This window comes from Kitasatospora sp. NPDC048540 (assembly GCF_040651175.1).
In the GTDB taxonomy this organism is placed as follows: domain Bacteria; phylum Actinomycetota; class Actinomycetes; order Streptomycetales; family Streptomycetaceae; genus Kitasatospora.
In genome coordinates this window covers 1-55,613 of the sequence record NZ_JBEZIR010000049.1, presented here as the reverse complement: position 1 = coordinate 55,613, position 55,613 = coordinate 1, and the positions used below count along the sequence as shown (strand labels likewise).

Below are 55,613 nucleotides of genomic sequence, written 5' to 3'. Positions count from 1 at the left end.
TCATCTGGGCGTTGGCCGGGTCCGGGCCGACACCGGCCGTCCGGGCCGTCCGGCCGGACGGCCCGGTGACCGCACCCCGGTGAAGGGAACCTTGATGGCCCGGATGCCGTCGGCCGAGCGCAGACGCCAGCTGACCGAGGCCGCGATCCGCGCGATGACCCGGGACGGGGTCCCGCGGACCACCACCAGGTCGATCGCCGCCGAGGCGGGCGTGTCGCTGAGCGTCTTCCACTACTGCTTCGACTCCAAGCAGGCCCTGCTCGAAGCGGTGATCGAGGCGATCACCGAGCACTCGGTGGCGAGGGTCCGGGAGGCGATCCGCCCCGGGGCGCGTGTGCAGGGTCCCGCCGGGTCCGCCGCGACTTCGCACACGGGCCCCGGGGGCACCCTGCGCGACACCGTCCGCGCCGGGTTCCAGGCCTACTGGGACCACGTCGCCGCGAGCCCCGGCGAGCACATGCTCACCTACGAACTCACCCAGTACGCGCTGCGCCAGCCCGGCTTCGAGCACCTGGCGCGCCGCCAGTACGAGCTGTACTGCGCCACCTACGGCGAACTCCTCGAACAGCTCTGCGCCGCGACCGGCTCCGAACTCATCGTCCCGGTAGCGGTACTGGCGCGCTACCTGGCCGCCCTGACGGGCGGTCTGACGCTGAACCACCTGGTGCTCGGCGACCCGGCGGGCGCCGCGGAGATCCTGGACATGGTCGCGGACCACGTGGCCGGACTGATCCGGGCACCGGCCGCTCAGCCGCCCTCCGACACCTGAACACCCTCGGCGTCGGGCTTCGGCAGCGACTCCTGGACGAACGCCACCAGCGCCTTCGGGTTGCGGGTCTGCAGGAACACCCGTCCGGGACCGGTGAAGTCGCAGACCAGGAACTGGCCGGTCTTCAGCGAGCGGATGGTGCGCCCGGCCGCGAGCCGGCGGACCGCCAGCGTCGTGCTGCTGTCGTAGGCGACGATGTGCCCGGTGGCGACGGTCACCTGCTCGCCGGGTGCCAGCACGAGGGCGTCGAGGGCGCCGTAGCACCCGAGCACGGCGCTGCCGGCCCCGTCCATCCGCAGCGTGAACCCGCCCTCGCCGCCGAACAGGTTCTGCATGCCCGCCCACTTGGTCTGCGGCTCCACCCCGGGCGAGCACCCCAGCCAGCTGCCCTGGGTGACCTGCAGCGGCTGGTCGGGGGTGACGTCCACGGCCACCACGTCACCGGGGAGCCGGTGCGCCAGGTCGACCCAGCAGCCCTCGCCCTGCGCCGTGAAGTGGCTGAGGAAGAGCGAGCTGCCGCCGACCGCGGCGCGCTTGAGACCCGCCAGGATCCCTCCGCTCGACTTCGCGTCCACCTCGATCCCCGCACTGCACGCGTACATCGACCCCGACTGCGCCGTGAGCGTCTCGCCGGGCGCCAGTGAGCAGCGGGCCACCGCGAATCCGGGGTGGTGACGGGTGTCGGTCCGCATGGCGTCCTCCGGTGCTCGTCGCTGCTGGTCGCTGCTCGCGGGGTCGGACGGGGGCGCCCCGCGCTCCGGGGGCCGCACGGGCGGGGGCGGGGCCCGCCCGTCCATGCTTCCACCGCGTCCGGCGCCCGGCATCCCCGCCGGGCGGGCGCGGGGGCGATGCGGGGGAGCCGGGCGGGACCCGGACGGGTGCGGGCGATGGCGGCGGAGGCCAGGCGCCGCCAAGGTGGTTCGTATGACAACGAGACTTGGGCGTGCTGACCGTGACCGTCTCGCCGCCGCTGTCCTGCACCCGTCCGGGGGCGCCGGGCGCAAGGCGCCGGCCGCGCGGGTGGACGAGGTCGTGCTGGAGGCGGCCATCGCGCTGCTCTGTCAGTACGCGGCCGGGGCCGCCGACGAGCCGATCGGGCGGGCGGCCGCCACCGTCGCCGGCCGGCTCCAGCTGTGCGTGCCGATGACCGCGCTGGTGGTGGACGTCAACGAGCCGGACCCGCCCGACCTCGCCCTGCACTGAAGCAACGCCCCGGCGGGCGCAGACCGGCGCGCCGGGCGTGTCGCGCCGGGGTCCGGGGGAGCGGGGCGTACGGTGGTGGAGCGAGGTCAGGGGCGGCCGTGGCCGCCCCCTCGCCCTGGTCCCCGGGCCCGGCCGCGTCCCCCCGACGGCCGGGCCCGGATCGTTGTGGTCCGGGCGTCCCGGTCCGGGGCGGTCAGCTGCCGCCGTTGACGACCGAGTTCTGGACCGCTCCCGCGGTCAGCTGGCGCTTCGCCAGGATGGCGTCGTAGGTGCCGTTGACCACGAGGGTGTTGACCGCCTTGGTCAGGACGTCCCGCAGCTGGCTGTCGCTCTTGCGGACGGCGATCCCGTAGGGCCGGGGCTGGAGCTGGTTCCCGGCGACCTCGTAGCTCTGCCCGCCGTCGACGGTCTGGGCGCTGTACAGCGCCTTCGGGTAGTCGGTGAGGTAGGCGTCGGCGCGGCCGGCGTGGAGGCTGGCCAGGGCGTCCGCGTCGGCGTCGGTCTGCTGGACCTTGAGCGGCTTGCCGAGGTGCTCGCAGGCCTTCTGCTGGCGGGCGGCGAGGTCGTCGTGGATGGTGCCCTTCTTGACCGCCACGGACTTCCCGCAGATGTCGTCGAGGCCGGCGATCCGCTGGGGGTTGCCCTTGCCGACCACGATGCCGATCCCGGCCATGAAGTAGTCGACGAAGTCGACACCCTCGTTGATCTGCTTGTTGTTCTTGTCGACGCCCTGCTGGCGCTCGCGGGTGTCGGTGATGCCCGAGAGCCCGATGTCGTACTTCTTGTCCAGCAGCCCGGGCAGCACGTTCGCGAAGGGGCCGACGTCCTGGAACTCGAACTTGACGCCCAGCGACTTCTCCAGGGCGGCGGCGACGTCAGGGTCCAGGCCGTCCACCACGCCCTGGGCGTTCTTGAAGATCACCGGCGCCGCGGTGAACGACGAGCCCACCCGGATCACGCCGGCCTTGCGGATCGCCTCGGGCAGCCGGTCGTGGAGCGATTCCTGGCCGCCGCCGGTACCGCAGGCGCCGAGCAGGAGGGCGCCGGTGGTGGCTGCGGCGACGGCGGCGCAGTGGCGGCTGGTGGAGCGGGTCATCTTCGGTACTCCCGGATGGTCGACGCACTGTTCGGGAGTTCGGGACATGGCGGCAGGGTGTGCCGACAGCACCCCACCGGCCCCGTTCCGGTGAGACAGCACCCCGCCCGCGACCGCGGCCCCGGGAGGGGAGGCTGATGAGACTATAACGACCGGTTCATGTCACTCCGCACCGGGGGGATCCGCAGGTGGCGGGCCTCCTGGCCGAGCGGCACAACGTGCCTCCGTACCGGCGGAGTTCGGCGGTCCCCGACGGCGGAGACCGGACGGCGGAACCCTTCAACGGGCATCAGCTCCGCCACCGCTCCGGCAGCGGCCCGGGCAGGGCGGCCCGGCGCTCGCCTGATCGGCCCAGCCGGATCGCCGCGCCCGGGCCGCAGGGTGAGGCTGGCCCCGGGCGTGCGGCCCCGCCGCCCGCCCGCGCCCCGGGCGTGCGGGGGCGAGTCGCACCACCCGTCCCGACGAGAGCGGAGCACCGTGAGCCCCCACCCGCACCCCGTCCCAGGACCGGGTGGCGTGGACGCCGCAGTCCTCGACGCGCTGTTCACCCAGTCGCCGGTCGGCCTGCACGTCCTCGACCCCCGGCTGCGGCTGGTACGGGTCAACACCGCCGCGTACCGCATCAACGACTTCCGCATCCACGAGATGATCGGCAGACCGCTCTGGGACATCCTCACCGCCTTCCAGGTGCCCTCCCCGGACGAGGTCGAGGCACTGGCCCGCGAGATCCTGGAGACCGGCACCCCCGTCCTCGACCTGCGCCTGCACATCGCCGGCCGCGACCCCGCCGTCGAGGCCGTGATGTCCGTCTCCGGGTTCCGGCTCGAGGACCCCGACGGAACGGTGCTCGGCCTGGCCACCTCGCTCACCGACATCACCGAACGCACCCGCGCCGAGGAGCGCCTGCGCCTGCTGGAGAAGGCGGCAGGCACGGTCGGGACGACGCTCGACACCTTCCGCACGGCGCAGGAACTGTGCGACCTCGCACTGCCCGGCTTCGCGGACAGCGCAGCCGTCGACGTCCTCGACCTCGTCCTGCGCGGGGACGCGGTGCCGGCCGGGGCCTGCTGCGGCAACGCCACCGTGCGCCGCGCGGGCTTCCGCTCCGCGTCCGGCCGCCACCGCGAGGGCGTGCCGCGGGTCGGCGAGGTCGACACCTACCCCGGCGGCACCCCGCACTGGGACGTCCTCACCCGCCTGCGGCCCCGGCTGATCCGGCGGATGGGCGCCCACACCCACTGGCTGGACCCCACCCGGCCGCGCGACGCCCGGCTGCTCGCGGCCGGCGTCCACTCGATGATGGTGGTCCCGCTGCGCGCCCGCCGCGTCGTCCTCGGCCTGGTCAGCTTCTACCGCTGGCACAACCAGGTCCCGTTCGGCCGCGCCGACCTGGCCGTCGCCGAACTGCTCGCCTCCCGGGCCGCCCTGTCCATCGACAACGCCCGCCTCTACCAGCGCGAACACTCCGCCGCCCGGATCCTGCGGTCCCACCCGCACCGGCCCCCGGACCTCACGGGCGCCGCCGCCGACACCGCCGGCGCCTACCTCCCGGCCGCGTTCGGCGGCGCCTTCGTCGACGTCATCCCGCTCTCCGGCGCCAGGGTCGCACTGGTCGCCGGCGACACCACCGGACGGAAGTCGTCCGACGCCGCCCAGGCCATGGGCGAGCTGCGGGCCGCACTCACGGCCCTGTCCGACCTCGACCTCGCCCCCGACGAGATCCTCCACCGGCTCCACGACCTGGCCAACGGCCCCGAACAGGACCCCGAACCGGGCGGCGTCCGCCCCGCCTTCGACACCCCCGCGACCGCCACCTGCCTCTACCTCATCTACGACCCCGTGACCCGGCTGTGCACCATGGCCAACGCCGGCCACGCCCTCCCCGTCCTCGCCCACGCCGGCGGCGCGACCGAACACCTGGAGATGCCCCGGGGACCGGCCCTCGGCCGCGGCATCGCCCACTACCCGCTCGCCGAACGCGTCCTGCCCGAAGGTGCCACCCTGCTCCTGCACACCACCGCGCTGCTCCCCGCCGACGGCCCCGCCCACCGCCTCCCGCTCGACCTGCTGCCCCCCGTCCCGGCCGGCCCCACCCCGCCGCTGCAGGAGATCTGCGAAGCCGTCCTCGCCGCCATCGCCCCGGCCCGCCCACGGCACGACGCCGCCCTCCTGCTCGCCCGCACCCACCAACTCGACCGCCGCCACACCGTGTCCTGGACCCTCGACAACCGGCCGCAGGTCGTCTCCGAGGCGCGGAAGCTGATCCGCGACCAGCTGGCGGCCTGGTCCCTCGACACCCTCGCCGACACCACCCAGCTGATCGCCAGCGAGCTGATCACCAACGCCGTCCGCTACGCCGACGGCCCGATCGACCTGCGCCTGATCCGCGACCACACGCTGATCTGCGAGGTCACCGACGACAGCAGCACCGCCCCCCAGCTGCGCCGCGCGCTCGACAGCGACGAACACGGGCGCGGCCTGTTCATCACCGCCCAGCTCACCGACCGCTGGGGCGTGCGCCCGACCGGCCGGGGGAAGACCATCTGGGCCGAGCAGCCGCTGGCGGCGGACGACGCGTGACACCTCCCGGGCGGGCCGCCCCGGGCCCGTCACCCGGGCGGTCGGCGCGGGTCGCCCCGCCCCCGGCGCTCCGAAAGGCTGGGACCTCCCGCTGTCCCCGCCCCTCCCCAGGAGACCCAGCACCATGGCCATGACCCCGCCCGTCCGCCCCCGCCGCCCGTGGGCGGCCGCCGCCGCCCTGCTCGCCGCCACCGCGCTCACCGCAGCCCTCACCGCCGCCACGCCCGCCGGGGCCGCGGACCGGCACCCGGACGGGCCGAAGCCGACCGTGGTGCTGGTGCACGGGGCGTTCGCCGACGCCTCGGGCTGGAACGGCGTCGTGGAGCGGCTGCAGTGCGCGGGCTACCGCGTGGTCGCCCCCGCCAACCCGCTGCGCGGTCTCGCCCAGGACTCCACGTACATCGCGAGCGTGCTGGCGAGCATCGAAGGGCCGATCGTGCTGGCCGGCCACTCCTACGGCGGCGCCGTGATCAGCACCGCCGCCGCCGGGAACCCCCACGTCAAGGCACTCGTCTACATCGCCGCCCTGGTCCCCGACACCGGCGAGGTCATCGGCGAACTGGCCGCCCGGTTCCCGGACACCGAGCTCGGCCCGGCCCTGCAGCCGGTGCCGTTCACCAACGCGGACGGCACCTCGGGCACCGACCTGTACGTCAAGCCCGACAAGTTCCGGCAGGTCTTCGCCGCCGACCTGCCGGAGAACACCACCTCGGTGATGGCCGCGACCCAGCGCCCCATCAGCGCCTCGGCGTTCGCCGACATCGCCACCGCGGCGGCCTGGCACACCATTCCCTCCTGGGCGCTGGTGGCCCGCCAGGACAAGGCGCTGGGGGAGCTGGAACGCTTCGAGGCCGAGCGCGCCCACTCCACGACCGTCGAGATCGACGCCTCCCACGTCGCGATGGTCTCCCACCCGGAGGCCGTCACCGATCTCATCCTGGCGGCCGCGCACACCCAGTGAGCGGCACGTCAATGCGGTGGCGCCCACCGCTGGGACCTGCCACCATCTGCGGATGATCACTCTCGCCGACGACCTCGGCCACCTCTCGTACACCGTCGCCGGCGACGGCCCGCCGGTCGTCCTCGTGCACGCCGGCGTCGCCGACCACCGAATGTGGGACGCGGTGGTGCCCGCCCTCGCCGGGCACCACACCGTCATCCGCTACGACCTGCGCGGCTTCGGCGAGTCCGCGCCCCCGACCGGTCCGTTCCGGGAGACCGACGACCTGGGCCGGCTGCTGGACCATCTCGGCCACCGGCAGGTCCGGCTGGTCGGCGCGTCCTGGGGCGGCCGGGTGGCCGTCGACTTCACGCTCGCCCACCCGGACCGGGTGCGGTCCCTGGCCCTGCTCGCCCCGCCGTGGCCCGGCTACGACTGGTCGGCCGACATGATCGCGTACGACGAGGCCGAGACGGCGGCCCTGGCCGCGGGCGACCTCGAGGCGGCGGTCCGGGTGAACCTGGACATGTGGCTGCGCGGACCGGCCCGCGGCTGGGCGGACGTCGCCCCCGGGCTGGCCGAGCACCTCCGGGCCCCGGTACGGACCTCACTGGTCAACCAGGACACCGTCGGCGAACACTCCCAGGGCGGCCCGCGCGGCGACCTCACGGCGATCGACGTCCCCACGCTGGTCGGGATCGGCGGCCTCGACGTCCCCGACTTCCAGGACATCGCCCGCCGCTACGCCGCCGCGATCCCCGGCGCCGAGCTGGTCGAGTTCCCCATGGCGGCCCACCTCATCGCGCTGGACGCGCCCGCCGAACTCGTCGCGGCGCTCACGCCGTTCCTCACCCGCTGAGCCCGCTGAGCCCGCCGAGCCCGCTGGACCCGCTGACCGTCCGGGCCGGGCTGCCGCTGGCGGCGAACGCCTGACGGTTCGTCGGCGGGTGAACGGCAGCCCACCGGCGACGGGCCGTCCCCGCCGCACCGGACGTACTGGAGCAGGTCTTCCGCCGTGCACTCTCCCGGGGTCAGCTCCGGGCCATCGTGGGAAGGAGCTGCTTCCAGGCGAGTTCGCCGCCGGCGGCCTCCATCACCGCCCACGGGTTCCAGAAGTCGCGGAAGAGGGCGATCCGGCCCTGCTCGTAGCGCACCACCGACAGGTAGGTCTGCCGGTAGTGGCCACCGGTGGCGATCATGGTGCAGTCGCCGGTGAACGACGCGACGAGCAGGCCGCCGTCGCCGTCCTGCGTGGCGGCGTAGAACTCGGGTTCGGAGAAGGCGACCTTCAGCTGCTCGCGGAAGACGGTCATCTGCGCGAGCAGTGCCTCCCGGCCCTGGAACCGGGTGGGGAGACCCCAGGCGGGGTACGGGAATTCGAGGACGCCGTCCGCGGTGAAGCCGTCGACCCACTCCTCGATCCTGCCGTCCGACAGCAGGTCCAGGCCGTACCTGAACAGGTCCTTCAGCTCTTGGGGCGTGGTCATGCGGCTCCTTCTCCTGCGGGGTGGTCAGCGGGGGGTGGTGACGATGCGGCCGAGAACCCGGTCGATCGCCCGGTCGGGCAGCAGCCTGGCCAGCACGCGGCTGCCGATCGCGTCCCGGCCGACGCCGTACCGGGTCCTCGGACGCTCGGCGACCAGGGCGCGGAAGACCACCCGGGCGACGTCGTCGGCGGTCGTGCGGCTGGTCCGGGCCTGGGCCGCGTTGGCGCTCATGAACGGCGGGAAGGTGTCCCGGTAGAGAGCCCGGACGGGCTCGGGGACGCTGTCCAGCGCCCGGGTGCCCGCCTCGTGCATCTTGTCCCAGATCGGCGTCAGGACGGCGCCCGGCTGGACCACCGACACCGCGATCCGCTGCGGGGCGAGCTCGCGCCGCAGCGCGTCGCTGAGTGCCTCCTTGGCGAACTGGGCGGCGGCGTAGGCGCCGAGGTAGGGGATCGCGACGTTCCCGAGGCCGGAGGTCACATTGACGATCCGTCCGGTGCCGGTGCGCAGCAGCGGCAGGAAGCCCTGGATCACCAGCAGTTGACCCGTGACGTTGGTGTCCAGCTGCCGGCGCAGGAGTTCGGCCGGCACGCATTCGAGGGGGGCCGTGACGGCGATGCCCGCGTTGTTGACCAGCCCCCACAGCCCGGCTCCGCCGAGGAGTTCGGTGACCTCGTCCACGGCGGCCCGGACCGACTTCTCCTCCGTCACGTCGACGACCAGCGGGGTCAGCCGTCCGGGCGCGGCCTGGCGCAGCCGTTCGCCGTCCTCGGCGCGGCGGACCCCGGCGAGGACGTGGAAGCCGACCCGTGCCAGGTGGAGCGCGCAGGCCCGGCCCAGCCCCGAGGAGGTGCCGGTGACGACCACGGCGCGGCCCGCCGGTGCAGTGGGACCCGACGACTTGGGCACGTGACTCCTCCGGGTTCGGGGTGTTGCGGTGGACGGGTCGCACGCCGTGTGCCGGCGGCGGGCCGCCGCGCCCGCTCCGCGCGGGCGGCCCCCGTCGGACGGCCGGCAGTGCGGGGTCGTCCGTTCACGGCCGATTCGGCCGGTCCCACAGTAGGGGGTGGCGGAGCGAAGATCCGGGACGCGCGGGCCGGGGGCCTGTCGGGTCATGCCCGTCCCCCGGCGGGCTTCACTCGATGGGGTGAACGGCCCGGCCGGCCCGGCATGGCGGATAGTGCACAAACAACTGGCTGGCCATTGTTGCGGCCAGGTAACCCCCCTTCGTCCCCGAGGAGGAGACATGGCAACAGCCACCCAGGACGTCATCACCGTCAAACTCGAGCGCACGTTCCAGACCATGGACGCCAACAACGACGGCTACCTGGACTGGACGGACTACCAGAAGCTCGCCGACCGCTACATCCAGGCCTACAAGCTCGGCAAGGACGACCGCCGCGCCAGGGCGCTGCAGAGCTTCTGTCAGATCTACTGGCTGGAACTGCTGCGCCACGCCGGCGTGGACGCGGACCGGCTCTCCAAGGACCAGTTCGTTATGGCCAACCGCCTCGCGTCCATCGACACGAGCCGGCTCAACATGGCCGACGGCGCCGGCCACGTCATCTTCGACGTGATCGACGTCGACGGCGACAACGAGATCAGCAAGGACGAGTTCAAGCGCTTCCTGCGGGACGTGTGGCGGACCGAGGCACCCGACTCCATGGACGTGTTCAACAAGCTGGACACCGACGGGGACGGCGCGATCTCGCGTCAGGAGTTCATCCGCGCGGTGCGTGAACACTTCCTCTCGGACAACCCGGACGCACCGGGCAGCCTGTTCTTCGGGCACGTCTGAGCGGATCCGCGCGAGCGGACACCGCGGGGGAGTGACAGGACGTCAGCCCGCGCCGCCGTCGGGGGCGCGCAGCGGGGGTGACGTGCCCCGCACACCGCGCATCCGCTCCGCCCGGAGCACCCGCCCGCCGGGACGGCACTCCCGTCCCGGCGGGCGGGTGTCACCCGGGCCCCGGCGCCACCCCCGGGTTCCCCAGCACCGACGCGTTTCCCCGTCCCGCACCCTTGCCGTGGGCGGCTCGACCACACCGCGAAAGGCCATCTGATGCTGACGCAGCACCCCCACACCTCCGGCGACGTGGGGACCTTCTACAACCGCCACACGGACGTGTACGACAGTGCGCTCGGCGGCAACATCCACGTCGGCTACTGGGACGACGAAGCCGACGACAGCCCCATGCGCGAGGCGACCGACCGGCTGACGGACCTGGTCACCGAACGCCTCGCCCCGGCCGAGGGGCAGCACCTGATCGACGTGGGGTGCGGCCACGGCAGCACCGCGGCCCGCATCATCGCGCACCACGCCGTGGAGATCACCGGCGTCAGCGTCAGCGACTACCAGGTCGACCTGGCCAACAGTCGTCCGCAGCCGCTGGACCTCCCCGGCCGCGCCTCCTTCCGGCTGGCCGACGCCATGGACCTCCCCTTCCCGGACGAGACCTTCGACGGCGCCTACGCCATCGAGTCCCTGATGCACATGAAGGACAAGGCCGCGGCCCTCGGCCACCTCGCGCGGGTCCTGCGCCCCGGCGGCCGGCTCGTCATCGCCGAGCACCACCTCGACGGTGAGCTCGACCTCCCGGACGTGGCCCGGATGGCCGACGCGCAGGCGTTCTTCAAGTTCGCGCTGACCGGCGACCTGTACCGGCGGCTGCTGCGGGAGGCCGGGCTGAAGGTAGTGGACCACACGGACATCACCGAGAACGTCCGGCGCTCCTACGACAGCATGACCGACGCCTGGCGGGAGGCCGCCCGCACCGATCCCGACCGCAGGGCCGCGGGCGAGTGGCAGACGGCCGCCGACCTGGGCGCTTGGTGCTTCGCCGTTCCCCAGCTCCGCTACGGCCTGCTGACCGCCGTCCGCCCCTGAGTCCCGCCCAGTACCGCCGAGGTCGTGAGCCATGCCCGCCCCGCCCGCCCCGAACCGCTGTCCGTACCGCCTGGACGGCGGCGCAGCGGATGTCCACGGCGAAGCCGCGGCGCTGCGCGCGCTCGGGCCCGCCGCCCGCGTCGAGCTGCCCGGTGGGGTGCCGGCCTGGTCGGTGACCGACCCGGGGCTGGTCCGGCGGCTGCTGGTCCACCCCCGGGTGTCCAAGGACGCGCACCGGCACTGGCCCGCGTTCCTCGACGGCGACCTGCCCGCCGACTGGCCGCTGCGGATCTGGATGGACATCCGCACCGTCCAGACCGCCTACGGGCCAGACCACGGCAGGCTGCGGCGGCCGCTCGTCCCCGCGTTCACCGCGCGCCGGGTCCGGGCCCTCGCCCCGTGGATCGAGGAGATCACCGCGAGGCTGCTGGACGGCCTCGAGGAGGCGGCCGCGGCCGCCCCCGGCGGGGTGGTTGACCTGCGCGAGCACTTCGCCGCGAGGCTGCCGTGGCTGACCGTCACCGCGCTGGTGGGCCTGCCGGAGACCCTGCACGACGGCTTCCAGGCCGTCAACGACACGGTCTTCACCACCAACCTGACGGTGGAGCAGGTCGCCGCCAACGCGGCCGAGGCCGCGCAGCTCCTCGGGGACCTGCTCGCGGTCAAGGCCGAGCACCCCGGTGACGACGTCACCAGCGCCCTGCTCGCCGCCCACCGGGCGGGGCAGCTCGACCACCGGGAGCTGGCCGACAGCATCTGGATGATGCTCGGCGCCGGCTACGGCACCACGGCGGGCCTGCTGGACCACGCCGTGGTCAACCTGCTCACCCACCCGGCCCAGCTGGCGCTGGCCGTCTCGGGCCGGGTCGGCTGGGACCAGGTCGTCGAGGAGACCCTGCGCCACCAGGCCCCGGTGGCCAGCTTCATGATGCGATTCCCCACCGAGGACCTGTACGACGAGGCGACCGGGCTGACCTTCGCGCGGGGCGAGGCCCTCGTCATCAACTACGCGGCGGTCGGCCGTGACCCGGGCGTGCACGGCCCGGACGCCGGCCGCTTCGACCTCACCCGCGCCACCGCCCGCGAGCACCTGGCGTTCAGCCACGGCCCCACCTACTGCCTGGGCGCCGAACTCGCCCGCCTCGAAGGGCGGACCGCGCTGGCGGCGCTGTTCACCCGGTTCCCCGGCCTCGAACTCGCCGTCGCGCCCGCCTCACTGGTCCCGCTGCCCTCGCTGATCTTCAACGGGCACCGGGAGATTCCCGTACGGCTCGGAGGAAGTCCCCGCACTTGAGCACCGACCAGCAGACCCTCCACCGGTTGACGGCGTACCAGCAGGACGTGTGGGCCGCCGGGGCCAGCGCACCGCAGTCACCCCAGTTCAACTGCGTCCTCCACGAACGTCTGCTCGGCAGCGTCGACCGCGACCGGCTCGCCGCCTGCGCGGAGCTGGTACTGCACCGCCACGAGACGTTCCGGCTGCGGTTCGCCGACCGGGCGGGGGTGCCGTTCCAGCGGGTGGCGCAGGAGCGTGTCCCGGTCACCGTGGTCGACCTCTCGCACGAACCCGAACCGGACGCCGCCTGCGCCCGCTGGATGCGCCGGTCACTGGCCGGCGCCCTCCCGCTCACCGGCGGCCCGCTGGTCGAGGCCGCGCTCCTGCTGGAGGGCCCGGACGTCACGCACCTGCACGTCAAGGCGCACCACATCGTCGCCGACGGCTGGAGCCTCGACCGGCTCGGCCACGAGATCCTCCACGAGTACGCGCACGCACCGCAGGGCGGCGCGCGGCGCAGCGTTCCCGCGGCGCCGTCCCCGCTGGCCTCCGTCGAGCCGGACGCCGCGTACCGCGCCGGCGCGGACGGCGACCGCGACCGGGCCTTCTACCGGGAGTACCTCCGCGGCGCGGCGCCCGTCCTGTTCGGGCGCACCCGCGCCGAGGGCCCGGGGGAGCGCGGCCGCCACTCCTTCGTGATCGACGGCGCCCTCGTCGGCCGGATCCGCGCGGCGGGCTTCTGGCCGTTCACGTACCTGGCGGCCATGCTCGGCACGTACCTGACGCGGGTGCACCGCAGCGAGGAGGTGATCCTCGGCGTCCCGTTCCTCAACCGGACGTCCGAACCCCACCGGGGCGTACTCGGCCAGTTCGCCAACACCCTGCCGCTGCGGATCGCGGCACCGGGCAGCCGGACCGTCGGTGACCTGCTCGCCGGGATCCAGGACGCCACCCGGGTGCTGCGCCGCCATGAGCGGCTCTCGCTCGGCGACATCCTGCGCGAGGCGCCCGCCACCGGCCACGGCCCGCGGCAGCTCTTCGACGTGACGCTCTCCGCCGTGAACTGGTCCCGGCGGGAGCAGGTCGGCGGCCTGGCACGGCGGACGGCCCTGCGGGCCCCCTCGCACGACCAGCACGCCCTGGCCGTCCTGGTGTCCGCCTTCGACGACACGGCCGCCCTCCGGGTCGACCTGGACCACGCCCGTGACGTCTTCGACGAGGACTCGCCCGTCACCGCCCTGGCCGCCCACCTCACGACCCTGATGGAACACGGCGTCGAACGGCTGGACCGGCCACTGGCGGAGGTACCCATGCTGTCACCCGCCGAGCACCGGGACCTCACCGCCGGGCGCGCCCGCGGCCGGCGGGTACCCCGCGCGGACCGGGCCACCGTGCACGGACTGTTCGAGGCGCAGGCCGCCCGGCACCCGCAGCGGACCGCGGTCATCGCACCGTCCGGCGGCACCCTGACCTACGCCGAACTCGACGCCCGGGCCAACCGCGTCGCGCGGTCCCTGCGGGCGCAGGGCGTCGGCCCCGACGACCGGGTCGCGGTGATGATGCAGCGGGGGCCGGACCTGCCGGCCGCCCTGCTCGGCACACTCAAGGCGGGCGGCGCGTACGTCCCGGTGGACCCCGGCCACCCGGCCGAGCGGGTGCGGTTCCTGCTGCGCGACAGCCGGGCCAAGGTGGTGATCGTCGACGACGACGCCCGCGGCGTCCTGCCCGGGGGCGCGACCGGGCGCCGCATCGGGGACCTGCTGCACGGCAGCGCGGCCCCGGTCGGGCCGATCGCCACCCCCCGCGACCTCGCCTACGTCATCTACACCTCCGGCTCGACCGGGGCACCCAAGGGCGTCATGGTCGAGCACCGCAGCGTGGTCAACCGGCTGGCGTGGATGCAGCGTTGCTACCCGCTCGGCGGGCCGGACGTGCTGCTGCAGAAGACGCCGGTCTCCTTCGACGTCTCCGTCTGGGAGCTGTTCTGGTGGGCCACCGAGGGCGCCACCGTGGCCCTGCTGCCGCCCGGCGGCCACCGGGACCCGCGGGAGGTCCTGAAGGCCGTCCGCGAACACCGGGTCACCGCCGTGCACTTCGTCCCCTCGATGCTCGGCCCGTTCCTCGACCTGCTGGAGGACCCGGCCGCCCGCGCGGCCGTCCGGTCGCTGCGGTACGTCTTCTGCAGCGGGGAGGCACTGCCCGCCGCCGTCGTCGAGCGGTTCAACCGCCTGGCCGAGCGGTGCCGCCGCGAGAGCGGCACCGGACGCTCCCCCCGGCTGGTGAACCTGTACGGCCCGACCGAGGCGACGGTCGACGTCTCCTCCTACGACTGCCCCGGCGACCCCGTGCATGGCATCGCCCGGGTCCCGATCGGCCGGCCGATCGACAACACCGCACTGTACGTCCTGGGCGCCGACGACCTGCCGCAACCCGTCGGGGTCGCGGGCGAACTGTGCATCGGCGGCACCGGGGTCGCCCGCGGCTACCTCGGCCGTCCGGAGCTGACCGCCGAGAGGTTCGGCGAAGACCCGTTCACGCCGGGCGGCCGCCTCTACCGCAGTGGCGACCTGGCCCGGTGGCTCGCCGACGGCACCCTGGAGTACCTCGGACGGCTCGACGACCAGGTCAAGATCCGCGGCCACCGGGTCGAACCCGCGGAGGTGGCCGCCGCGCTGCGCACGGTGCCGGGTGTCCGGGACGCCGTCGTGGCCGGCCGCACCACCGCCGACCGGGGGACCGTGCTGGCCGCCTACTACGTCGCGCACTCCCCGATCGGGGCGCCGGAGCTGCGCGAACGGCTCGGGCGGCTGCTGCCCGCGTTCATGGTCCCGGCCTCCTTCACCCGGATCGACGCCGTGCCGCTGACCCCCAGCGGCAAGGCCGACCGCAACGCGCTGCCCCGGCCGCACGACACCCCCGACGCCACCGGACGCGGCCGGCCGCCGCGCAACCGGGCCGAAACGGTGCTGGCCGAGGTCTGGGCCGCCGTCCTGGGCCACCCTGCCGTCGGGCTCCACGAGGACTACTTCGCCCTCGGCGGCGACTCCATCCTGATGCTCAAGGTCCGCGCCGAGACGGAGGCCCGCGGCCTGACCTTCTCGCTCACCGACCTCCTGCGCCACCCGACGGTAGCCGCACTCGCCGCCCGTACCCGGGACTGCGACGCCCCCGCGGCCCTCCCGGCGCCCTTCGCCCTCGTCAGCGACCTCGACCGGACCCGCACGGGCGACGCCGAGGACGCCTTCCCGCTGACCCGCCTCCAACTCGGCCTGCTCTACCACAGCCGCCGCCACGAGACCTCGGCCAGATACCGGGACGTCTTCCGGTACACCCTCGACATGCCCTGGGACGAGACGGAGTTCCGCCGCGCCTTCGACCGGCTGACGGCCCGGCACCCGGCGCTGCGCTCGGCCTTCGACCTGACCGGCGCCGAACCGCTGCAGGTCGTCCGCCCCCGGGTGGACGGCGGCCTGGACATCGCCGACCTGCGCCCGCTCGACAGCGCGGCGGCCGAGGCCCGGGTACGCGCCCACATCGAGGACCGGCGCCGCCACCGCTACGCCTTCGACCGGGCACCGCTGTACCTGTTCCGCGCCCACCTGCGGCCCGCCACGGTCGACCTGGTCCTCAGCTTCCACCACGCGCTCCTCGACGGCGGCAGCGTCGCCACGCTGCTCCAGGAACTGCTCCGGGACTACGCCCACGGCCTGGGCCTCGGCGCGGACCCGGTCGAGGACACGGTGCTCCCGTCACCGGCCACCCACGTACGGCTGGAGCAGGCCGCCCTGCGGTCGACGGAGGCCCGGCAGTACTGGCGGCAGAAGCTGGCCGGCTGCGAACCCCTGCCGCTCGAGTCCTTCCCGCCGCACCGGCCCGCCACCGCCCGCCGGCCCGCCTCGCGCCGGGTCGACCTGCCCGGCGCCCTCGTCGAGGGCGTACGGCGCCTCGCCGCCGACCACACCCTGCCGGTGAAGTCCGTCCTCCTCGCGGCGCACGCCCTGACGCTGGCGATGCTCGCCGGCACCCGCGACGTCACCACCGGGCTGATCACCCACGGCCGGCCCGAACTAGCCGGGGCGGAGCGGATCGCGGGCCTGTTCCTCAACACCGTGCCCGTCCGCCTGGACACCGCACGCGGCAGCTGGCTCGCCGTGGCGCGCGAGGCCTTCCACCAGGAGCAGGAGGGCCACCCCCACCGCCGCCACCCCCTGAGCGCCATCCAGGAGGACCACGGCGGGCCCGTCCTGGACACCGCGTTCAACTACGTGCACTTCCGCCAGCTCTCCGGCATCCTCGCCCTGCCCGGCCTGCGGCTCACGCAGTTCCACAGCTGGGAGGAGAGCGACTTCCGGCTCCTGGTGAACGCGGTCACCGAACCCGACGGCACCGGGATGTGGCTGCGGATCGACTGCGACGGCACGACGTTCTCCGCCGAACAGGGCGACACCTTCGCCGCCGGCTACCTCGGCATCCTGCACCGCATGGTGGAACAGCCCCACGCCGAACCGGACTTCGCCTTCCTCGCCGCCCCGCCGCCGCCGGCCCCCCGCACCGAGCACCCCACCGTGACGGCCCGCTTCACCGAACAGGCCGCCCGCACCCCGTACGCCACCGCCCTGGTGCTGGGCGACGAACGCTGGAGCTACGCCCGGCTGGCCGACACCGCGGAACACGTGGCGGCGCGGCTGCACGCCCTCGGCCCCCCGGCCAACGCCCGGATCGGCATCGCCATGGACCGCTCGCCGCTGGCCGTCGCCGTGCTGCTGGGCGTCCTGCGGGCCGGCTGCGCGGCCGTCCCGCTGGACGTCGGCTACCCGGCGCCCCGGCTGGCCGCGATGCTGGCCCAGGCCAGGCCCTTCCGCGTCGTCACCGGACCGGCGTACGCGCACCTCGTCGGTGATCCGGCGCTGCCGCTGCCCGCGGAGGCGCTCGCCGCACCGGCGCCGCCGGACTGTCCGGCCCCGCCCGGGCCGGACGCCGGGAGCACCGCGTACCTCCTGTTCACCTCGGGCTCCACCGGAACGCCCAAGGGCGTCGCGATGCCGCACCGCGCCCTGGCCGGCCTGGTCGCCTGGCAGACCCGCGCGCCCAGCGCCGCCGCCGGAGGGGTGACCCTGCAGTACGCTCCGCTGAGCTTCGACGTCTCCTTCCAGGAGATCCTCTCCACGCTGTGCTCCGGCGGCACCCTGTGCCTCGCACCCGACGCCGAGCGGCGCGACCCGCCCGCACTGCTGCGCCTGCTCGAGCGCGAGCGCGTCGAACGGGTCTTCCTCCCCCCGGTGGCCCTCCAGCAACTGGCCGAAGCCGCCCGCGCGCTGGGCATCACCCCACCGGCCCTGCGGGTGGTCATCACCAGCGGCGAGCAGCTGCGCGTCACCCCGGAGATCCGCGCACTGTTCGCCGCACTGCCGGGAGCCGTGCTGGAGAACCAGTACGGCCCGACCGAGACCCACGTGGTCACTACCTTCACGATGACCGGGGACCCCGAGGACTACCCCGCGCTGCCGCCGATCGGCCGCCCCGTCGACGGCGCCGAGGTGCACCTCCTGGACGAGCGGCTGCGACCGGTCCCGGCCGGCGCGCGCGGCAGCATCCACCTCGGCGGCCCCTGCCTCGCCGACGGCTACGAGGGCCGCCCGGACCTCACCGCCGAGCGCTTCCTCCCGCACCCGACCGCCGACCCGGACCGCAGGCTCTACCGCACCGGCGACCTCGGCATGACGCTTCCCGGCGGCGACATCGTCTTCCTCGGACGCGAGGACAGCCAGGTCAAGGTACGGGGCTTCCGCGTCGAGCCCGCCGAGGTGGAAGTCGCCCTCACCGGCCCGGCGGACCGCCACCCCGGCCTCGCCGACGCCGCCGTCGTGGCCCGTCGGCGCGCCGACGGCGAGACCGTCCTCGCCGCCTTCCTCCTCGGCGAGGGCACCGACGAGGACCTGGCCCGCATCCGCGAGCGGCTGCGCGCCACCCTGCCCGACCACCAGGTCCCCTCCCACCTGCAGTGGATCCCCCGGTGGCCGCTGACCCCCAGCGGCAAACGCGACGACGCCGCACTGCGCCGCCTCCCTCTGACCGCGCCCGGCCGCGCCCCCGCCGCCGGGCCGCGCGACGCGTACGAGCGGGCACTGACCGAGATGCTCGCGGACGTGCTGTCGCTGGACACCGTCGGGGTGCACGACAGCCTCTTCGACCTCGGCGGCACCTCGCTCACCGTGATGCGGCTGGTGGTCAGGATCGAACAGCGCTACCGCGTGCACCTCCCCCTCGCCGAGTTCATCGCGACACCCACCCCCGCGGGCCTCGCGGCCCGGCTGCGCGACGGCGGCGCGCGAGCCGTCCACGACCCGCTGGTGCCGATCCGCCCGCAGGGCACCCACCCGCCCCTGTTCCTGGTCCACCCGATGGGCGGCAACGTGCTGTGCTACCTGGCCCTCGCCCGGCACCTCCCGGACGGCCGGCCGCTGCACGCCCTCCAGGCCGCCGGAGCCGACCCCGGCACCACCCCGCTGCGCAGCGTCGAGGAGCTCGCGGCCCGGTACCTCACCGCGCTGCGGACCGTGCAGCCGCACGGCCCCTACACCATCGGGGGCTGGTCCTTCGGCGGCTTCGTCGCCTTCGAGATCGCCCGCCGGCTGCGCGCGGCGGGCGAGGAGGTGGCCCGCCTGCTGGTGCTGGACACCACCGCCCTGCACCAGGGACCACGCGCCCCCCACGGCGACGACGCCCTGCTGGGCTGGTTCTTCCACGAGCTGATCCGGCCCGGGGACGGCGCCGCGCCCGCCCCGGGGACCGTCCCCGCCGGACCCGGCCCACTCGAGGAGAAGTTCGCGGTCATGGCCCGCCTCGCCGCCGAGCGGGGCGTCCTGCCGGCCGGCAGCTCCGGGGCCGCCATCCGCCGCCTGTTCGACGTCTACCGGGCCAACTGGCAGGCCACGCTGGACTACCGGCCACCGCGCGAGGACCACGACCTCACCCTGATCCGCGCCTCGGAACCGCTGCCCGCCGTCCTGGCCGACCTGCACCGCGCCGCCGGAACCTGCCACCAGGACCCCCGCAACGGCTGGAGCGGCATGACCGGCGGCCGGATCCACGTCGTCCCCGTCCCCGGCAACCACCTGACCATCATGGAGGAACCGCACGTGGCCCACCTCGCCGACACCGTCGCCCGCCTGACCGGCACCGGCCCCGCCCGAACCGGCCGGGAGAGCTGACGCCATGACCACCGGACAGCGGACGAAGGTCCTGGTGATCGGCGCCGGCGTCGGCGGCCTAGCCTGCGCGCTCACCCTGCGGCGCGTCGGCCTCGACGTCGAGGTGTACGAGCGCGCCACCGAGCTGCGCACCACCGGCTCGGCCCTGTCGGTCATGAGCAACGCCGTCACCGCCCTGGCCACCCTCGGCATCGACCTGGCCCTCGACAAGCGCGGCCAGGCCGTCGAGTCGTTCAGGATCATGGACCGGCGTGGCCGGCGGATCAGGGACCTGCCGTTCAAGGAGGCCTGCGACACGGCCGGGGCACCCAGCTTCTGCCTCGGCCGCGCGGAGCTCCAGGAGGCGCTGCTGGCGGAACTCGGGGACTGCCCGATCCACCTGGGGGCGACCGCCGCCGGCTTCGGGACCACCGGCGCGGGCGTCACCGTCCGCTTCACGGACGGCCGTTCGGCGGACGGGGACGTCCTGATCGGCGCCGACGGCATCAACTCGGCCGTCCGGCGCCACCTCGTCGGCCCCGAGACCGCACGGGACGGCGGCTACCTCGTCCGGCTCGGCATCGTCCCCTTCCGGCACCCGCTCCTCACCACGGGCGGCGTACGCCACTACTGGGGCAGCGGACAGCGTTTCGGCCTCATCGACATCGGCCACGGCCGCTGCTACTGGTGGGCGACCACCAGCACGCGTACGGCCGGGTCCGCCGACGGGCCGACCGCCGACCGCGTCAAGGACACCCTCGCCGACGCATTCGCGGACTGGGCGGACGAAGTGCGGGAAACCATCCGGGTCACGCCGCCGCAGTCCATCCTCACCGTCCCCTCCCAGGACCGCGCCTTCCTGGAACGGTGGGGCGACGGCCGCGTCACCCTGCTCGGCGACGCCGCGCACCCCATGCTGACGGCGCTCGCCCAGGGGGCCGCCATGGCCATCGAGGACGCCGTCGTGCTGGCCGGTACGCTCGCCGGGACCACCGCCGGCGACGACCCGGCACCGGCTCTGCGCGCCTACGAGGACCGCCGCCGCGACCGGGCGCGGGCCATGGTGGCCGAATCCCGGGCGGTCAGCGACCTGGAACAGGCGACCCACCCCGCCCGGCGCCTGCTCCGGGACGGCTACTTCCGGCTGGTACCCCGCCAGGTCCTCACCCGGCGGCTGACCCAGGCGCTCACCTACCCGGACCCCACGGTCACCGGACCCGGCGGCGTGCGGCGCGAACTCAGCCCCCTGGAGCGCCTGTACTGGATCGCCGACCGGACCTCACCCCTCAACGTCCTCGCCCGGGCCCGCGTCCACGGCCACCTGCCCCCGGAGCTGCACCGCCGCGCCCTCGACGCGCTCCAGCTCCGGCACCCCCTGCTGCGCGTCGCGATCACCGACGACGGCACCGGATCGCACCCGGCCTTCACCCCGTGCGACGGACAGCAGATCCCGCTGCGGCACGTCGAGGTGCCGCCCGGCGACCCCGAGGCCGACACCCGGTGGGAGCGGGAGGTCAACGACCGCGAACTGGCGGAGTCCGTCGACTCGTCCACCGGGCCGCTGCTGCGCGCGGTGGTGATCACCTCCGGCGGGACCGACGGTGACGGCCAAGGACGCGTCCACGACCTGCTGCTGACGGCATCGCACACCATCGCCGACGGCAAGACCTGCCTGTCCCTGCTCCGGGAGTGGATCGACCTCGCCGCACGGGCCGCCACCGGCACACCGCTGCGGATCACCCCGCTGCCCGTACGGCCCGCCACCGAGGACCTGCTCCCGCGCCGCCACCGTGGCACGGCAGGCGTCTCGGGGCTCAAGGCCATGATGGTGCGCGACCAGGCGGACGCCGGGCCGGGCCCCGCACAGCGCGTCGTCCCCAGCCGCCACGTGCCGTTCGAGCAGCGGCGCACCCGGATGCTGCACCGGTCCCTCACCGCCGACCGGCTGGACATGCTGGTGGAGGCGGCCACCCGCCACGGCACCACGGTCCACGGGGTGCTCGCCGCCGCAATGGTGACGGCCGTCGCCCGGGATGCCGGAACCCCGGCGGGCGGACACGTCTCGATCGGCTCGCCGGTCGACTTCCGGCGTGATCTCGACCCGGCCGTCGCCCTCGACGAGGCCGGCACCTACGTGGCCACCGTCCCCACCCGGGTCCGCTACGAGCCAGACCGGCCGCTGTGGTCGACGGCCCGGGAGATCAGCCAGGACCTGGTACGCCGCCGCGCCCGCGAGGACCACCTGGCCATGCTCAGCCTGCCGCGCTGGGCGGGGCTGGACTCGCCGCAGGAGTGCGCGTCGTTCATGCGCTTCATGGACGAGCAGGGGCCGATCAACCTGTGCCTGTCCAATGTCGGCCGCTACGAGTTCCCCGACCGGGTGGGCTCCTGGCAGGTGAGCGAGGCCCAGTTCCTGACGGGCATCTCGATCATGGGCGCCGTCGTGGCGACGGCCACCACCTGCCACGGCCGGCTCGCCTGGAACTTCAGCCATGTCGAGCACCTCGTCCCGCACGCGCGGGCACAGCGGATCGCCGACGAGTCCGTGCGGAGCGTGCTGTCCGCACTCCCGGGGTGACCGTTCACCGCGTCACGGCTGCGAGACTCCGGCCCTGTTCTGCATCAGCCGCGCGATGTCGGCCAGGGTCGGCGCGTCCGCCAGTTCGTCGTGGTCGATCACCAGCCCCGAGTCCTCCTCCAGCACGATGGACAGCTCCACCGCGAACAGCGAGTCCAGACCCAGCGCCGCCGGTGTGGCGGTGGGGGAGAGCAGTTCGGGCCGCACCTGGAACCGGCCGGTCAGGACGCTGGCCAAAGTGTCGTACACGTCGTCTCTCCGGAACGGTCGGTGCGAGCGGGGGAGGGTCGGTCGTACCAGGGCGGCGGCGCGCAACCGGCGCCGGGCGGCGGCTCAGTCGTATCACGCCGAACCGCCCGGCGGGCGGACTGACGCGCGGCCGCGGGATCGGGCGAACCCCTGGTCAGGTGCGGCGAGATGGAAGGGGACACCGCTGCGGCGCGCCTCGCCGAGCCGTCCGAGCAGCTCGAACTGCTCCGCCGGAACCAGCGGCTCCCACTCCCGCAGGCTGCGTACCGCGTGGTCGGTGTGCTCCGCCGGGTCCAGGACGATCGCGGAGATCTCCGCGGCCGTCATGACACCGCCGTCGAAGACGAACCCCACCCGGGTGGGCAGCCGCGCGGTCGGCGGCCGGAACACCGAGGCGAGGAACCGCGGCTCCCCGGTGAGAATGCGGCCGGTCTCCTCCCTGGTCTCCCGGACCGCGGCCTCCCAGGGCGTCTCGCCGGGGTCGAGCATGCCGCCCGCCAGGAGCTGCCAGCCCTTGTGGTGGTACTTCAGCAGGATCGGCCGTTCCGCCTCGTCGGTGGTGTAGGTGCACGCCCAGCCCAGGGCGTACGGGTGGCCGCCGAAGAGCCAGCGGTGGCTCGGAGGAAGCGTCATCGGCCGGCCCCGCCGTCGGTCCAGGCGGCCACCTGGCGGGCCAGTACGTCCGCGGCGTCCGGGGTCGTCGCCCGCAGAGCGAGCAGGCCGGCCATGATGACGTCGCACAGCTCGCCCTGGAGCTCGGCCAGGGTGTGGCTGTGGCCCTTGCGGGGGTTGGCGCCGATGACACCCAGGAGCGCCTGGGCCGCCTCGCCGACCTCCTCCTGCAGTTTCACCACCTGCATGGTCAGCAGCGGCTGCCCGAGCTCGGCGCAGTGCCGGTCGAGCGTCCGGTGCCGCAGCTCGACCGCCGCCCAGATCTCCGGCAGGCCCGTCAGCAGCCGTACCTCCAGCTGCCGCAGGAGGACCTTCAGCGCGGGCGGCATCGGCAGCGACCCCACCTCGGCGAGCGGCACCAGCCGCAGCTCCTGGCCCTCCCCGAGCACCAGTTCCGCGGGGTCGACCTCATGGACGGCGTGGAAGAAGCGCATTCCTTCGGTACCCGTCCCGGCGGCCGGCGCCGGGAGGAACGGCAGCAGCCCGGGGACGTCCAGCCCGGTCTCCTCCCGCAACTCGCGCCGGGCGGTCTGGTACGGGGTCTCGCCGGCCTCCCGGCGGCCGCCGGGGACCACCCAGTGGGCGGGCCAGCTGATGTCGGGCCGGTCGTCCCGGAGTTGGAGCAGGACCTCGTGACGGCTGGTGGTGATGATCGCATCGGCGCTGCTGAAATCGTCCATCCTCTCATTCTGGGTGCACCACAACGAAGTTGACGGCCAGCCACCCGAACGGGTGGCATTCGTCCGCTGTGGCGACCGTCCCGCGGGGACGCCTGGAGCCCGTCACCCCGTGGTACGGGTGGCGGGCTCCCAGAGGCGGACTCGCGGCGGGTCAGTCACGCAGGGCCAGCAGCAGGGCCGGCACGATGAGCAGCAGCAGCCAGGGTTCGGCGAGGGCGGCCACCCCCAGTCCGGTGTAGACGGCGGCCTCGGCGGCCCGGCGCCGGGTGCGCCGGCGCTTCTTGTCCGCCTTCTTGTCCACCTTCTTGTCGGTCCTCCGGGCCACCTTGTCGTCCTGCTCGGCGCGGCGCTGGTCGGTCTGCTTCTCCAGGGACAGGGGCAGCTCGGTGTGGTTCTCCATCATCGTTTCCTCCACGGGGTGTTGGTGGGTGGGGAGCGGGGTGGTGCGGGAGACGGTCAGGTCAGGCCAGGTCGGCGTCCGGGATCCAGGAGCCGTGGATCATGGCGGGGACCCGGCGGGGCAGGTGGACGGTGGCGACCGGCGGCAGGGTCAGGTCGGAGGCGTCCAGGACGAGCAGCCTCGAGGCGTCCGCGTTCAGGTCGCTGACCACGGTCAGCAGGTACCCGCCGTCCTCGTCCGCACCGTCGGCGGACGCCACGAACACCGCCTCGCTGGGGAGTTGCCCGGTGCCGACCGGCCGGAGCTGCCGGGCGCCGGTGGCGCGGTCGTACTTGACCAGGGTGTGGTTGCCGATGCCCAGGTCGTCCGGGAACGCCAGCGCGTACTGGTAGCGGTGCTCGCGGCCGACGAAGGCGTCGTTGATGGTCGGGAACTCCACCACCAGGTCGTCGGTGTCCTCCTCGCTGACCCGGCCTGCGGTCAGGTCGATGGACCAGCGCCGGCTGCGCGAACCGGAGTTGGGCTCGGCACCGCGGTCCGGCGCGCCGACCCACCAGTTCCACGAACGCTGCCAGCCGGCGCGGCCGACCGCGGGGCCCTCGACCACGATCCGGCCGTGGGCGTCCTCGTAGGCGTTGGCGAGGTGCATCGCATACCCCTGGCCGATCTCGAACCAGCGGACCTCGGCGGCTCGGCCTTCGCCGCGCGGCATCACGCCGATCCGCGAGGTCTGCGCGTCGTTCCAGCCGTACGGGATGCCGGAGTGCTCGTTCGGGTCGAAGGTGACGGTGCCCTCCAGGAAGACCACGTGGTGCTCGGTGATGGCGAAGTCGTGCTTCAGCGCGGCGCTCGCACCCGGTACCTCCTGGCTCGTCAGTACGTGGCCGTCGGCCGACGCGACGTGGTGGATCAGGTAGGGCGGGAAGGGCGAGGAGGCGAAGAAGTGCAGCTCGCCGGTGACCGGGTCCTCCTTGGGGTGCGCGGTCATCGCCGAGGTCAGCTTGCCGTTGAAGTCGTAGGCGCCGACGGTGTCCAGGTCCCGGGTCAGCTCGAACGGCAGGTTGGCCTCGCAGAGGGCGAGCAGGCGTCCGCCGTGCTCGATGACGTGGGTGCCGGCGGTGCTGGCGGTCAGGTCGGGGCCGTGTTCGGTCATGTAGGGGGCGCCGTCGAGGGCCGGGGTGTGCACCCAGCGGTTGCGGTACCACTCGGCGCGGCCGTCGCGCAGCCGGATGCCGTGGACCATGCCGCTGCCCTTGAACCAGTGGGTGGGGGTGACGCCGGGCTTGGGGTTGTGACTGTTGCGGATCAGCCGGCCGGTCAGCTCCGGGGGCAGGGTGCCCTCGACGGTGAGGGCGGTGGCGGTGATCTCGTCGGCGACGGGGGTGTAGTGGCCGGTCAGGTACGGCTTGCTGGTCATGTTCGGTTCCTCGGGTCGGATGGATCGAGTAGGTGTGGGGTGTCCTGCGTCAGGTGTCACTGGCGCTCGGCGCGCGCCTTGAGCTCGTGGAGCCAGGTCTCCAGGGACTGCCGGAGCGCGTCGCCGAGCAGTTCCGGCTCGGCCGCGACGGGAGCGCCGGACCAGGACTCCTCGGTGCGGACCGTGACGACGCCGTCGGACTCCTCGAAGGTCCACACGTGGATGCCGTCGATGCCCTGGACCGGGCCGCCCCAGGCGATCCGCTCGCCCGGCTCGACCTGGAGGACGGTGGAGGTGATGTCGAGCCCGTGGGTGGACCAGCGGAAGGAGGTGCCCGGGACGAGCGGGCCGAGGATCGCGGCCCGGGTGATGTCCGGGTGCCAGTTGGCCCAGGCGTTGATGTCGGTGTGCAGGCGCCAGACGGCGGCCAGCGGGGCGTTCACCGTGGTCGACAGCCGGACGACGACGGGGGCGTTCTCGTCGATGGTGGTGTTGGTGTTCGTGCTCATGGTGGGTTGGGTCCTTCCAGTTGGCGGGGCGAGTCTATGTGTGGTCAACCACTCACTCTTCGGCCCGAAGAAGTGGCAGCCCGCTGTCGACGGGCTGCCACCCTGCGGGCGGGTCCTCAGTAGTGCCGGATGCCCGCCGTGAGGGTCCGCGTCCAGGGCGCGTCCACCTTGTCGGCGTCCATCGCGGCCACCAGGTGACACAGCATGCCGACGGCGAAGAACTCCTGGACCTGCCGGTCGTCACCCCCGGAGGCCCCGCGGACGTACTCGACCAGGCGGGCGTACCCGGCCCGCACGGCGTCGCGGATCGCCGGCTCGGAGACTGCCGCGGCCTGGGCGTGCATCTGCACCAGCAGCAGATCGTTGTCGCTGATCAGCCGGGCGTAGGCATCACCCATCGCGTACAGCACCGCCTCCGGCGAGCTGCCGTCGGCGGCGGCCGCGCCACCCTCGAGGCTGGCCCGCACCCGGACGAAGCAGTACTCGACCACGGCGACGAACAGGGCTTCCTTGCTGGGGAAGAGCCGGTAGACGTACGCCTGCGAGATCCCGGCGGCCTTGGCGACCTCCGTCGTCGTGGTGCCGAAGTAACCCCGCGAGGCGAAGGCGCCGATCGCGGTGCGCAGCACCGTGTCGCGGCGTTCCTCGGCGGTGGAGAGTTGGCGTGGGCGTTCCGTTTGCATGTGAGTACTCAACCACTCACACTTTTCGGCGTCAAGTGCCGGGATCCTCGGGGCCGGGCGGGGCCCGGCGGCGGAGCCCGGAACGGCGCGGGTGGTAGGTCGCCGCTCCATGCCGGGCGGGCCGGGGTGGCAGTCCCCCGTCGATGGCCCGGGGTGGAACTGCTCGACGGCGGCAGGGGTTCTGTGCGGCAGCCCCCTCGAGGATCAGGCGCCGGAGTTGTCGACGAGACCCACGATATCGAGGTACTCGATTTTCGGCGGGACGCCGTAAATTCCCGTCACCTTGTCGACGATTTCAGCCGTGAAGAAGGCGCGGGCCTTCTCCTCGCCGTCCCACAGGTAGAAGTTCCGAGCGTGAACGCCGTCTTCGTCGAGCATGAAGCTCTTGAAGCGAAGGCCGGCCATGCCTTCGAAGGGCGCTCGGAGCTCGCTCGCAATCTTGGCGAGAGTCGAACGGTCGAACTTGTCGGTCTGCGTGAACGTCACGAGCACGCCGATCATCATGCCTCCTGTCGATTGGGTGAGGAGTGGTCGATCGAGTGATGCTGGAGGCGAATTCCAGTATACGCGGCCGGAAATTCCGGTCGTCAGGCCGCGGGTCGGATGTGTTGCCCGCGGCCGGCGGACGCTCAGGAGTTCGTGAGGGTGATCGTCTGAGGGTTCGGGTCCGTGTCGAGGCTCGGGGGGAAGTTCGCCGGGAGGCTTCCCGGGGAGGTCTGCGGGATGTACGAGCCGGGATCGGCCTCGGTGGGGCCCGGGGTCAGGGGGTTCGGGCCGAAGACGCGCAGGTCGAAGATCTGCGGCCGCCCGGTGCAGGGGGCGTTGACCTGAACGGTGTGTGCGCCGGCGTCGAAGTCCGGCAGGTCCACGTTCACCCACTGGATCGTGTACCCGGGGGTGCAGGTCACGGTGACCGGGACGGTCGCGAGGTTGGACGACTGGATGACTCCGTCGCCCACCAGCATGGTTGCCGACGGGGAGGTGACGGGACCGGTCGCGCCTACGGTGTGGCCGGTGCCGCTGATGTGGCCGGTGCCGGTGGAGTTGTTGTTGCCGATGGTGGTGTCGTGGCCGGCGGCGTTGTTGTTGCCGCCGACGTTGGTGACGTTGCCGTCGCCATTGTTGACCACGATGGTCGAGCCGAACGCGGCGGGGACCGTGGGGGCGTCGGCCGACACTCGGGCCGCAGTTCCCGCGATCAGGACCGCGGCGGAGGCCACGACGGTGGCTGAGCGTACGGAGAGCACCTTCATGCGCGGGAGGTCCTTGTCGTTCCGGGGCGGGTCGACGGGGTGGGTCGCACCGCCGATGATTCGGGACGGAGCGGCCCTGATAACGCCCGGCGGCGCGTGGCGGCCCGGAAGTCACCCGTAGTGGTCAAGCGAAGGTCCGCCCTGCCCGGCCGGGGCCGGCCGCCGGTCAGTGGGGCGTCAGCATGCGGTCAGTCGGCCGGGGCATGCTGAGGGTGCGTCAGGGAGCGAACACGGCTCCCCGACCGGGAGAGGTGCCCGGAGCGGTTCATCGGGTGCCTGGCCGGCAACGGCCGAGCAGGGTCCTCCGGGGCCCGCGCAGGTTCGAATCCTGCCCTCTCCGCCCGAGCGGCCCGGCCGGGCCGGTGATGGCCGGTGACGGTCGGTCACGTGTGCGGCGAGCGGCAGAATCGGCCCCGTGCCCCCGGAGCCCGGCCGCCGCGGGGTGGTCGCCGTCGGCGTCGGTTCGATGTCATATCATTCGCCGACGTCGGTGGCCCGGCGCGGGAGCGCGGGCCGTAGGGGGACGGGTTCGGACGGGCGTGGCGCCCGGGCACGCACCCGGGCCGACGCGGGACCCGGGCGATCTCTCGCCCCGGCGATCCGCCCCTGCCGGTTTCTCGACTCGTGCAAGGGATCGAATCTCGATGACCATCCGTACACCGCTGCGCCGTGTCCGCGCGGCAGCGGCCGTGGCAGGCGCCGCCGTCACGTTCCTCGCCGTCCTGCCCGCCGCTCCGGCCTCCGCGGCGGGCGGCGGCTTCACCACGCCGAAGTCCACCACCCTGGTGAACGCCAACTCCGGGAAGTGCCTGGAGGTCGCCGACTGGCGCACCGACAACGGGGCCCCCGTCCGGCAGTGGGACTGCCACGGCGGCGCCAGCCAGCTCTGGGACTTCAAGCAGGCCGGCGGCGTCACCATGCTGGTCAACCGCAACTCCGGGAAGTGCCTGGAGATCGCCGACTGGCGGATGGACGACGGTGCACCGGCCCGCCAGTGGGACTGCCACGGCGGCTGGAACCAGGGCTGGCTCTACTCGGGCGAGATCGGGCCCCACAAGGAGCTGGGTCTGTCCAACCTCAACTCCGCGGCGCTGCTGGAGATCGCGGACTGGCGCACCGACAACGGGGCCCCCGCCCGCCAGTGGCGGGGCGCGTCCAACCGGGTCGTCGACGGCAACAAGGCCTGGATCACCGCCATCAAGCTGCTCTGACCGATCCCGGGGTGCGTCCGTGCGGGTCCCTGCCGGGTCGGCAGGGACCCGCAGTGCCGTCTGCCGTGAAGCCCCGGCGCAAAGATCCGACGCGCGACGGGTGGTGCGGAGGCACTGGATCGACCAGGCACTGGATCCACCCGCCACTGCGACCGATGAGGCAGAACGCTCCGGACGGTCCGGCGGGTGCGCCGCGCTCGCACGGCACGACCAGCACGGCCACGTCGGGGGAGGTCCATGGCGCGGGTGGCCGACCGGGCGGCGCAGCGCGGCGTCGTCGAGGACCACCTCGAGCTCCAGCGGTTCGGGGCGGTGCAGCGGTCCTTCGCCGCGGTGAACCGGCGCCGCGGTATCCCGCGTAGTTGCATACGAGTGTCCACAGCCCGGGGAGAACGCGGTGTCCGTGCTCGATCGTTCAGTCTTCTCCTGGTATCAGCATTGCGCAGCACCGCAGTTGGTGCGTGCGCTGACCGAGTGCACCCGCGCCGACCGGGCCCGGCAGCTCGCCGAGCAGGCCGGGCCGGACCTCGCCGCGATGCGGAACCCGTACCGGCGGGCCTTCGCGCTGGCGATCCCGGCGGTGGCCCTGGTCGCCCTCGGCGACCCGGTGGGCGCCCGGCGGCTCGTTGAGCGGGCGGAGCCGATCGCCCGGGCCGTCGACTACGGCAGCAACCGGGCGAACGCCCTCACCGGCCTCGGCGCGGCGCTCCACGCCGCCGGCGACGCGGCCGGGGCCCGGCGCCTGCTGGGCCTCGCCGAACAGGCCGCGCTGGCCGCCACCCACTCGGAGGACCGGGTCGGCGCCCTCGGCGAGGTGGTCGAGGCGCTCGCCGGCCTCGGCGACGCCGACGGCGCCATGCGGGTGGCGGCGACGGCGGAACGGATCGTGGCCGCCGAGCCGGACGACATCTACCAGTCCCGCGCGATCTGCGGGCTGTCGGCCACGCTCGTCGCCGTCGGCGAGCCGGCCCGGGCCGAGAAACTGGCGGCCACCGCGCGCCACTCCTCCTACCGGTACGGCGCCCTCGAGCATCTGGTGCTCGCGCTGGCGGGCCAAGGCCGGGTCGAGGACGCCCGCCGGGTCATCCGGAACATCGGCGACCCGGAGCTGATCGGGGATGCGACCCGCGCGCTTGACGAGGCGCTGACCACCAACACCTTCCACGTCGGCCCGCCGTTTCCCGGCCTCGACCTCCCGGAGCCGGAGCCGGCGCCAGGACCGGTCCCCGCCGAGCCCGCGCTCCCGGCACGCCCCGCCGTCGAGCCACGCCCTGCAGTCGCCCGCCGGCGGCCTCCGCGGCTTCCCGCGGAACTCGGCTGAGGGAGGTGCCCCAGTCCGGTGCTTCCGTGAGCGTGAGAGCCCCGTCCTCCGCCCCGACGACCCGCGCCATGATCCGGCCGCGGTCCTCGCCGGGAAAGGCATAGGGAGAAGCGGGATCCATCTCCACCAGGAAGTCCCAGCCCTCGCGCCGGGCCGGATCGTACGCGTCGACATGCCGACCGGTCGCCCGCCGACCGCGTCGACGGTCACGGTGATGTCGATGTCGTACATCTCGGGTACAGCGACGGATCAGCCCACCGTTCGGGGCGGCCGTGACCCACGAATCGATCCATGAGAACTCCATGGACGATGTCCGGGCGGGCCGGCCGGGCGGCGACGGGGCGGCAGGGCGGAGAGGGCAGGATTCGAACCTGCGCGGGCCCCGGAGGACCCTGCTCGGCCATCACTGGCCAGGCACCCGATGAACCGCTCCGGGCACCTCTCCGTGTCAGGGAGCCTTACTTGCTCCCTGACGTGCCTTCAGCATGCCGGGACGCCCTGACCGGACGCTGACTCCTCGCTGACCCTGCCATGCCGCACCCGGCACTCCGCCTACGGCTTACGGGCGACACCGCCGGCGATGCACCGCTGAGCCGCGTTCCACTCCGCCTGCGAGCCGTCCGGGTGTTGTCGGTCGACGCACGGCACCAGGCCCGGTTCGACCAGCGCCGGACCATTGAACAGCTCCGCCAGCACGGCCTTGGTGGAGATGGTGCCGCTGCCCATCATGCCGCGCAGGAACACGTCCTCCATCTTCCGGGCGGTCGCGCTGTACTCGTCCTCCGGATCCAGGAAATGACTGATCGCCACGTGGGAGCCGGCGCTCGGCCAGGTGAGGCGGTAGATCGCGGTGGCGGATGCGGTCAGACGCCGGGACCGCCCCCGAACCGTTTCCCCCTGGCCGTGCGCAGCTCCCGCGGGCGGGACGGCCGGTCCTGCCCCGTGTCCGCCGCCGAGTGCCGCCGGAGCCGGTTCCGGCCTCCATGCGGGGAAGTTGGGGAGAAGATTCAGAGACGAAGTCAAGGCCGGTCGGCGTCGTTTCAGCATGATCGCAGGCGTGTGCTAACGTCTGATTCATTGTTATGCATGCATCTGTTCACGGGGGTTTTCGATGCAGCTCGTACGAGAAACCGTCTCTGTCGCACACTTCGGGCCGGTGGTCGTCCGCCGAGGCGGATGACGGGCCTTCACCGCCAATCTGACAGGGTCGCGGGCCGTTCTTCCCGCCCTTCGCCACCATCCTTTCTTTGAATCCCGGCGCCGACGCCTGCTCAAATGGCCCGCCGGGGGGCAACGGCTGCCGACCGGTGTGCGCCGTGAGCGCGCAGTCCGGTCGCGGTGCCGGATGGAACCGACTCGATTCGTCAATGTTTCCGCCCTGTGGTCCCGCCATTCCCGGTTCTCCGATCCGGGCCGACCGGCGATCCCTTGTGTCCGGAGTAATTCAGTCATGCCCGGAGTGATTCAGTGCCATCCTTTTCGATCCTGGTTCCATTCGTGCCGCGACGGCCTGAACAATTGGCCACCTATGCGGCGCTGGTGCACTGGACCCGGGCTGCGCGTCTATGGCAGGGGCAATCGCTGACGGTCGAGGCGCACCAGGGCTTCGCCCACGCGGCGGGCACGGGTTTCGGCGTGCCGACGGGGCTGGGCGTCAGCCTCATGCCGCTGAAGCATCCCTACGAAGCGGCGATGCAGGCCCGCTCGCTGGCGGTCTCCACCGGCCACCCGGTGCTCGCGGGCTTCGGCCCGGGGCGCCCCGACCTGCAGCGCGCCATGCGCGGCGAGGCCTACGCCAGCCCGCTGACCGCGGCGGAGGAGTACGTCACCGTCGTCCGCGGGCTGCTGCAGGGCCGGCAGCTCGACTTCAGCGGCGAGTACTTCCACTGCGAGGGTGCGCTGCCGCCGTCGCCTGCGCCGGAGGTGCAGGTCGGGCTGGGGGTGCTGCGACCGGGCATGGCGCGGCTGGCCGGCCGGGTGGCGGACGCCGCCATCACCTGGCTGACGCCCGCGTCCTACCTGCGGGAGACGGTGCTGCCCGCGCTGCGCGAAGGGGCCGGGGCGGCGGGCCGTCCCGTTCCCCGGGTGGTCGCGATGGTGCCGATGGCGCTGCCGCTGCCCGACCTGGACGTCGAGGCCGTCGTGGTGGCCGGCAGCGGTTCGCACATGGCGGCCCCGCACTACGCCGACATGCTGAGGCGCGCCGGGGTCGACGTCGGCAGCGGCGACCCCCTGGTGGACGCGCGGTCCCTGCTCGAGGGCGGTGCCTTCCTGGGGGGTGAGGTGGACGAGCTCGTGGAGCAGATCAGTGATTTCTGGAATTCCGGCGTGGACGAAGTGGTCATCAATCTGACCGGTGTCGCACAGGTCCGCGGGCCGCAGGCGGCCATGGAGCAGATCAAGACGATCGTCACTGCGCTCAGTGGCACGGAGGGAACGCGATGAGCGGAGAGATGCGCGATCTGATGGCTTGGGCCACCGGCAGTCGGGGCCCGGGCGGCCGGGTCATTGTCCTGGAGGACTCCCGGCATGTCGGGGAGGTGCGGGAAATGCTCGACACGGCGTCCGGGGACCGCCACCACCAGATCTTCGTCCCGGGTGACCGGATGGACCTCGGGGACAATCTGGTCGGCTACGGCGGGTCGTTCCACGAATGCGACACCGAGGCTTCCCTCGGAGACGACTTCTATCTCCAGGTGCAGAACTACAGCATCACCCAGTACGTTTCGGTGATCGGTCCCACACTGGTCCGCATCACGGACGAGGCGGATTTCGAGGTGTGGCTGGGAGATGCCGACACCGCCCGCGAGAAGGGTGAATTCGCCGAGTTCCTGGCGAATCCCGCGCTGCTGGTCGCGGATCTCCCGGGGCTGGGCGCGCCGCTGGACGGAGCCGGCCCACGGCACCGCCTGTACGTCCGGGCCGGCGGCGAGCTGACGGTCTCCCCGTACGGCTCGGCGCTGGGGCGACTGGGCGACGACCTGACAGACCTGGAGGCCGCCTGGCAGCAGGCGAACGCCGCCAGCGTGCACCCCTGTGCCGTCACCCTCGCCGCGGCGCTTCCCGAGACGGTGCGCGCAGTCGAGCTGGCGGCCCGGCCGTGGCTCGGTGAGTACCTCCTGGCCGTGGACGCGCTGAGGGAGCTGCGGTCCCGCGGCGTCCTGCGGGTGCGCGCCTCCGGTTTCGGCGGACGCCTGCGGCCCGAGAACGACGCCGTCGAACCGGCCCGGACGCAGGCCCGGCAGCTGGTGCTGTGGACCGACGAGTCCGCCTACCTCTACACCGCCGACGGATCCCGGCTGTTCGAACTCAACCGCGCCGCGGCGGAGCTCGCCGAACTGCTGCTCTGCCAGGGATCGGTCGAGGCGGCCGCCGAGTACGCCCCGCGGGCCGCCCTCCTGAAGGTGCAGCAGTTCTTCGAGCGGGCGGGGGTCTCCCTGTGAACACCGACTTGAGCACTGACCCGAGTACTGACGTGAGCACTGGGCCGAGCGCAGCCCCGGGCGCCGACCCGAGGGCCGCGGTGCCCGGCCGGGCCGGTGCGCTGCTGGCCGAACTCGGCGACCGGGCCGAGCTCCACGACCTGTACGACGAGGCCGGCGCGCCGGTCTACCACGCGATCGCCGGCAGCTCGCCCCTGGAGGTGCGCGAACTGGTCGCCGCACTGCGCTCCACCTCCGGCGCCGTCCTCGAACTGGCCGCCGGTTCCGGCCGGTTGACGATGCCACTGCTCACCCTGGGACGCGAGCTGACCGCCCTCGAACTGGCACCGGGCATGATCCGGATCCTGGAGGAGCGCCTGCGGGCCGTACCCGCCGCCCGACGCGACCGCTGCACCGTCGTCCCCGGCGACATGAGCTCCTTCGAGCTGGGCCGGGAGTTCGGCGCGGTCGTGCTCGGTGCGACCTCCGTCTCGCTGCTGGACGCGACCGGCCGCGCCGGCTTGTACCGCTGCGTGCGCCGTCACCTCGCCCCCGGCGGGAAGTTCCTGCTCACCGCGGTGGACGTGACGGACTTCGGCAGCGCCACCACCGAACAGGTGATGGACGTCGACTGCGCGGACGGCACCCGCTTCCGCATGTACGAGCACTGGACCGAGGGCGCCGACGCGCGCACGGTCACGGTCTTCCCGCATCCCCTCGACACGGCGGAGCTCCCGATCACGGTGTGCACCACCCGCATCGGAGTCTTCCCGGTGGCGCAGCTGGAGGCCGAGTTGGCGCTCGCCGGACTGGTGCTGACGCAGCGCCGGTCGCTCCCGGCGACCGGCAGCCACCACCACGACGTGCTGCTCGTCGCGGAGGTCGCCGCGTGAGCGCCGTATGGCCCAACCTGCTCGCCCCGAGCCGGCACGGTCGCGACGACCTGTGCGCGATCTCCGCCCAGGGGGTCCGGGTGCGCTTCGCGGACGGCCGCGAACTGCTCTGCGGATCCAGCGGCCTGTGGAACACCGCACTCGGCTACGGCAACGAGGCCATCGCCGACGCCGTCGCGGGTGCCGCCCGCGAGGCCTCGTACCTGAGCGTGTTCCGCTACGAGAACACCTACGCCCGCCGGGCCGCCGACGCACTGGTGGACCTCTGCGGCGGCGACCGGTTCGGCCGGGTGCTGTTCTCCACCTCCGGCGGCGCCGCCAACGACCTGGCGATGAAACTCGCCCGCCACCTGCACGCCCTGCGCGGCGAACCGCAGCGAACCCTGGTCGTCGGCCTCCGCACCGGCTACCACGGCCTCACCTTCGGCAGCTTCGCGCTCTCCGGCGGCGACCTGGGGCAGCGGATGTACGGCGTGGACCAGCGGCTGGTCCGCCACGTCACCCCCAACGCCGTCGACGAGCTCGACGCACTGTTCGCCCGCCAGGGCGGACAGGTCGCCGCCGTGGTCGTCGAACCGGTGCTCGGCAACGGAGCGCTGCCGCTCGACCCGGAGTTCGTCGCGGCGCTGCTGCGCCTGCGCGAGAAGCACGGCTTCCTGCTCGTCGCCGACGAGGTCGCCACCGGCTTCGCCCGGACCGGCCCCTACCTCGCCTCCAGCCGGTGGCCCGGGCGGCCGGATCTCCTGATCCTCTCCAAGGCGCTGACCAACGGCACCTGCGCCGCCGCCGCGGTCCTCGTCGCCCACGACGTCGACGCGGCCTTCACCGACGCCGACGCGGTGTTCGTCCACGCCGAGACCCAGGCCGGCACCCCGATCACCTGCGCGGCGATCCTGGCCACGCTGGAGGAGATGCGGCGACTGGACGCGGAGACCCTCAGCCACCGCCTGTCGGAGCGGCTGGACGCGGAGCTGAAGTCCCTCGGGGACCGGCTGCCCCAGCTGACCGTGACCCAGGGCGTCGGCTGCTTCCGCTACCTCGGCTTCGCCGCCCCCGACGGCGGGCCGCTGGCGCCGGAGCACGTCGCCGACCTGGTCGCGGCCGTCCGGGAGGCCGGAGCCATCGTCCACCCGGGCCCTCATGGCATCCAGCTCATCCCCGCGCTCACCTACACGGACGAGGACCTCGACGAACTCCTGGACTGCGTCGTCCGCGGTGCCGAGGCGTTCTTCGCCCGCTTCGTCCCCGGCCCCGGCGCACCTGCGGGAGGCGACCGGTGACCGGCCGATGGCCGCAGCCCACCCGGGTGCTGCCCAGCGCGGCGGAGTTCACCACATGGGCGGCCAGGCACGCGTCCGGGACCCGCACGGTCCTGCTCGTGGACGCGCACCTCACCGACAGCGCGATCGCCGCGCTGGTCGTCCGGGCCCTGCCGGTCCACGAGGTGGTCCCGCTGGACGGACCGGGCACGCTCGAGTCCGTCGTCGCACTGGCCGACCGGCTGCGGCACGGCCCCGCCCGGCTGGTCGCCGCCGTCGGCGGGGGAAGCCTCCTGGACCAGGCCAAGCTGGCGACCGCACTGGCGGGCGACCCCGGCGTGCTTCCCCGGCTCACCGCCCCGCAGCGCAGCGGGCTGGTCCTGCTGCCGGGGGAGAACACCCGGCCGCTGCCGCTGCTCGCCGTCCCCACCACGCTCGGAACCGGCGCGGAGGTCAGCCGCGTCGCCTGCCTGAACACCGCGCAGGGCAAGCGCCTGGTCGTCGGCCGGTCGCTCGCACCGGAGCTCGCCCTGCACGACCCGCTGGCCACCACCGGGCTGCCCGCCGAACTCGCCGTCGAAGGCGTACTGGAGGCGCTGTTCCGGGTGGCCGGGGTCCACGTCGGCGACCCGCAGGACCGCCCGGTCGAGGACGCGCTCGCCTGCACGCTCGCCACCCAACTCCTCGGCCTGGGCTACCGGGCCGTCGAGGACGGCCCGGGGGAGCAGGTCCGCGGCGCCGTCGCGCGGCTCAGCGCCCTCACCCACGGCGACTGGCTCCAGCTCGACCGAGACCCCTACGCCCTGCGCGGCTGGTACCTCGCCAACGAACTGTCCACCGCCCTCGGCATCCGCAAGATGACGGCCGTCGCGGCCCTGCTCCCCACGCTGTTCCGGCGAACCACCGCCGGCGACGGACGACTCGGCTCGGCCGAACGGCTCGAACGGCTGTGGAACGAGCTGCGCTCCGCCGCCCCCCGGCCACTGCCCGCCGACCCGTCGGCCGGCATCGCCGCCCTGCTGGAGCACTGGGGCGTCGACCACCGCCCGACGGCGCACCCCGCCGACCTGGACGCGATCGCGCGCCGCACGGTCCGCGCCTGGGGAGCAGGACTGCCTGCCCTGGGCGGCCTGACCCTCGGCGATGTCCGGGAGATCCTCGGCGACGCCGTACCCGCACCCGGGCCCGCGGCGCGCTGAGCAGCCCGGGCGGCGCACCACCGAAAGCTTCCGGTCCACCACCGCGTGCGGTGACGGACCGGACGACCCCCGACCGTCCCCGACCTTCGGAGAGGAGGAGAACACCGTGCAGGAGAACATCAACAGCTCGCTGGAGCTGGAGCTGGGCATGCAGGACCTGGAGCTCGACATGCAGGAGCTCGAGGGCATGGACGCCCCGTTCAACTGGAGCAACGCCGTGTGGAGCGTCGCGACCGTCAGCATCGGCAGCGTCATCGTCGCCACCTGATGCCATGACACCGGCGGTGCCGGGACGCGGGGGGAGCACCCCCGCGTCCCGGCACCCGCTCCCCGCCCGGCCACGGCCGGACCCGGAGCGACCCGAGGGAGAGACCTTGACCAGCGACACGGCCGTCGCCCCGCAGGACGGGAACGCCACGGACGGCGAGCACATCCGCCGCCCCCGGCTCGCCGACCACGTGACCGTCCACCCGCCGACCGGCGCGGCCGCACCGTGGACCATCCAGCGCGGCGGACAGTACCTGCGGGTCGGCGCCGACCTGGCCCGCCTGGCCCGGGCCGCCGACGGCACCCGGGGACACGAGGAACTGGCCGCCCTCCTCGGCCCACCCTGGACCACCGCCGTGGTCGACACGGCCGTACGCAGACTGGTCACGGCCAAGGTGTTCGACAACGGCGACCCGAAGCGCGGCGCACCCCGGCGGACCCCCCGCCTGAAGGTCGTACCGCCGCTGACCCTGCAGCTGACCGTCGTCCACCCGCAGCGCCTGCTGTCCGGAGTCCTCCCCGCCCTGGCCCTCCTCGGGCTGAAGAGGTGGGGCGTCATCGGCGCGCTCCTCGCCTCCGCCGGCCTCGCGGCGCTGGCCGCACGCGCCCCCGAACTGTCCGACGCCCTCGGCCGGCCACTGCCGCCAGGCGTGTACGCCGGCGTCATCGGCGCCATGCTCCTCGCCAGCGCCCTGCACGAACTCGCCCACGCGGCGGTCCTCGCCCACTACGGCGGACGGCCCAGCCGGATGGGCGTGATGCTGTTCTACCTCTCGCCCGCCTTCTTCTGCGACGTCTCCGACGGCTGGCGACTGCCGCGCAACGAGCAGCGCGTCCGGGTCGCCCTCGCCGGCATCGCCACCCAGTGGGTCATCGCCGGCTGCACGGCGCTGGCGGCCCTCGTCCCGCCCCCCGGCCACTGGCAGGACGGCATGCTGCTGTTCGCCGCGGCCGGCTACGTCGCAGGCGCCTTCAACCTGCTCCCGGTGGTCCGGCTGGACGGCTACCTGGCCCTGATGAGCCACCTGGACATCCCCCATCTGAGGGACCTGGCGACCACCGACGCCCGCCACCGGATCGCCCGACTCCTCTACGGCGGCCGCTACCGCCCGGAGTTGCCGCAGCTGCGCTGGGCCGTCCCGTTCGGCCTCGCCTGCACGGCCGCCCCCGTGTTCATCGTCGTCCCGGCGCTCGGCTCGTTCGCCCCGCTGCTCCAACGGACCGGCACCGCGGGCGCGATCGTCATGGTCTGCGCGGCGGGCTACCTGCTGTGGCTGCTGCTCCGCGGCGCCGTCCGCACGGCCGCCGAGGCCCGTACGGCCGGCGCCCCCCGATGGCGGATCGCCCTGTCGGCCACCGCGCTGACAGCCGCCGCCGTCTGCGCGCTGCTGCTCGTCCGCGTGCCCTGCACCGTGGCCGGCGGCTACGCCGTACGCGACGGCGGACAGCTGGAACTGCTGCTGCCCTCCTCCGCCGACCGCTCCGCCATCCGCGCCGGAACGCCCGTCCACCTCCACCGCACCGGACTGCTCCGCAGCACCACGACGGGCGAGGCCGTGATCGCGTCCGAGCACGGCACCGCCTCCACCGCACCGATCTCGGCACTCGTCCCCGTCGCCGGCACCACCCTGTCGCTCCCCGCCACCGCGTACCCGCTCACCGCCGCCCGGACTCCCTCGGACCGCACCGGCAACGCCCAACTCACAGTGGGCACCGACACACTGGCGCACTGGCTGTACGACACCTACCTGGCTCCCTGCTGGCGCTGAACCGCCGCCCCGCCACCCGCCCCGACCCCGGAAGACACGGTGTTCCTCCACTACATCCAGCACTGCCAGCCGGACAGCCCGTACTTCGACCTCCCCTCCGAGGACCAGGCGGCGGCCGACTACCCCGCCGCCCGCGACCCGCTACCCGACGGCTGGACCCGCGAACTCAACCCCCACTGGTCCTTCCACGCCCCCCGGGACAGCCGGCTCCCCACCCAGGGCTGGAAGATCCACGTCTCGACGGTCCCCGACCGTGCCGAACCGGTCCTGGCGACCGCCCGCGCCTTCTGCGAAGCCCGGCGGATCCCGTACAAGTTCATCCGCAGCGCCCGCATCCTCACCAACCGCAACAGCAAGTACGGCGACCGCAGCAGCAGCGGGAAGTTCATCACCGTCTACCCGCGCGACGAACAGCAGTTCACCACCGTCCTCACCGAACTGGGCGAACTGCTCGACGGCGAGCCCGGCCCCTACATCCTCAGCGACCTGCGCTGGCGCAACGGCCCCCTGTACGTCCGCTACGGCGGCTTCGTCCTGCGGACCACCACCGACGCCCGCGGCCGCCGGATCCCCTGCATCGAGGACCCGGACGGCCGCCTGGTGCCCGACCGGCGCGGCCCCGGCTTCCACCCGCCCGCCTGGGTGACCCTGCCACCCTGCCTCGACGAGGCCGTCGCCGCCCGCACCGCCGGCACCGGCCGCGGCCTGCCCTTCACGGTCCGCAAAGCCCTGCACTTCTCCAACGGCGGCGGAGTCTACGAAGCCACGGAACTCGCGACCGGCCGCACCGTCCTCGTCAAGGAAGCCCGCCCGCTCGCCGGCCTGGACGCCCAGGGAACCGACGCGGTCACCCGCCTCGAGCAGGAACGCCGGGCCCTGAAGACGCTCGCCGGGATCCAGGCCATCCCCGAACTCATCGACTACCGCAGAGGCCACGAGCACTACTACCTCACCCGCGAACTCGTCGACGGCACCGCACTCAACCTCGGCGGCGGCACGGCCAACCCCTGGACGGACGGCACGCTCGACGACCGCAATGCCCGCCGGTACACCGCCTGGGCACTCGGCATCCTCGACCAGACCGAGCAGACGATCGACGCCATGCACGACCGCGGCATCGTCTTCGGCGACCTCCACCCCGGAAACATCCTCGTCCGGCCCGACGGCACCATCGCCTTCATCGACCTGGAGACCGCCACCCCGATCACCGCCGCAGCACCCCAGGTGATCGGCGTTCCCGGCTTCCGCGCCCCCCACCACTACCGCGGCGCCGCGCTCGACCGCTATGCCCTGGGCTGCCTGCGAATGGCCCTCTTCGCCCCGATGACCGCCCTGCTCGACCACGCACCGCACAGACCGGACCGGCTCCTCTCCCTCATCGCGGCCCGCTTCCCGGTCCCCGACGACTTCGAGCAGCAGGTACGCCGCGACCTCGACGCCGGACAGCAGACCGGCCCGACCCCGACCCGGCCCGCACCCGCCGAGCCGCCGGCCCCCTCCGCGGCGGCCTGGCCCACGTTGCGGGACGCCATCACCGGCGGCATCCTCGGCAGCGCCACTCCCGACCGCACCGACCGGCTCTACCCCGGCGACATCGAACAGTTCACCACCTCGGGCGGGGGAGCGGCCTTCGCCCACGGCGCCGCCGGGGTGCTCTGGACCCTGGCCGAAGCCGGAACCGACATCCCCGACGCCCACATCCGTTGGCTCGACGACGCCGCACACACCATGGCCACGGCCGCGGTCACTCCGGGACCGCGCCTCGGCTTCTACGACGGCCTCGCGGGCATCGCCTTCACCCTCCACCGGCTCGGCCGCACCGACCACGCCCACGACCTCCTCGAACACGTCGCCACCTCCAGGCTCGACCACCTCGACCACACCCTGGCCGCCGGACGCGCCGGCATCGGACTGACCCTTCTGCACTTCGCCCGCACCACCGGCGACCGGGAACTCCTCACCCGCGCCCGCGAACTCGGCGACCAACTCGCCACCGGCATCACCGGCATCACCGACAGCACCGGCCCGGCCCGGCCCGGACTGCTGCACGGACACTCGGGCACGGCACTCCTCCTGCTGCGCCTCGCCGAGGACACCGGCGACCGCTCCCTGATGCCCGCCGCCGCCGACGCCCTCCACCACGACCTGACCGAGCTCGGCCTCACCGGCCCCGGCGAGCGCTCCGCGCCACCGCGCAGCATGCCGTACCTGGGCATCGGCAGCGCCGGCCCGGCCATGATCGCCGACCGACTCCTGCCACACCTGCCCGACCCCGACCCCCGCCTCACCTCCGCCCTCGAACGCGGCCGCACCGCCCTGACCACCGAATTCCACCCCCGGGCCGGCCTGTTCACCGGCCGGGCCGGCCTCGTCCTGGCACTGCGGCAACTGAACCGCGGCACGCCGGACGACACCCACGCCCTGCGCCGCCACCTCGCGGCCTTCAACTGGCACGCCGTCCACACCGGGCGCCACACCGAGTTCCTGGGCGCGCACTTCCTACGCCGCTCCAACGACCTCGGCACCGGCTCCGCCGGAGTGCTCCTCGCCCTCGACGCCGCGCTGGGCACCGGCGGCACCACCCTGCCGTTCCTGGAGAGCCACCACTGAACCGCGCCCGCGGGCGGCCGCGGATCCGTCGAGCCCCACGTCGAGCTCGCCTCCGGCGACCGCTTCCGCCCCATCGATCGGACCAGCCTCATGGTCGAAGGCGCCGACGCCGACCGAAACCCCGGCAGCGCCCGCTGAACCCCACCAGCTCGTCCGGCGCCCCAAAACCGACTGGGTACTCGGGCTCGCCGTCAACCGGAGCGCCAGCCGCCTCGACGACCGCAGGTCCGGGTTCAGCTGACGGCGATTCCGCTGATGGCTGATGGGGGTGGACCAACCGGCAGTTCGGTGCGGACAGTGGTCGGCATGCGACTTCTCATGCTCGGTGGGTCCGGCTTCGTCGGACGCGCCATCGTCAACGAGGCACTGTCCCGCGACTGGGACGTGACCCTTCTGCATCGTGGCATCCGCCGGCCGCCGGCCGGAGCCACCGTCCTTCAGGGCGACCGCACCGCCGCCGACGGGCTGGCCGCCCTCGGCGACGGCGAGTGGGACCTGGTGGTGGACACCTGGTCCGCCCGGCCCTCGGCCATACGCGATGCGGCCGACGCGCTCGCGAAGCGTGCCGGCCGGTACGTGTACGTCTCCAGCCTGTCCGTGTACGCCGACCCGGTCGATCACAGTGCCGCCGAGAACGGCGTCCTGCTGGACGGCTCACCCGACGACGGCGACGTCCCCTATCCGCAGGCCAAGCGCGGTGGGGAGCTCGCCGTCACCGGCGCGTTCGGCGCGGCGCGGTCGCTGCTGCTGCGCGCCGGCCTGATCCTCGGCCCGGGGGAGGACGTCGGCCGGCTGACCTGGTGGCTGGATCGGATCGCCCGCGGCGGCCCCGTCCTCGCCCCCGGCCCGCGCGACCTGCCACTCCAGTTCGTCGACACGCGTGACCTCGCGCGCTGGGCCCTGGACGTCGCCGCGCGCGGGCTGTCCGGCCCGTACAACCTGGTGAGCCGGCCGGGTCACGCCACCATGGCCGAGCTCCTGCAGGCGTGCGTGGCCGCCACCGGATCGGATGCGGAGCTGCGCTGGACCGACCCCGAGCGGATCGCTGCCGCCGGGATCGAGCCGTGGACGGAGCTGCCGCTCTGGGTCCCGCCGGGCGAACTGCACGAGTTCGTCTACGGCGCCGACACGTCCAGGGCGTTCGCGGACGGGCTGCGCTGCCGGCCTGTCGCCGAGACCGTCGCCGACACGTGGGAGTGGCTGAAGGGGCTGGGCGGAGTCTCCCCGCAGCGTCCCGACCGCCCGGTGCCGGGGCTGACCTCCGAGGCCGAGGCCGCCGCGCTGCGCGGCTGACGGGCGGTCACTGAACGGTCCCGTCAGGGCCGCCACCTCGCCGCTGACGAACGGGACGGACTTCTCGGTGATGCGGAGGGACGACCGACCCGTCGATCCCTGCCCCGACCGACGCGTGGGCGACGGCGATTCCCGGTACGGGCCCGGTACGCGCCCGGTTCGCGCGGATCGCCGTGCTGCGACGCCCGCTGCCGCAGCCAGGCACCTGTCTTCCCCCTCACGCGACCGGGTCGGCGGGGGCGGGCCGGTCGGCCGAGGGGGCGGTGCGGCCGGTGCCCCATCGGACCGCGGCCGCACCTGCGTAGTCGCCCGCATGGGCGAAGCCGCCCAGCACCACCAGGTCGCCGTCCTTGACCCGTCCCGAACGGACGGCGTGGTCGAGGGTGATGGGGATCGCCGCGCCGAACAGGTTTCCGCAGCGGTCGAAGGTGTCGGGGTGTCGGTGCGGCGGCAGCCGCAGCGCCTCCCGCCAGTTGCGCAGGAAGGTGCGGTTGGGCTGGTTGGTGACCAGCACATCGATCTCGCCGGTGTCGACCCCGAGCCGTCGGCACAGGTCGGTGACCACCTCCGGCACCAGGCGGTTGCCGCGTTCGAGGACCCTGGCGGTGGAGGCCTCGGTAAAGCCGATCCGCAGCTGGGACTCGCCCGGCTCCCAGTACTTGCGGCCGTCATCGAGCACGGCCGTCATGTCGCCGCCGTGCTCGACGATATGGCGGGTGACCACCTCGAGTACCGGAGAGCTCCCCGACGTGGTCACGTACCCCACCCCGCAGCCGTCCCCGGGGATCGCGGCCTGGGCCAGTCGGCGCACGTCGGGCTGGGTGAACAACTGGCCGGCTGCGCTCTGCGCGTTGCAGATCAGCGCGGTCCCGGCGTCGGTGGTGGTGAGGATCTGCCGGGCCAGTTCGAGCATGTGGACGAACGAGGCGCAGCCGGCGTTGGCCACGTCGACCAGCCACCGCGGCTTCAGCCCCAGCCGGCGGGCCACCTCGGTGCCGGCCCCGACGAACGGCGTGTCCGGTAGCTGACTGTGCATCAGCAGAACGTCCACGGAACGGATCTCGTCCGCTCCGTGCCGCTCGATCAGGGGCGCGACCGCGCGCTCGACCATGTCCACGTTGCTCTCGTCCGTGGCCACGTGGTGCCGCATCGGGGGGATCCTGAACATGGGACTGTCGCGCAGCCCGTCCTCCGCGCCGGGGTGGTCCGTGTAGAACTCGGCGGGGACCGGCTGCCCGGGCAGGTAGCCGGCGACGTCGACGAGGCTGACCGTGGTCACCGCGCCACCGCCGTGGTGGGGGAGGAGCCGACCGGCAGGCCGTTCCGGTGACGGTGTTCCAGGATCGCCTTGAGGTTGCCCATCTCCAGCGTGTGGCCGGCGTAGAACAGGTCCCAGTAGTCGCCCACCCACGGGCGGCCCGCCCGCGGGGCCAGTCCCGGGTGGGGGTTCGCGTCGTAGTACGGGTGCCTGCAGTTGGTCCAGGTGATCACGGAGCCGGGCCTGCCGAGCACCGACCGGGCCGGCAGGACGCGCATCAGGTACACCATCCAGAGCTCGTCCCCCTGGTCCCAGGAGCAGTGGAAGTCCACCGTCATGGCCTCGGCGTTGGTCTCCACCCTGCAGAAGATCTTGGTCTGCTCCTCCAGGCGGTCGTCACCGACCCAGAGCCCGGGAGTCCCGGAGGGCGCGAAGTTCCGCAGGCTGAACGTCCACTCCTCCAGGTGGTGCCCCTGCCTCAGGTACTCGTAGGTCTGCGCCGGCGGGCAGTCGACGTACTCCTGGATCGTGCAGTACGTCCCGTAGACCTCACCGTGCGGGTAGAGGGGCCGGGTCAGCTCCGCGCAGCGGGCCGTCAGCTGCTCCAGGCCGGTGTTCTCGATCCTGGTCAGGCCGGGAATGCCGGCCAACACGGACTGGTCCGCGGTCATGGGCGGTCTCCTCGTTCTCGGCCGGTTGCCGGCCGGTGGTGTTCAGGAAGGGAAGGAAGGGCGGTACCTCGGCGGGGTCGAGGTCGATCGTGACGAAGGCCGGGCCGGTGCCCGCGTTGCCCCGCAGCAGGGCGCGGCGCAGCTGTGCGCCGTCCTCGGCCCGGGTCACGTCCAGGCCGGGGAACATGCCGGCCACGCCCGCGGCGATGTCCGCCGGGCGGAACAGGTTGGCGGGGTTCGCGGCGCCGAGGAACAGGTGCTCCCGCGTGGCGCACATGGCGTGGGCGTTGTTGTTGAGGATGACGAATGTGACCGGCGCGGCGTGCTCGACCGCGGTGTGGACCTCCATGCCGTGCATGAAGAACGCGCCGTCACCGGCGATCACGTACGTGCGCTGCCCGGTGGCCAGCGCCGCGCCGATGCCGGCGCCGAAGGTGTAGCCCATGCCGCCCATGCCGACGGCCACCACGAAGCGTCCCTGGCGCGGGGCCGGAAGCAGGTGGATCGCGCTGGCCCCGGCGTTTCCGGCGTCCACGAAGACGTGGGCGTCCGGTGGCAGCGCGGCCTCGACCGCGGCCACCGCCGCGGCATAGCCGGCGGGCCGGGTACGCGGTGTCGGCAGGGGGGAGGGCCCGGCATGGTCGGGGGGCGGGTGCGGACCGGGAGCGAGGCGGGCGGCCAGCACGCGCAGGGTGTCCCGCAGATCGCCGCGGAGGGGGATCCCGGGCACGAACGGCGGCTCGGGATCGATGCAGACCACCGGCGTCCCGGCCAGTTCCCGCTCCAGGCCGCCGCGTGCCAGCGCCGGCAGCCGGGTGCCCACCAGCAGACAGGCGTCGGCCTTCCGCAGGCACCGCGCCACGTTCTCGTGACCCATCACCCCGGCCACCCCGGCGAACCGGGGTTCGCGGTTGTCGAACACGTCCTTGGCGTCCGGGGTGACGGCCACCCACGCACCGAGCCGCCGCGCCACGTCGGCCAGCTCCGGGCGTGCGTCGGCCGAGGCCACGCCCTCACCGGCGATGACCAGGACGTGTTGCGCTGCGCGAAGGAGGTCCACCACGCTGTCCGGGACGTGGGGTTGTGTCCGGACCGCAGGCGCGGTCCGCAGCGGCTCCCGGAGCTCGACCGGAGCCCGCTGCACGTCCTTGGGAAGCAGCAGCACGGCCGGGCCCTTGGGATCGGCCCGGGCCGCCGCGACCGCCCGGGCCAGCAGCTCCGGGATCGAAGCTGCGTCACCGACCCGGGCGCAGAACCGCGTCACGGGGGTGAACAGGGCCCGGGCGTCGAAAGAACCCGCCTTGCCGCTGGAGTCCTGGAACGCCCCGAACCCCTCCTGCCCGGTGGGAGGCTGTCCGACCAACGCCAGCATCGGCACCCGCGAGGCGTACGCCTCGGCCAGCCCCGGCACCAGATTCACCGCTCCGCCGCCCGACGTCACAGCGACGACGCCGAGCCGCCCGGTGACCCGGGCCTGCCCGTCCGCCATGGTGGCGGCAGAGAACTCGTGCTTGGCCACGACGGTGCGGATCACGTCGCCGGTGGCGTGCAGGGCGTCGAAGAGGTCCTCGATGTTCGCGCCGCCGACACCGAACACGTGCCTGACGCCGGACCTGGCCAACTCCCTCGCCAGGTAGTCGACGAGCCGGACCTCGGCACTCATGCGGTGCTCCTGTCGGACGGGTCGGGACGGACGACGAGGCCGGCCGGCGAGACGGTCTGGAACCGTTGGCGGTACTCGTTCGGGGTCAGCTCCAGGGCCCGGCCGAAGGAGCGGAAGAACGTCTCGGGAGCCGGGAACCCGCAGCGCCGGGCGATCTGGCTGACCGGCAGATCGGTGCTCTCCAGCAGCTTGCGGGCCCGGGCGAGGCGCATCTGTTCGATGTACTGGGCCGGGGGTGTGCCCACCTCGCGCCGGAACACCCGGGCGAAGTTCCGCAGGCTCATGTTGGCGCGCTCGGCGATCTCGGGTACGGGGAGCGGTAGTTCGAGGTGCGCGAGGATCCACTCCTGCGCCGCGCGGATCGGGGCGCGATCGGCGAGTTGCGCGTCCAGAACCGCGCTGAACTGCGACTGCCCGCCGCTGCGCTTGAAGAACAGGACCAGGAACCGCGCCACCTCCAGCGCGAACGCCGCACCGTGGTCGGCCTCCACCAGGGACAGGGCCATGTCTATCCCGGTGGACACCCCGGCCGAGGTGACGAAACGGCCGTCCCACACGAAGATGGGCTCGCGGTCCACCGTCACGTCCGGATACCGCTGGGCCATCTCCTCGCAGTACGCCCAGTGCGTGGTGGCGCGCCGCCCCTTGAGCAGGCCCGCCTCGGCGAGCAGGAACGCCCCGCCGCACACGGAGGCGACCCGGCGCGACCGGGCCGCCGCCCGATGGATCCACCCGAGCAGCTCCCGGTCCGCCAAGGCCTCCCTGAGGCTCCATCCGCCCGGGACGAGGAGGGTGTCGATCGGGCCGCGCCCCGCGTCGAGCGGCTCTGCCGCGATCACCATGCCCGAGCAGGTCCGCACGAGCGGTGCGTCGGCGGAGACGAACTCGGTCCGGTAACGGACACCTGTCTCGGGGAGCCTGCGGTTCGCGGTGTCGAACACCTCGACCGGACCGGCTATGTCCAGTGCCTGTGCACCGGAGTAGACCACCACCACAACACGTCGCTGATGCACAGTCACAGCCTGTATCCGGCGCAGGGCGGCGGCAATGACGGCCTACTGACGAATTCGGCCACGGGCCGTGGCCGGGGAGCCCCGGACCGGTACTGACCAGCCCTGTCGGCGGAGAGTGAGGAGCTGTGTGAAATGAGTCATACCGAGAGCGTCCAGGGTGGCCGGGACCGTCGGGCCCGACCGCGCCGAGGGCCGGCGGGGCCCGTACCCGTCCGGTTCGGGCGGTGCGTGGACCCACGCCGGCCGGGTCGGCTCAGGCCGGGAGCGGGGGATGGCGGTACTCCTCAATCGCGTCGAGGAGCCAGTCCGTCAGGTACTGCGCGAAGGACCCCCGCACGAGCAGCCGGTAGGCCGGCTCGGCGTCGACCTGGTGGAGGATCACGTTGACCTTGCCGAGCAGCGTCTGCGCGCAGCGTCCCGGCCCGAAGACGCGGGGGTGCAGGTCGAGCGCGCAGCCCTTCTCCAGGACGTGGCGGGCGGCGGGGCCGGCCAGTTCGAGCGTGGTGCGGTTCGCGCCGACGTCCACGACCGAGCCGGGCTCGTCCGCGAGCGCCGCCCGCAGCAGCCCGGCGGTGGTGGGCGCGGAACCGTCCGGGCCCAGCACGAGCCACTCCTGCGGGCCGAGCCAGAGGACCTGGAGGTCGTCCGGCCCGCCGGCGGTGACGGTGTTCGGAGCGGTCGGCAGTGGCGTGCCGAGTGCCGTGGCGATCCGCTGTGCGGCCGGCCCGTGCGGGTGGAGCTGGAGGTCGAGCTGCGCGAGGAAGGGCACCTCGCGCAGGCGGACGCCCCGTTCTCCGCCGGTCGAGTGTGCCGCGAGCACGTCGGCGAGGTGGCCGAGCGGGCTGCGCCGCAGGGTGTCAGCCGTCACGGCGGGTTCCCTTCGGGTCGTAGAGGACGGCGTCGGTGATGGTCGCGGCGATCACGCCGCCGGGCAGCGGTGCGTAGACCGTCTCGCCCAGCCGGTTCCGCCCGCCCGTGACGAGTGCCAGCGCGAAGGTGCGGCCGAGTGCCGCGCTGCGGTAGCTGGAGGTGACGTGCCCCAGCGCCTTCGCGGGCGGCGACACCTCGGCGTCCGCCACCAGCTGCGCGCCCTCGGGCAGCAGCACGGCGGGGTCCACGGGCAGCAGGCCGACCAGCTGCCTGCGGTCGCCGCGTGCGGTGTCGGCGCGGCGGAAGGAACGCCTGCCGATGAACTGCTTGCGCTGGGAGACGATCCACTCCATGCCGAGGTCCTGCGGGGTGACCGTGCCGTCGGTGTCCTGGCCGATGATGGGGTAGCCCTTCTCGGCGCGCAGCACGTGCATGGTCTCGGTGCCGTACGGGGTGATGTCCAGCGGCTCGCCGGCCCGGATGACGGACTCCCAGGTGGCGAGGCCGTACCAGCTCGCGACGTTGATCTCGAAGGCCAGCTCGCCGGAGAAGGAGATCCGGCAGATCCGGGCCTCCACACCGCTCGCGAGGCGGGTCCGGCGGGCCGTCATGAAGGGGAAGGCGTCGTTGGACACGTCCAGGTCCGGGGCCAGGGCCGCGACGACCCCGCGGGACCGGGGGCCGACGACCGCGACGGTGGCCCACTGCTCGGTCACCGAGGTGAGCCGCACCCGCAGCTCGGGCCATTCGGTCTGCAGCCACTCCTCCAGCCAGTCCAGGACGGCGGCGGCGTTGCCGGTCGTGGTCGTCGTGATGAAGTGGTCGTCCGCCAGGCGCAAGGTCACCCCGTCGTCGAGGACCATGCCGTCGGCCCGGCACATCACCCCGTACCGGGCGGAGCCGACGGCCAGCTTGGCGAAGGCGTTGGTGTAGACGCGGTTCAGGAACTCGCCCGCGTCGGGGCCGATCACGTCGATCTTGCCGAGGGTGCCGGCGTCCATGACGGCGACGCCTTCGCGGGCCGCGCGGCACTCGCGCTCCACGGCCGCCGCCATGGACTCCCCGGGCCGGGGGTAGTACCGGGGGCGCTTCCACTGGCCGACGTTCTCGAAGACCGCGCCGTGGTCGACGTGCCAGGGCTGGACGGAGGTGGTGCGCACCGGGTCGAAGAGGGCGCCGCGTTCACGCCCGGCGAGCAGGGCGAAGGAGGTGGGGACGTACGGGCCGCGGTAGGTGGTCGTGCCGACGTCGCCCGGCGAGCGGGCGCCGAGCAGCCGGGCGATGACGCCGGTGGCGCTCACCCCGGAGGCCTTGCCCTGGTCGTGCGCGGTGCCGATGGTGGTGTAGCGCTTGATGTGCTCGACGGAGCGCATGCCGGCCCGGATCGCGCGCTGTACGTCCGCGACCGTCGCGTCACGCTGGAGGTCGACGTAGTGGTCGTGCCAGTCGGCGGGGCCGCCCGTCTCGCCGGGCACGATCCACACCGGCCGCGGCCGGGCCGGCGGGCGGTCGCCGGAGCAGGGCGGCGGCGGGGCCGCGGCGGCGGGGAAGCCCGCCAGTGCGGCCGCCGCGGCTCCGGCGGCGAACCCGTCGCCGAGGCACCCGGCGAGGTCGAGGACGCCGCGGGCGGCTCCGGCGCTGACGACGTCCTGCGCGGCCTGCGCGGGGACGAACGCGGCCTGCTCGTCCTCGTAGCGGGTGGTGCCCTGGGACTGGCTCCACAGGTGGACGGCCGGGCTCCAGCCGCCCGAGACGGCGAGCAGGTCGCAGGCCACCTCGCGGACCGGGCCGCTGATCGCGTCCTCGGCGTCGAGCGCGGCGATGCGGACCGCCGCGATCCTCGCCCCGCCGTCGCCCGGGGGGACCGCCGTCCCACACCGGGTCCCGACCACGGCCGATCCGGTGACGACCTCGATCCCGGCGCCGCGCGCGCGGTCGACCAGGTCGGCGGGCGGCTTCGGCCGGGTGTCGACCAGTGCCGCCACCTGTGCACCGGCCGCGACCAGGTCGAGCGCGGTGGCGTAGGCGTGGTCGTTGGTGGTGAGGACCACGGCCCGGCGGCCGGGGAGGACGGCGTACCGGTTCACGTACGCGCGGACGGCGGCGGCGGACATGACGCCCGGCAGGTCGTTGCCGGCGAAGACCATCGGCCGCTCGTGGGCGCCGGTGGCCAGGACCACCCGGCGGGCCCGGATGTGCCACAGGCGTCGGCGGGAGATGCCGGGGACGGGGTGCGGGCCGAGGTGATCGGTGCGGTGCTCGGCGACGAGCAGGTAGTTGTGGTCGTGGTAGCCGATCGCCGTGGACCGGGTGAGGATCCGCGTGTCGGTCTGCGCGGCGAGCTCGGTGCGGGCGTCCGCGACCCAGTCGAGTGCCGGGCGGCCGTCGATCGACTCCCGCCCCGCGAGCAGGGATCCACCGGGTTCCGGCTGGTCGTCGACCAGGACGACGCGGGCGCCGGAACGCCCGGCCGTGAGGGCCGCGCCGAGTCCGGCCGGGCCGGCGCCGACGACCAGGACGTCGGTGTGGATGTGCATCTTGTCGTGGACGGTCTCGTCGGGGGTCGGGTCGAGGCGTCCGAGGCCGCAGAGGCCGGTCGCCGCGAGGCCCTCGTACAGCTCGACGGTGGTTGCGAGTCGCATCGGCTCCGAGCAGGGCCCGTCGACCTGGACCAGGGCGTTGGGCTCCTCCACGCCTGCGGTGGCGATGCCGCGCGGCCGCCTGCCGTAGAGGCTGGGGGCGACGTCCAGGACGCCGTTGGCGAGCAGGGCGGAGGCGAGCGTGTCGCCGCGCAGGCCGGTGTACTCCACGCCGTCGAAGGTGAAGCGCAGGGGGGCGGAGCGGTCGACGCGTCCGCCGTACGGGAGGCGGTGGGATCGCGTCATGCGGTCACCGGCTTCGTCCCGTCGGCCGCCGTCGGGTGACTGCCCTGCACGGCCAGGAACCGGTGGGTGACGGTGTGCCGGACGACGCTGAACCAGCGCCGGCAGCCGGCGGCGTGCGACCAGCGTTCCGCGAAAGGGCCCTTGGGGTTGTCGCGGACGAACAGGTACTCGGCCCACTCGCCGTCGGACAGGGCCTCGGGGTCGGCGGGGTGGGCGACGTGGGCCTGGCCGCCGTAGTGGAATTCGAGCTCGTCCCGTTCGCCGCACCAGGGACAGGCGATCAGCAGCATGTGTGGTCCTCCGGTCAGTGCGCCACGGCGGCGGCGCCGTGCTCGTCGATGAGGGCGCCGGTGGTGAACCGCTCCAGCGCGAAGGGTGCGTTCAGCGGGTGCGGCTCGCCGGTGGCGATGGTGTGCGCGTACACCCAGCCGGAGGCGGGGGTCGCCTTGAAACCGCCGGTGCCCCAGCCGCAGTTGAGGTAGAGGTTCTCGACCGGCGTCGGGCCGATGATCGGCGAGGCGTCGGGGGTGACGTCGACGATGCCGCCCCAGGTGCGCAGCACGTGCGCCCGGCCGAAGATCGGGAACAGTTCGAGCGCCGCGGCCATCTGGTGTTCGATCTGGTGGAAGGAGCCGCGCTGGCCGTAGCCGTTGTAGGAGTCCACGCCCGCACCCATGACCAGCTCGCCCTTGTGGGCCTGGCTCACGTACACGTGCACGTGGTTGGACATCACCACGGTGGGGTGCACGGGTTCCAGCAGTTCGGAGACGAGCGCCTGCAGGGGGTGGCTCTGTACGGGGAGTCGCAGTCCGGCCAGGTCGGCGAGGACGCTGCTGTGCCCGGCGGCGGCCAGTGCGACCCTGCCCGCGCCGATCGGTCCCCGGCTGGTCCGTACGCCGACCACGCGGTCGCCGTCGCGAAGGAATCCGGTGACCTCGCAGCCCTGGATCAGGTCGACGCCGTACTCGTCCGCCTTGCGGGCCAGTGCCCAGGCGACGTGGTCGTGCTTGGCGATGCCGGCCCGGGGCTGCAGCGTCGCGCCCAGCACGGGGTAGCGCACCTCGGGGGAGGTGTTGACGATCGGACAGAACTCGCGCACCTGGTCGGTGTCCAGCCACTCGGCGTCGACCCCGCCGAGCCGGTTGGCGTTGACCCGGCGGGTGCCCTCGCGGACGTCCTGGAGGGTGTGGGCGAGGTTGAGCACGCCGCGCTGGCTGAACAGGAAGTCGTACTCCAGCTCCTGCGGCAACACCTCCCAGAGCTTCAGGGAGTGCTCGTACAGCGCCGCGCTCTCCTCGCAGAGGTAGTTGGACCGGATGATGGTGGTGTTCCGGGCCATGTTGCCGCCGGCGAGCCAACCGCGTTCCAGTACCGCGACGTTGGTGATCCCGTGGTTGCGGGCGAGGTAGTAGGCGGTGGCCAGGCCGTGGCCGCCGGCCCCGACGATGACCACGTCGTAGGAGCGCCTGGGGTCGGGGGTGCGCCACAGCCAGTCGGGGTGCTCGGGCAGCCGGTGGGACATCGCGGGACTCCTGGGGAGAGACGACGCTGTTTCAGACTACGCACACTGTTGCGTGTCGCACAACAGATTGACAAGGGGGTCGCTGGGGGCCTTGACGATCCTCCGGCAGGTCCCGAAACTGTTGCGCACTATGAACGCAGTTTCACCTAGCGAAACTCGCCGTTCGGAAGCCGCGGCGGGCGCCGCGCGTCACCGTGCCCCCGCAGACCTGCAGCAACCTCGCCAGACTCGCGCAAACGGCGTCACCGCCCCGAGAGCAACGGCAGGACACCATGACCTTGCAGCAGTACGACTTCATCATCGTCGGCGGAGGTTCGGCCGGCTGTGCGCTCGCGGCCCGGCTCAGCGCCGACCCGTCCAACCGGGTGCTGGTACTGGAGGCGGGCCGGCCGGACTACCCCTGGGACGTCTTCATCCACATGCCGGCCGCGCTGACCTTCCCGATCGGCAGCCGGTTCTACGACTGGAAGTACGAGTCCGAGCCGGAACCCTTCATGAACGGGCGGCGGATCTACCACGCCCGGGGCAAGGTCCTCGGCGGCTCCAGCAGCATCAACGGCATGATCTTCCAGCGCGGCAACCCGCTCGACTACGAGCGCTGGGGCGCCGACCCCGGGATGAAGGACTGGGACTACGCCCACTGCCTCCCGTACTTCAAGCGCACGGAGAACTGCCTCGCGGACCGCGAGGTCCGCGGCCCGGCCGCCGGCGGCGGGGGGTTCCGCGGCCACGAGGGCCCCCTCGTGCTGGAGCGCGGGCCGGTCGCCAACCCCTTGTTCGCCGCCTTCTTCGAAGCCGTCCAGCAGGCCGGCTACCCGCTCACCGACGACGTCAACGGCTACCGCCAGGAGGGCTTCGCCGCCTTCGACCGCAACGTGCGCCGCGGGCGCCGGCTCAGCGCCGCCCGCGCCTACCTGCACCCGGTGCTCAACCGCCCCAACCTCGAACTGCGGACCCGGGCCCACGTCGGCCGGGTCCTGCTCGACGGCAGGCGCGCGGTCGGCGTCGAGTACAGCCGGCGCGGCACCCTGCACCGGGCGAGCGGCGGCAAGGTGATCCTCTCCGGTGGCGCCGTCAACTCCCCGCAACTGCTGCAGCTCTCCGGCATCGGCAACGCGGCGGAACTGGACGCGCTCGGCATCGAGGCCGTCCAGCACCTGCCCGGCGTCGGCGAGAACCTCCAGGACCACCTGGAGGTGTACGTCCAGCACGCGTGCAGGCGTCCGGTGTCGGTGCAGCCGGCGATGAAGATGTGGCGGCGGCCCTTCATCGGCGCGCAGTGGCTCTTCCTGCGCAGCGGCCCGGGCGCGACCAACCACTTCGAGGGCGGCGGCTTCGTCCGAAGCAACGAGGACGTCGACTACCCCAACCTCATGTTCCACTTCCTGCCGATCGCGGTGCGCTACGACGGCTCCGCGCCGGCCGGCGGGCACGGGTACCAGGTGCACATCGGCCCGATGTACTCCGACGCCCGCGGCTCGGTGAAGATCAGGTCGAGGGACCCGCGCGAGCACCCGGCCCTCAGGTTCAACTACCTCTCCACGGCGCAGGACCGCCGGGAGTGGGTCGAGGCGATCCGGGTCACCCGCAGGATCCTCGGGCAGCCCGCCTTCGCCGAGTTCAGCGACGGGGAGATCTCGCCCGGACCGCAGGTCGAGACCGACGAACAGATCCTGCAGTGGGTCGCCGAGGACGGGGAGACCGCCCTGCACCCCTCCTGCACCGCCAGGATGGGCACCGACGAGATGTCGGTGCTCGACCCGGCCACCCTGGGGGTCCACGGCGTGGAGGGGCTGCACGTGGTCGACGCGTCCGCGATGCCGTACGTGACCAACGGCAACATCTACGCCCCCGTCATGATGCTCGCCGAGAAGGCCGCCGACCTCCTCCTCGGCAACACCCCCCTCGAACCGGACCACACCGAGTTCTACCGCCACCGCAGGGCCACCTGATCCGCACCGGGCCGCGCGGCCCGACGGGCCTCCGGACCGACCGGTCCGGAGGCCGGCCGGGCGGCGTCGACAGGTCGCGGGTCTACCGCCCGGGGTAGAGCGGGTACTTCTCGGCCAGCGCGGTCACGCGGGCCTTCAGCGCGGTGGCCTTGGTCTCGTCGAAGGCGGGCAGCAGCGCCTCGGCGATGATGTCGGCGACCTCGCGGAAGTCCGCGGCTTGGAAGCCGCGGGTGGCCAGCGCCGGGGTGCCGATCCGCAGGCCGGAGGTGACCATCGGCGGGCGCGGGTCGTTGGGGACGGCGTTGCGGTTGACCGTGATGCCGACCTCGTGCAGCCGGTCCTCGGCGTCCTGGCCGTTGAGCTGGGAGTTGCGCAGGTCGACCAGGACCAGGTGGACGTCGGTGCCGCCGGAGAGCACGGAGACGCCGGCCTCGGTCGCGTCGGCCTGCAGCAGGCGCTCGGCGAGGATCTTGGCGCCTTCCAGGGTGCGCTGCTGGCGCTCCTTGAACTCCTCCGAGGCGGCGACCTTGAAGGCCACGGCCTTGCCGGCGATCACGTGCTCGAGCGGGCTGCCCTGCTGGCCGGGGAAGACCGCGGAGTTGATCTTCTTGGCGTACTCGGCCTTGGAGAGGATCACGCCACCGCGCGGGCCGCCCAGGGTCTTGT

The 55,613-nt window shown here is 73.5% G+C and carries 44 protein-coding genes, 1 tRNA gene and 2 pseudogenes; 23 read left to right on the top strand and 24 right to left on the bottom strand.

Annotated elements, in window-relative coordinates; all coding sequences use genetic code 11:
* Positions 1-94 precede the first annotated feature (94 nt).
* A complete protein-coding gene (locus AB0D08_RS20510) occupies positions 95-769 on the top strand; it encodes a TetR/AcrR family transcriptional regulator (protein WP_359890442.1) in 675 nt (224 codons plus the stop codon).
* Here the strand turns inward: AB0D08_RS20510 and AB0D08_RS20505 are convergent.
* Positions 748-1,461: a TIGR00266 family protein gene (locus tag AB0D08_RS20505; protein ID WP_359890436.1), complete on the bottom strand. Its 714-nt coding sequence runs from the start codon at positions 1,459-1,461 to the stop codon at positions 748-750. The genes AB0D08_RS20510 and AB0D08_RS20505 overlap by 22 nt on opposite strands.
* 232 nt (positions 1,462-1,693) lie before the next feature.
* Here AB0D08_RS20505 and AB0D08_RS20500 point away from each other — a divergent pair, with 232 nt between their 5' ends.
* Positions 1,694-1,972: a hypothetical protein gene (locus AB0D08_RS20500; RefSeq protein ID WP_359890433.1), complete on the top strand. Its 279-nt coding sequence runs from the start codon at positions 1,694-1,696 to the stop codon at positions 1,970-1,972.
* 193 nt (positions 1,973-2,165) lie between these two features.
* Here AB0D08_RS20500 and AB0D08_RS20495 read toward each other — a convergent pair whose 3' ends face one another.
* On the bottom strand, positions 2,166-3,068 hold the full coding sequence (locus AB0D08_RS20495; protein ID WP_033824249.1) for an ABC transporter substrate-binding protein: 903 nt from the start codon (positions 3,066-3,068) through the stop codon (positions 2,166-2,168).
* Positions 3,069-3,584: 516 nt separating this feature from the next.
* Here AB0D08_RS20495 and AB0D08_RS20490 point away from each other — a divergent pair.
* The 3 genes from AB0D08_RS20490 to AB0D08_RS20480 all read left to right on the top strand — a co-directional run bounded on the left by AB0D08_RS20490 (position 3,585) and on the right by AB0D08_RS20480 (position 7,447).
* Positions 3,585-5,648 (top strand): SpoIIE family protein phosphatase, encoded by a 2,064-nt coding sequence (locus AB0D08_RS20490; RefSeq protein WP_359890431.1) that lies wholly within the window; start codon positions 3,585-3,587, stop codon positions 5,646-5,648.
* Positions 5,649-5,772: 124 nt separating this feature from the next.
* Positions 5,773-6,609, top strand: coding sequence for an alpha/beta hydrolase (locus tag AB0D08_RS20485; RefSeq protein ID WP_359890429.1), 837 nt, complete (start codon positions 5,773-5,775; stop codon positions 6,607-6,609).
* Positions 6,610-6,661: 52 nt separating this feature from the next.
* On the top strand, positions 6,662-7,447 hold the full coding sequence (locus AB0D08_RS20480) for an alpha/beta hydrolase (protein ID WP_359890426.1): 786 nt from the start codon (positions 6,662-6,664) through the stop codon (positions 7,445-7,447).
* Positions 7,448-7,619: 172 nt separating this feature from the next.
* Here AB0D08_RS20480 and AB0D08_RS20475 read toward each other — a convergent pair whose 3' ends face one another.
* Together AB0D08_RS20475 and AB0D08_RS20470 are read right to left on the bottom strand one after the other, a co-directional pair.
* Complete coding sequence (locus AB0D08_RS20475; RefSeq protein ID WP_359890424.1) at positions 7,620-8,075, bottom strand: nuclear transport factor 2 family protein; 456 nt, start codon at positions 8,073-8,075, stop codon at positions 7,620-7,622.
* 24 nt (positions 8,076-8,099) lie between these two features.
* Positions 8,100-8,984, bottom strand: coding sequence for an SDR family NAD(P)-dependent oxidoreductase (locus AB0D08_RS20470; RefSeq protein WP_033823489.1), 885 nt, complete (start codon positions 8,982-8,984; stop codon positions 8,100-8,102).
* A gap of 337 nt (positions 8,985-9,321) precedes the next feature.
* On the opposite strand from AB0D08_RS20470, the gene AB0D08_RS20465 reads away from it, so the two are divergent.
* The 5 genes from AB0D08_RS20465 to AB0D08_RS20445 all read left to right on the top strand — a co-directional run bounded on the left by AB0D08_RS20465 (position 9,322) and on the right by AB0D08_RS20445 (position 22,006).
* Positions 9,322-9,873, top strand: coding sequence for an EF-hand domain-containing protein (locus AB0D08_RS20465; RefSeq protein WP_082526932.1), 552 nt, complete (start codon positions 9,322-9,324; stop codon positions 9,871-9,873).
* Positions 9,874-10,137: 264 nt separating this feature from the next.
* Complete coding sequence (locus AB0D08_RS20460) at positions 10,138-10,962, top strand: methyltransferase domain-containing protein (RefSeq protein ID WP_359890420.1); 825 nt, start codon at positions 10,138-10,140, stop codon at positions 10,960-10,962.
* A 31-nt stretch (positions 10,963-10,993) separates the two neighbouring features.
* On the top strand, positions 10,994-12,256 hold the full coding sequence (locus AB0D08_RS20455) for a cytochrome P450 (protein ID WP_359890417.1): 1,263 nt from the start codon (positions 10,994-10,996) through the stop codon (positions 12,254-12,256).
* A complete protein-coding gene (locus tag AB0D08_RS20450) occupies positions 12,253-19,449 on the top strand; it encodes an amino acid adenylation domain-containing protein (RefSeq protein WP_359890415.1) in 7,197 nt (2,398 codons plus the stop codon). Before AB0D08_RS20455 ends, AB0D08_RS20450 begins: the two co-directional genes overlap by 4 nt.
* A gap of 4 nt (positions 19,450-19,453) precedes the next feature.
* Entirely contained in the window at positions 19,454-22,006 is a 2,553-nt protein-coding gene (locus AB0D08_RS20445; RefSeq protein ID WP_359890413.1) for an FAD-dependent monooxygenase, read from the top strand.
* 12 nt (positions 22,007-22,018) lie between these two features.
* On the opposite strand, the gene AB0D08_RS20440 is transcribed toward AB0D08_RS20445, so the two are convergent.
* The 9 genes from AB0D08_RS20440 to AB0D08_RS20400 form a co-directional block, all read right to left on the bottom strand.
* Complete coding sequence (locus tag AB0D08_RS20440) at positions 22,019-22,255, bottom strand: acyl carrier protein (protein ID WP_033823493.1); 237 nt, start codon at positions 22,253-22,255, stop codon at positions 22,019-22,021.
* 93 nt (positions 22,256-22,348) lie between these two features.
* Positions 22,349-22,888 (bottom strand): NUDIX hydrolase, encoded by a 540-nt coding sequence (locus AB0D08_RS20435; RefSeq protein ID WP_359890410.1) that lies wholly within the window; start codon positions 22,886-22,888, stop codon positions 22,349-22,351.
* Positions 22,885-23,607 (bottom strand): NUDIX domain-containing protein, encoded by a 723-nt coding sequence (locus AB0D08_RS20430; protein ID WP_359890408.1) that lies wholly within the window; start codon positions 23,605-23,607, stop codon positions 22,885-22,887. Before AB0D08_RS20430 ends, AB0D08_RS20435 begins: the two co-directional genes overlap by 4 nt.
* Positions 23,608-23,758: 151 nt before the next feature.
* The gene (locus tag AB0D08_RS20425) at positions 23,759-24,010 is read right to left on the bottom strand and encodes a hypothetical protein (protein ID WP_149038463.1); all 252 of its coding nucleotides are present in this window, start codon (positions 24,008-24,010) and stop codon (positions 23,759-23,761) included.
* Positions 24,011-24,068: 58 nt separating this feature from the next.
* Positions 24,069-25,424: a carotenoid oxygenase family protein gene (locus AB0D08_RS20420; RefSeq protein ID WP_359890406.1), complete on the bottom strand. Its 1,356-nt coding sequence runs from the start codon at positions 25,422-25,424 to the stop codon at positions 24,069-24,071.
* Between the two features lie 56 nt (positions 25,425-25,480).
* Positions 25,481-25,933: an SRPBCC family protein gene (locus AB0D08_RS20415; protein ID WP_033823496.1), complete on the bottom strand. Its 453-nt coding sequence runs from the start codon at positions 25,931-25,933 to the stop codon at positions 25,481-25,483.
* Positions 25,934-26,049: 116 nt separating this feature from the next.
* A complete protein-coding gene (locus AB0D08_RS20410; protein ID WP_033823497.1) occupies positions 26,050-26,616 on the bottom strand; it encodes a TetR/AcrR family transcriptional regulator in 567 nt (188 codons plus the stop codon).
* 204 nt (positions 26,617-26,820) lie between these two features.
* Positions 26,821-27,120 (bottom strand): hypothetical protein, encoded by a 300-nt coding sequence (locus tag AB0D08_RS20405; RefSeq protein WP_359890404.1) that lies wholly within the window; start codon positions 27,118-27,120, stop codon positions 26,821-26,823.
* A 125-nt stretch (positions 27,121-27,245) separates the two neighbouring features.
* Positions 27,246-27,869, bottom strand: a complete 624-nt coding sequence (locus tag AB0D08_RS20400; protein WP_359890402.1) for a hypothetical protein — start codon at positions 27,867-27,869, stop codon at positions 27,246-27,248.
* A gap of 245 nt (positions 27,870-28,114) precedes the next feature.
* Between AB0D08_RS20400 and AB0D08_RS20395 the strand changes: the two genes are divergently transcribed.
* The 3 genes from AB0D08_RS20395 to AB0D08_RS20385 all read left to right on the top strand — a co-directional run bounded on the left by AB0D08_RS20395 (position 28,115) and on the right by AB0D08_RS20385 (position 30,401).
* Positions 28,115-28,209: transfer RNA gene (locus tag AB0D08_RS20395), tRNA-Cys, on the top strand.
* A gap of 304 nt (positions 28,210-28,513) precedes the next feature.
* Positions 28,514-29,080: an RICIN domain-containing protein gene (locus AB0D08_RS20390; RefSeq protein ID WP_051813760.1), complete on the top strand. Its 567-nt coding sequence runs from the start codon at positions 28,514-28,516 to the stop codon at positions 29,078-29,080.
* Positions 29,081-29,537: 457 nt separating this feature from the next.
* Positions 29,538-30,401: a hypothetical protein gene (locus AB0D08_RS20385; protein WP_359890400.1), complete on the top strand. Its 864-nt coding sequence runs from the start codon at positions 29,538-29,540 to the stop codon at positions 30,399-30,401.
* 350 nt (positions 30,402-30,751) lie between these two features.
* On the opposite strand, the pseudogene AB0D08_RS20380 reads toward AB0D08_RS20385, so the two are convergent.
* Both AB0D08_RS20380 and AB0D08_RS20375 read right to left on the bottom strand, forming a co-directional pair.
* Positions 30,752-30,846, bottom strand: a pseudogene (locus AB0D08_RS20380).
* 107 nt (positions 30,847-30,953) lie between these two features.
* The gene (locus tag AB0D08_RS20375; protein WP_359890397.1) at positions 30,954-31,448 is read right to left on the bottom strand and encodes an SAM-dependent methyltransferase; all 495 of its coding nucleotides are present in this window, start codon (positions 31,446-31,448) and stop codon (positions 30,954-30,956) included.
* A 471-nt stretch (positions 31,449-31,919) separates the two neighbouring features.
* On the opposite strand from AB0D08_RS20375, the gene AB0D08_RS20370 reads away from it, so the two are divergent.
* The 9 genes from AB0D08_RS20370 (at position 31,920) to AB0D08_RS20330 (ending at position 43,113) form a co-directional block, all read left to right on the top strand.
* Positions 31,920-32,846 (top strand): LLM class flavin-dependent oxidoreductase, encoded by a 927-nt coding sequence (locus tag AB0D08_RS20370; RefSeq protein WP_359890395.1) that lies wholly within the window; start codon positions 31,920-31,922, stop codon positions 32,844-32,846.
* Entirely contained in the window at positions 32,843-33,844 is a 1,002-nt protein-coding gene (gene mpaB / locus AB0D08_RS20365; RefSeq protein WP_359890393.1) for a daptide biosynthesis RiPP recognition protein, read from the top strand. The genes AB0D08_RS20370 and mpaB overlap by 4 nt, the downstream gene beginning before the upstream one ends.
* A 32-nt stretch (positions 33,845-33,876) precedes the next feature.
* Positions 33,877-34,716 carry a daptide-type RiPP biosynthesis methyltransferase gene (mpaM, locus tag AB0D08_RS20360; protein ID WP_359890390.1) on the top strand — a complete coding sequence of 280 codons (840 nt, stop codon included), beginning with the start codon at positions 33,877-33,879 and terminating at the stop codon, positions 34,714-34,716.
* Positions 34,713-35,996 carry a daptide-type RiPP biosynthesis aminotransferase gene (mpaD, locus tag AB0D08_RS20355; protein WP_063794466.1) on the top strand — a complete coding sequence of 428 codons (1,284 nt, stop codon included), beginning with the start codon at positions 34,713-34,715 and terminating at the stop codon, positions 35,994-35,996. Before mpaM ends, mpaD begins: the two co-directional genes overlap by 4 nt.
* Positions 35,993-37,174, top strand: a complete 1,182-nt coding sequence (gene mpaC / locus AB0D08_RS20350) for a daptide-type RiPP biosynthesis dehydogenase (protein WP_359890387.1) — start codon at positions 35,993-35,995, stop codon at positions 37,172-37,174. The genes mpaD and mpaC overlap by 4 nt, the downstream gene beginning before the upstream one ends.
* 106 nt (positions 37,175-37,280) lie before the next feature.
* Positions 37,281-37,442, top strand: coding sequence for a daptide-type RiPP (locus AB0D08_RS20345; protein WP_158515584.1), 162 nt, complete (start codon positions 37,281-37,283; stop codon positions 37,440-37,442).
* 106 nt (positions 37,443-37,548) lie between these two features.
* Positions 37,549-39,210: a daptide biosynthesis intramembrane metalloprotease gene (gene mpaP, locus AB0D08_RS20340; protein WP_359890384.1), complete on the top strand. Its 1,662-nt coding sequence runs from the start codon at positions 37,549-37,551 to the stop codon at positions 39,208-39,210.
* A gap of 39 nt (positions 39,211-39,249) precedes the next feature.
* Positions 39,250-41,820 (top strand): class III lanthionine synthetase LanKC, encoded by a 2,571-nt coding sequence (gene lanKC, locus AB0D08_RS20335; protein ID WP_359890381.1) that lies wholly within the window; start codon positions 39,250-39,252, stop codon positions 41,818-41,820.
* A gap of 306 nt (positions 41,821-42,126) precedes the next feature.
* Positions 42,127-43,113 (top strand): NAD-dependent epimerase/dehydratase family protein, encoded by a 987-nt coding sequence (locus tag AB0D08_RS20330; RefSeq protein ID WP_359890380.1) that lies wholly within the window; start codon positions 42,127-42,129, stop codon positions 43,111-43,113.
* 217 nt (positions 43,114-43,330) lie between these two features.
* Here AB0D08_RS20330 and AB0D08_RS20325 read toward each other — a convergent pair whose 3' ends face one another.
* The 8 genes from AB0D08_RS20325 to AB0D08_RS20290 form a co-directional block, all read right to left on the bottom strand.
* On the bottom strand, positions 43,331-44,392 hold the full coding sequence (locus AB0D08_RS20325; protein ID WP_359890378.1) for a ketoacyl-ACP synthase III family protein: 1,062 nt from the start codon (positions 44,390-44,392) through the stop codon (positions 43,331-43,333).
* Positions 44,389-45,024, bottom strand: a complete 636-nt coding sequence (locus tag AB0D08_RS20320) for an SRPBCC family protein (protein WP_359890439.1) — start codon at positions 45,022-45,024, stop codon at positions 44,389-44,391. Before AB0D08_RS20320 ends, AB0D08_RS20325 begins: the two co-directional genes overlap by 4 nt.
* Positions 44,921-46,705, bottom strand: a complete 1,785-nt coding sequence (locus tag AB0D08_RS20315) for a thiamine pyrophosphate-binding protein (protein WP_359890376.1) — start codon at positions 46,703-46,705, stop codon at positions 44,921-44,923. Before AB0D08_RS20315 ends, AB0D08_RS20320 begins: the two co-directional genes overlap by 104 nt.
* Positions 46,702-47,718, bottom strand: coding sequence for a GlxA family transcriptional regulator (locus AB0D08_RS20310; protein WP_233289262.1), 1,017 nt, complete (start codon positions 47,716-47,718; stop codon positions 46,702-46,704). Before AB0D08_RS20310 ends, AB0D08_RS20315 begins: the two co-directional genes overlap by 4 nt.
* A 253-nt stretch (positions 47,719-47,971) precedes the next feature.
* Positions 47,972-48,586, bottom strand: coding sequence for a sarcosine oxidase subunit gamma family protein (locus tag AB0D08_RS20305; protein WP_359890374.1), 615 nt, complete (start codon positions 48,584-48,586; stop codon positions 47,972-47,974).
* A complete protein-coding gene (locus tag AB0D08_RS20300; RefSeq protein ID WP_359890372.1) occupies positions 48,576-51,473 on the bottom strand; it encodes a sarcosine oxidase subunit alpha family protein in 2,898 nt (965 codons plus the stop codon). The genes AB0D08_RS20305 and AB0D08_RS20300 overlap by 11 nt, the downstream gene beginning before the upstream one ends.
* Positions 51,470-51,763: a sarcosine oxidase subunit delta gene (locus AB0D08_RS20295; RefSeq protein ID WP_359890370.1), complete on the bottom strand. Its 294-nt coding sequence runs from the start codon at positions 51,761-51,763 to the stop codon at positions 51,470-51,472. The genes AB0D08_RS20300 and AB0D08_RS20295 overlap by 4 nt, the downstream gene beginning before the upstream one ends.
* A 14-nt stretch (positions 51,764-51,777) precedes the next feature.
* Positions 51,778-52,995 (bottom strand): sarcosine oxidase subunit beta family protein, encoded by a 1,218-nt coding sequence (locus AB0D08_RS20290; protein WP_033823510.1) that lies wholly within the window; start codon positions 52,993-52,995, stop codon positions 51,778-51,780.
* A 272-nt stretch (positions 52,996-53,267) separates the two neighbouring features.
* On the opposite strand from AB0D08_RS20290, the gene betA reads away from it, so the two are divergent.
* Positions 53,268-54,947 (top strand): choline dehydrogenase, encoded by a 1,680-nt coding sequence (gene betA / locus AB0D08_RS20285; RefSeq protein WP_359890368.1) that lies wholly within the window; start codon positions 53,268-53,270, stop codon positions 54,945-54,947.
* Positions 54,948-55,029: 82 nt separating this feature from the next.
* Here betA and AB0D08_RS20280 read toward each other — a convergent pair.
* Positions 55,030-55,613 (bottom strand): annotated as a pseudogene (locus tag AB0D08_RS20280) (serine hydroxymethyltransferase); the annotation flags it as partial.

What these genes read in the sequence shown, in the direction of transcription:
- AB0D08_RS20425 (WP_149038463.1), bottom strand. Translation starts at nt 24,010, where the DNA reads ATGATGGAGAACCACACCGAGCTGCCCCTGTCCCTGGAGAAGCAGACC.
- AB0D08_RS20475 (WP_359890424.1), bottom strand. Translation starts at nt 8,075, where the DNA reads ATGACCACGCCCCAAGAGCTGAAGGACCTGTTCAGGTACGGCCTGGAC.
- betA (WP_359890368.1), top strand. Translation starts at nt 53,268, where the DNA reads ATGACCTTGCAGCAGTACGACTTCATCATCGTCGGCGGAGGTTCGGCC.
- AB0D08_RS20460 (WP_359890420.1), top strand. Translation starts at nt 10,138, where the DNA reads ATGCTGACGCAGCACCCCCACACCTCCGGCGACGTGGGGACCTTCTAC.
- AB0D08_RS20420 (WP_359890406.1), bottom strand. Translation starts at nt 25,424, where the DNA reads ATGACCAGCAAGCCGTACCTGACCGGCCACTACACCCCCGTCGCCGAC.
- AB0D08_RS20400 (WP_359890402.1), bottom strand. Translation starts at nt 27,869, where the DNA reads ATGAAGGTGCTCTCCGTACGCTCAGCCACCGTCGTGGCCTCCGCCGCG.
- AB0D08_RS20300 (WP_359890372.1), bottom strand. Translation starts at nt 51,473, where the DNA reads ATGACGCGATCCCACCGCCTCCCGTACGGCGGACGCGTCGACCGCTCC.
- AB0D08_RS20290 (WP_033823510.1), bottom strand. Translation starts at nt 52,995, where the DNA reads ATGTCCCACCGGCTGCCCGAGCACCCCGACTGGCTGTGGCGCACCCCC.
- AB0D08_RS20435 (WP_359890410.1), bottom strand. Translation starts at nt 22,888, where the DNA reads ATGACGCTTCCTCCGAGCCACCGCTGGCTCTTCGGCGGCCACCCGTAC.
- AB0D08_RS20295 (WP_359890370.1), bottom strand. Translation starts at nt 51,763, where the DNA reads ATGCTGCTGATCGCCTGTCCCTGGTGCGGCGAACGGGACGAGCTCGAA.
- AB0D08_RS20445 (WP_359890413.1), top strand. Translation starts at nt 19,454, where the DNA reads ATGACCACCGGACAGCGGACGAAGGTCCTGGTGATCGGCGCCGGCGTC.
- AB0D08_RS20330 (WP_359890380.1), top strand. Translation starts at nt 42,127, where the DNA reads ATGCGACTTCTCATGCTCGGTGGGTCCGGCTTCGTCGGACGCGCCATC.
- AB0D08_RS20510 (WP_359890442.1), top strand. Translation starts at nt 95, where the DNA reads ATGGCCCGGATGCCGTCGGCCGAGCGCAGACGCCAGCTGACCGAGGCC.
- AB0D08_RS20485 (WP_359890429.1), top strand. Translation starts at nt 5,773, where the DNA reads ATGGCCATGACCCCGCCCGTCCGCCCCCGCCGCCCGTGGGCGGCCGCC.
- AB0D08_RS20430 (WP_359890408.1), bottom strand. Translation starts at nt 23,607, where the DNA reads ATGGACGATTTCAGCAGCGCCGATGCGATCATCACCACCAGCCGTCAC.
- mpaB (WP_359890393.1), top strand. Translation starts at nt 32,843, where the DNA reads ATGAGCGGAGAGATGCGCGATCTGATGGCTTGGGCCACCGGCAGTCGG.
- AB0D08_RS20405 (WP_359890404.1), bottom strand. Translation starts at nt 27,120, where the DNA reads ATGATGATCGGCGTGCTCGTGACGTTCACGCAGACCGACAAGTTCGAC.
- AB0D08_RS20495 (WP_033824249.1), bottom strand. Translation starts at nt 3,068, where the DNA reads ATGACCCGCTCCACCAGCCGCCACTGCGCCGCCGTCGCCGCAGCCACC.
- AB0D08_RS20455 (WP_359890417.1), top strand. Translation starts at nt 10,994, where the DNA reads ATGCCCGCCCCGCCCGCCCCGAACCGCTGTCCGTACCGCCTGGACGGC.
- AB0D08_RS20465 (WP_082526932.1), top strand. Translation starts at nt 9,322, where the DNA reads ATGGCAACAGCCACCCAGGACGTCATCACCGTCAAACTCGAGCGCACG.
- AB0D08_RS20390 (WP_051813760.1), top strand. Translation starts at nt 28,514, where the DNA reads ATGACCATCCGTACACCGCTGCGCCGTGTCCGCGCGGCAGCGGCCGTG.
- AB0D08_RS20480 (WP_359890426.1), top strand. Translation starts at nt 6,662, where the DNA reads ATGATCACTCTCGCCGACGACCTCGGCCACCTCTCGTACACCGTCGCC.
- AB0D08_RS20375 (WP_359890397.1), bottom strand. Translation starts at nt 31,448, where the DNA reads ATGCTGAAACGACGCCGACCGGCCTTGACTTCGTCTCTGAATCTTCTC.
- AB0D08_RS20415 (WP_033823496.1), bottom strand. Translation starts at nt 25,933, where the DNA reads ATGAGCACGAACACCAACACCACCATCGACGAGAACGCCCCCGTCGTC.
- AB0D08_RS20500 (WP_359890433.1), top strand. Translation starts at nt 1,694, where the DNA reads ATGACAACGAGACTTGGGCGTGCTGACCGTGACCGTCTCGCCGCCGCT.
- AB0D08_RS20505 (WP_359890436.1), bottom strand. Translation starts at nt 1,461, where the DNA reads ATGCGGACCGACACCCGTCACCACCCCGGATTCGCGGTGGCCCGCTGC.
- AB0D08_RS20315 (WP_359890376.1), bottom strand. Translation starts at nt 46,705, where the DNA reads ATGAGTGCCGAGGTCCGGCTCGTCGACTACCTGGCGAGGGAGTTGGCC.
- AB0D08_RS20410 (WP_033823497.1), bottom strand. Translation starts at nt 26,616, where the DNA reads ATGCAAACGGAACGCCCACGCCAACTCTCCACCGCCGAGGAACGCCGC.